At 57.2% G+C, this 40,536-nt stretch carries 37 protein-coding genes and 1 pseudogene; 29 read left to right on the top strand and 9 right to left on the bottom strand.

From position 1 onward, the window contains the following. Positions 1-508: 508 nt before the first annotated feature. A pseudogene (locus tag DIE22_RS39405) lies at positions 509-1,341 on the bottom strand (transposase). 102 nt (positions 1,342-1,443) lie between these two features. Between DIE22_RS39405 and DIE22_RS36275 the strand changes: the two are divergent. Then, entirely contained in the window at positions 1,444-2,064 is a 621-nt protein-coding gene (locus tag DIE22_RS36275) for a LysR substrate-binding domain-containing protein (protein WP_260426852.1), read from the top strand. Between the two features lie 119 nt (positions 2,065-2,183). Here DIE22_RS36275 and DIE22_RS36270 read toward each other — a convergent pair whose 3' ends face one another. Beyond that, on the bottom strand, positions 2,184-3,047 hold the full coding sequence (locus tag DIE22_RS36270; RefSeq protein ID WP_124607386.1) for a LysR family transcriptional regulator: 864 nt from the start codon (positions 3,045-3,047) through the stop codon (positions 2,184-2,186). A 129-nt stretch (positions 3,048-3,176) separates the two neighbouring features. On the opposite strand from DIE22_RS36270, the gene DIE22_RS36265 reads away from it, so the two are divergent. From DIE22_RS36265 to DIE22_RS36250, 4 genes are all read left to right on the top strand, one after another. Continuing rightward, the gene (locus tag DIE22_RS36265; RefSeq protein WP_124607385.1) at positions 3,177-4,046 is read left to right on the top strand and encodes an SDR family NAD(P)-dependent oxidoreductase; all 870 of its coding nucleotides are present in this window, start codon (positions 3,177-3,179) and stop codon (positions 4,044-4,046) included. A 40-nt stretch (positions 4,047-4,086) separates the two neighbouring features. Further along, positions 4,087-4,545, top strand: coding sequence for a nuclear transport factor 2 family protein (locus tag DIE22_RS36260; RefSeq protein ID WP_124607384.1), 459 nt, complete (start codon positions 4,087-4,089; stop codon positions 4,543-4,545). A gap of 450 nt (positions 4,546-4,995) precedes the next feature. After that, positions 4,996-6,090 (top strand): IS630 family transposase, encoded by a 1,095-nt coding sequence (locus DIE22_RS36255; RefSeq protein ID WP_409410210.1) that lies wholly within the window; start codon positions 4,996-4,998, stop codon positions 6,088-6,090. 20 nt (positions 6,091-6,110) lie between these two features. Next, on the top strand, positions 6,111-6,353 hold the full coding sequence (locus tag DIE22_RS36250) for a DUF6429 family protein (protein ID WP_185640772.1): 243 nt from the start codon (positions 6,111-6,113) through the stop codon (positions 6,351-6,353). Between the two features lie 63 nt (positions 6,354-6,416). Here the strand turns inward: DIE22_RS36250 and DIE22_RS36245 are convergent, their stop codons facing one another. Continuing rightward, positions 6,417-7,304, bottom strand: a complete 888-nt coding sequence (locus DIE22_RS36245; protein WP_124607382.1) for a LysR family transcriptional regulator — start codon at positions 7,302-7,304, stop codon at positions 6,417-6,419. A gap of 186 nt (positions 7,305-7,490) precedes the next feature. Here DIE22_RS36245 and DIE22_RS36240 point away from each other — a divergent pair, with 186 nt between their 5' ends. From DIE22_RS36240 to DIE22_RS36205, 8 genes are all read left to right on the top strand, one after another. Next, positions 7,491-7,883: a DoxX family protein gene (locus DIE22_RS36240; RefSeq protein WP_124607381.1), complete on the top strand. Its 393-nt coding sequence runs from the start codon at positions 7,491-7,493 to the stop codon at positions 7,881-7,883. Positions 7,884-7,912: 29 nt separating this feature from the next. Next, positions 7,913-8,521, top strand: coding sequence for an FMN-dependent NADH-azoreductase (locus DIE22_RS36235; protein ID WP_124607380.1), 609 nt, complete (start codon positions 7,913-7,915; stop codon positions 8,519-8,521). Between the two features lie 30 nt (positions 8,522-8,551). Then, positions 8,552-9,508: a pirin family protein gene (locus tag DIE22_RS36230; protein WP_260426851.1), complete on the top strand. Its 957-nt coding sequence runs from the start codon at positions 8,552-8,554 to the stop codon at positions 9,506-9,508. Positions 9,509-9,557: 49 nt separating this feature from the next. Next, complete coding sequence (locus DIE22_RS36225) at positions 9,558-10,454, top strand: NmrA/HSCARG family protein (RefSeq protein WP_124607379.1); 897 nt, start codon at positions 9,558-9,560, stop codon at positions 10,452-10,454. 94 nt (positions 10,455-10,548) lie between these two features. Beyond that, a complete protein-coding gene (locus DIE22_RS36220; RefSeq protein WP_124607378.1) occupies positions 10,549-12,141 on the top strand; it encodes an acyl-CoA synthetase in 1,593 nt (530 codons plus the stop codon). Between the two features lie 25 nt (positions 12,142-12,166). Then, entirely contained in the window at positions 12,167-13,354 is a 1,188-nt protein-coding gene (locus tag DIE22_RS36215) for an acetyl-CoA C-acyltransferase family protein (protein ID WP_124607377.1), read from the top strand. 10 nt (positions 13,355-13,364) lie between these two features. Further along, positions 13,365-14,216, top strand: coding sequence for a 3-hydroxybutyryl-CoA dehydrogenase (locus tag DIE22_RS36210; RefSeq protein WP_124607376.1), 852 nt, complete (start codon positions 13,365-13,367; stop codon positions 14,214-14,216). A 34-nt stretch (positions 14,217-14,250) separates the two neighbouring features. Next, positions 14,251-15,048, top strand: coding sequence for an enoyl-CoA hydratase/isomerase family protein (locus DIE22_RS36205; RefSeq protein WP_124607375.1), 798 nt, complete (start codon positions 14,251-14,253; stop codon positions 15,046-15,048). A 478-nt stretch (positions 15,049-15,526) separates the two neighbouring features. Here the strand turns inward: DIE22_RS36205 and DIE22_RS36200 are convergent, their stop codons facing one another. The 6 genes from DIE22_RS36200 to pcaD form a co-directional block, all read right to left on the bottom strand. Further along, positions 15,527-16,474, bottom strand: coding sequence for a PDR/VanB family oxidoreductase (locus tag DIE22_RS36200; protein ID WP_124607374.1), 948 nt, complete (start codon positions 16,472-16,474; stop codon positions 15,527-15,529). A gap of 102 nt (positions 16,475-16,576) precedes the next feature. Further along, positions 16,577-17,362: a carbon monoxide dehydrogenase subunit G gene (locus DIE22_RS36195; protein ID WP_124607373.1), complete on the bottom strand. Its 786-nt coding sequence runs from the start codon at positions 17,360-17,362 to the stop codon at positions 16,577-16,579. A gap of 45 nt (positions 17,363-17,407) precedes the next feature. Further along, on the bottom strand, positions 17,408-18,463 hold the full coding sequence (locus DIE22_RS36190; RefSeq protein ID WP_124607372.1) for a S9 family peptidase: 1,056 nt from the start codon (positions 18,461-18,463) through the stop codon (positions 17,408-17,410). A gap of 301 nt (positions 18,464-18,764) precedes the next feature. Then, positions 18,765-19,907, bottom strand: a complete 1,143-nt coding sequence (locus DIE22_RS36185; RefSeq protein ID WP_124607371.1) for an acyl-CoA dehydrogenase family protein — start codon at positions 19,905-19,907, stop codon at positions 18,765-18,767. A 167-nt stretch (positions 19,908-20,074) separates the two neighbouring features. Then, positions 20,075-21,004 carry a 3-keto-5-aminohexanoate cleavage protein gene (locus DIE22_RS36180; protein ID WP_124607370.1) on the bottom strand — a complete coding sequence of 310 codons (930 nt, stop codon included), beginning with the start codon at positions 21,002-21,004 and terminating at the stop codon, positions 20,075-20,077. A gap of 62 nt (positions 21,005-21,066) precedes the next feature. Next, the gene (gene pcaD, locus DIE22_RS36175; protein ID WP_124607369.1) at positions 21,067-21,861 is read right to left on the bottom strand and encodes a 3-oxoadipate enol-lactonase; all 795 of its coding nucleotides are present in this window, start codon (positions 21,859-21,861) and stop codon (positions 21,067-21,069) included. A gap of 222 nt (positions 21,862-22,083) precedes the next feature. On the opposite strand from pcaD, the gene DIE22_RS36170 reads away from it, so the two are divergent. The 16 genes from DIE22_RS36170 (at position 22,084) to DIE22_RS36095 (ending at position 40,287) form a co-directional block, all read left to right on the top strand. Beyond that, positions 22,084-22,842, top strand: a complete 759-nt coding sequence (locus tag DIE22_RS36170) for an SDR family NAD(P)-dependent oxidoreductase (RefSeq protein WP_124607368.1) — start codon at positions 22,084-22,086, stop codon at positions 22,840-22,842. Positions 22,843-22,882: 40 nt separating this feature from the next. Continuing rightward, a complete protein-coding gene (locus tag DIE22_RS36165; RefSeq protein WP_124607367.1) occupies positions 22,883-24,082 on the top strand; it encodes a cytochrome P450 in 1,200 nt (399 codons plus the stop codon). Between the two features lie 107 nt (positions 24,083-24,189). Further along, positions 24,190-25,062, top strand: coding sequence for an alpha/beta fold hydrolase (locus DIE22_RS36160; protein WP_124607366.1), 873 nt, complete (start codon positions 24,190-24,192; stop codon positions 25,060-25,062). 1,131 nt (positions 25,063-26,193) lie between these two features. Beyond that, on the top strand, positions 26,194-27,801 hold the full coding sequence (locus tag DIE22_RS36155; RefSeq protein WP_185640771.1) for an FAD-dependent oxidoreductase: 1,608 nt from the start codon (positions 26,194-26,196) through the stop codon (positions 27,799-27,801). A gap of 38 nt (positions 27,802-27,839) precedes the next feature. Then, complete coding sequence (locus DIE22_RS36150) at positions 27,840-28,931, top strand: glyoxalase (RefSeq protein WP_124607364.1); 1,092 nt, start codon at positions 27,840-27,842, stop codon at positions 28,929-28,931. Positions 28,932-28,953: 22 nt separating this feature from the next. Further along, positions 28,954-29,943 carry a fumarylacetoacetate hydrolase family protein gene (locus DIE22_RS36145; protein ID WP_124607363.1) on the top strand — a complete coding sequence of 330 codons (990 nt, stop codon included), beginning with the start codon at positions 28,954-28,956 and terminating at the stop codon, positions 29,941-29,943. A gap of 483 nt (positions 29,944-30,426) precedes the next feature. After that, positions 30,427-31,356, top strand: a complete 930-nt coding sequence (locus DIE22_RS36140; protein WP_124607362.1) for a LysR family transcriptional regulator — start codon at positions 30,427-30,429, stop codon at positions 31,354-31,356. Between the two features lie 330 nt (positions 31,357-31,686). Further along, positions 31,687-34,029, top strand: a complete 2,343-nt coding sequence (locus DIE22_RS36135; protein WP_124607361.1) for a xanthine dehydrogenase family protein molybdopterin-binding subunit — start codon at positions 31,687-31,689, stop codon at positions 34,027-34,029. Further along, on the top strand, positions 34,026-34,589 hold the full coding sequence (locus tag DIE22_RS36130) for a (2Fe-2S)-binding protein (protein ID WP_124607360.1): 564 nt from the start codon (positions 34,026-34,028) through the stop codon (positions 34,587-34,589). Before DIE22_RS36135 ends, DIE22_RS36130 begins: the two co-directional genes overlap by 4 nt. Positions 34,590-34,597: 8 nt before the next feature. Continuing rightward, positions 34,598-35,482 (top strand): xanthine dehydrogenase family protein subunit M, encoded by an 885-nt coding sequence (locus DIE22_RS36125; protein WP_124607359.1) that lies wholly within the window; start codon positions 34,598-34,600, stop codon positions 35,480-35,482. Then, complete coding sequence (locus DIE22_RS36120) at positions 35,479-36,321, top strand: SDR family oxidoreductase (RefSeq protein ID WP_185640770.1); 843 nt, start codon at positions 35,479-35,481, stop codon at positions 36,319-36,321. The genes DIE22_RS36125 and DIE22_RS36120 overlap by 4 nt, the downstream gene beginning before the upstream one ends. Positions 36,322-36,931: 610 nt before the next feature. Continuing rightward, on the top strand, positions 36,932-37,657 hold the full coding sequence (locus DIE22_RS36115; RefSeq protein WP_124607357.1) for an OmpW/AlkL family protein: 726 nt from the start codon (positions 36,932-36,934) through the stop codon (positions 37,655-37,657). 102 nt (positions 37,658-37,759) lie between these two features. Beyond that, entirely contained in the window at positions 37,760-38,203 is a 444-nt protein-coding gene (locus tag DIE22_RS36110; protein ID WP_124607356.1) for a nuclear transport factor 2 family protein, read from the top strand. Positions 38,204-38,293: 90 nt separating this feature from the next. Next, complete coding sequence (locus DIE22_RS36105; protein ID WP_124607355.1) at positions 38,294-38,845, top strand: TetR/AcrR family transcriptional regulator; 552 nt, start codon at positions 38,294-38,296, stop codon at positions 38,843-38,845. 262 nt (positions 38,846-39,107) lie between these two features. Further along, positions 39,108-39,236: a transposase DNA-binding-containing protein gene (locus DIE22_RS36100; protein WP_124607354.1), complete on the top strand. Its 129-nt coding sequence runs from the start codon at positions 39,108-39,110 to the stop codon at positions 39,234-39,236. A 25-nt stretch (positions 39,237-39,261) separates the two neighbouring features. Next, positions 39,262-40,287, top strand: a complete 1,026-nt coding sequence (locus DIE22_RS36095; RefSeq protein WP_124607353.1) for an IS110 family transposase — start codon at positions 39,262-39,264, stop codon at positions 40,285-40,287. Positions 40,288-40,536 lie beyond the last annotated feature (249 nt).

Below are 40,536 nucleotides of genomic sequence, written 5' to 3'. Positions count from 1 at the left end.
TGCCGTTGGCCCGCGAGGATCCACCTCCTGCTTCTGCTCTCACGTTCACGGGTGGGACGCGTTCATTTCAATTCTCCTATTTTTCTCGAAAAATGGCAGGAATGCTGCCGATAGCATTTTTGGCAAAACTACTCTTCTATATGTCGATATTTGATGAACACTCGTGAAGCTTGTCTGAATAATCGGATAGATCTTGGTGCGAAGGGCATGGAGCCGGAGGTTCATGCAATTCGCTTTGCAGCCGGATAGGCGAAGACGATCCGCGCGAAGGGGCTTCGCTTCATCAACTGCTCGATCATGGTGACGAGGTTGGTCGGATGGGAAGAGGTCGAACCGTCAGCTATATCGACTTTAGCGCCGCATTTCCGATCGCCACCACGGAACAAAATGCAAACAATTCGGCGTCGCTCATCCACCGCTATTCGGCTGGACCGGCGGGATGGAATGGCTGTTTTTTCGTTTGGAACAGTGAGCTTCCCTCGGTTTTTCGCCTTCCAATGGTCCCGAGTTATGCAGCGGCGTCCTTGGTCTGCTGAGCTTTGATCCAGTCCCGAAGGAACCGCTCCGGAGAAACAAAGCCGAGCGACGAATGACGACGACTGCGGTTGTAAAACACTTCGATGTATTCGAACAGATCGGCCTTCGCGTCCTAGTGCGTCTGGTAGCGCGTGGCGTGAACCCGTTCGTTCTTCAAGCTGTTGAAGAAGCTTTCCGTAGGGGCATTGACGCTCCTATGTCAAGTAGCACGGGCAGAATCGGCCAAGTCGGCCAGAATGAGCGGGTACAGCTCCCTGACGATATAGCGCTTCAGGCAGCGGTGAATCTCCTTGTTTGACATGCCTTCCTTGGTTCGTCGTTCGGCGTATGCACCCTTGGCCTCGGCGTGCACCGTCCGAATCATCGTCAGCAATTGCGTGTCCGTCAGCCGCGTTCGTTCCGGCGTACCGCCGCGCTTCCACGCGCGATAGCCATTCACGCTGACCGACAGCACCCAGCACAGCGACGACGGCGGATACTGCCCGACCTGCCGGTCGATCCAGGCATACCTCACAGCAGGTCCTTCGCGAAGTATGCTGCCGCCTTTTTTGCGATCTCAAGCTCCATCTGCAGGCGCTTGTTCTCCGCTCGCAGCCGCGAAAGCTCCATTTGCTCCGGCGTGACTGGCTTCGCTCCGGCGCTGTTGAGCTTGCCCGACGCCTCGGCCTTTACCCAATTGCGAAGCGTCTGCTCAGAGATGCCCAGCTCCCGGGCCACTACGCCCACGCCCTGGCCATCCTTGACCCGCTGTACGGCGGCCAGCTTGAACTCCGCCGTGTACACCTGTTTCGGTACCTTGAACATGCCTGATCTCCTTCCTTTCCGTCGAGTTTATACACGACCTCTTGGAAGGCGAAATTTCAGGGGAAGCTCACTGCTGATGTTAAAGCGCGCGCGATCGGCATAGTGCGTATCGCTGCACTGATGGTGGTGGCCAGTTGCTTGTTGCCGAAGGCAATCCGTGCCTATGCGGAGATTCAGCCGCACGTGGTGATCCGAATCCGCGATTGTCCCGTCGATCGGCTGGTGGAAGCGGTCGCGGACGGCGATGTCGATTTGGCCGTTGGTCCCAATCGCACGTGCGACGGGGACGTGGATGGTTCGGTGTTGTTTGATAGCCCGTGGGTGTTGTGGTGCGCGCCGAACCATCCGCTGGCGGACGTTTCTCGGGTGAATTGGCAGGATCTGCGCGGTCACGCGTTGGTGGCAGCTGGCAGAGACCACGAACACAATGTTTCCCGCATGCACGCGGCCTTGCCCGAGTCGGAAAAGATTGCCCCGATCGACGTTGTGGAGAATATTTCCACCGCATTGGGAATAGCTTCGGTTGGGTTGGCGGCCACTTTGTCGCCCGCATATGTGGAACCGCTAGCCAAATCCTTCGGGTTGGTCATGCGCCATATCATTGAGCCGGAGATTGTCCGTCAGGTATGGTTGTATCGACCGGCGCGGCGGCTCAGTTCACCGGCGGCGGAGGGATTCGCCGAACACTTGGCGGCGTGGATTACTGTCCATGTCCCTGGGTGATCACTTGGCCGGTAAGCGCAGGACAACTACGTTCCATGAACGCGCGATGTCGCAGGCGACGATGTGAGACCAGCCCAACTCCTGTCCTGGTCTCAGGTGGAAATCTCAACTGAATACAGCTATCCGAAATGCTCGAGCAGGATATCGATCAGGCAACGAATCTTTCGCGCAAGGTGTGGGGTGCGAGGCCGGACGACGTACATTCCGCCCTCTGGAAGCAGATAGCGTGTCATGACGGGAATCAGCGCACCCGACGCAATTGGGCGGTCGATAAGGAAGTCCGGGAGGGCCGCTATTCCCAGGCCCGCGACAGCCGCTGCGGCCAGGGCCGCGCCGTTATCGGCCTTGAAGCGACCCTGTGGGTGCACGGTGATGGTTTTGTTGCCGTCCATCAAGCGCCAGCTTTCCGTGCCTTGCAGTAGCGCTTGATGCCGAGTGAGTTCGTCTGGCGTTTCAGGTGCGCCGTGCTCCTGTATGTAGGTTGGACTTGCGACGACCTTCCCTCGAATAGATGCAACCCGGCGGGCGATCAGGTTGGAGTCTCGTAGATAGCCAACTCGTACGGCACAGTCGAAACCTTCCGTTACGATATCGACGAAACGATCGCTATAGCTTGTATGCACGTGGAGGAGAGGGTACCTGCGTGCCAGCTCCGAAAATACCGGAGCAAGATGCGTTGGTCCAAGGGACAGGGGGGCAGCGACCCTCAGCAAACCTCGAACATCTCCCGCGGACAGAATCGCTTCGCGCGCTATGTCCATCTCCGAGCACGCTCTTGCCGCATGCTCCCGGAATGTGGCGCCTGCCTCGGTGAGGACAGCACCGCGGGTTGATCTGGCGAGAAGCTGAAGACCGAGTTCCTCTTCCAACCTCAGCAAGCGCCGGCTGACGATTGACTTGGAGACGCCAAGCCTGCGGGCGGCTGCCGATACGCCGCCTGCATTTGCCACCTCGACAAACGTCTGCAGATCTTCGATATCCATGAACGTTCCTCATTGTGCGACACCGCGTGTCACGATTTGAGGCTAGTGTAGCCAACTGACCGACGTTATGGTTAGTGATCGAGGGCGACTTGAAACTGCAAAATTCACTTGTCGAATAGGAGCAAACCGATGCGGTCTGATTCCGAACGTTCTCGTCAATCCGTCGCAATCACTGGGGCAGGCAGCGGTCTTGGCCGAGACATCGCGCTTGGCTTCGCCGCCAAGGGTTATGTTGTCTACGGGACTGCGCTATCCGCCGCGGAAGTCCAGGAGTTAAAGGACGTCTCTGGCGGACGTGTCGACCTGACCATCTGCGACTTGACGAATGAACAGGCCGTAAATGGCTGGGCCGGTGTCGTTTCCGATGCGCTTGGTGAGGCAGGCCTCGGTCTCCTGATCAACAACGCAGGAATCTTGACTCCCGGGCCGATTGAGGTGCTTCCGCTTGATTCTATTCGGCGCGAATTTGACGTCAACGTGTTCGGTGCATTGTCCGTGATCAACGCGTTCCTGCCGGCGCTCAGGACGGCTCGAGGCCGTATAGTTCAAGTTAGCACGTGGACAGCGAGCATGCCCCTTCCTTTTAACGGGCCATCGGGCGCGTCGAAGGCGGCTATGGAAGTATTTGCTGACGTCTATCGTGCCGAGCTCAAACGCTTTGGCATTGACGTAGTGATTGCTGTCGCGGGAAATATGAAGACCGGCGGCCCCGCGAAAACGGCAACGGCTCTTACGCGCATTGCCGACGCGATGACCCTTGAGCAACGCCTGTTGTATGAAGATGCGTTCCGTACCTTTGCTTCCACTCTTAACAATATGCAGAGCGCGGGGCTGGATTCCGTCATCGCCGCCACGCGCGTGATTGAATTGGCGGAAGCGGTTCCTGCGCCGAGCCGAGCGCCGGTGGGCTCGGATGCAGAAGAGATGCTCCGTATTGTACGGGAGAAGCCCGACAGTGAACTCGACGACCTTCGCCTTCGGATCGTCGGCCTAGGCTAAAGGCATTTGATTCACTCAAATTTCGTAGAAAGGAAGTCCCATGATCGTGCTCGTTGATACTAGTGATAGTCGTGCAGTCCGAAACAAGGACAACGTCCTCGCGCTTTACGATTTGATGATCAATCAAAAGAGATCAGAAGAGGCCAGTGCCAAGCTCGTCAGCCCGGAATATATTCAGCACAATCCTCTAATCCCCGATGGCGCGGACGCACTCGGAAAATATTTCGGTCAGGTGACGCGTGAGCGTCTTAACGCTCGTGTCGTAGTTCACCGAATTGTTGCTGCTGGCGACTATGTTTGGGCGCATGTGAATTTCTTTAATCTCTTCAATGATGATCCGAACGATACCGGAGTCGCTGGCGTTGATATCTACCGGATGGATGCCGACGGGAAAGCCGTCGAGCACTGGGACGTCCTGCAATTGGTCGGCGACGCGAAGAATTCGGCTCCCTGGGTCGGAGCTGCTATCCCACGTGCCAATCAAAACGATATGTTCTGAGAAAGTGGGAACTGGTAATCCTCGCGCGACAGAGCAGCCCCGGGAAAAGTGATGCTCAAGTGAGTGCCGAACACCGTGTTCCTTCGAACCGGTATCTCTGAATAGCATTTTTTTATTTTGGCTGATTGACGTTTCTGCTTGGTTTCCAAGCTCGTCCAATCTCTACCATTCTTGCAATCTTCACGTGCGTCGAAACGTTCGTCATTCATCACAATTTTTATGACCGGGTCAGGCGCTCCGCTTTCCCATCGCTTGCAGAAATCCTGATCCAACTGGATTCAATTGTGAAATTGAAGCGGAATCGAAGCATATCGGTTTTCGTACTATCGGCAACCGCTTGATTAGTCTGGGAAAACGTTAACGCTCGTTTAACTGCTCCCGATTTCAACAGTCAGTGTCGTGAGTTAGAAATTCATTGAATAAATTGCTGCCTGTAGTAGTGTTTGGTGAATGCACAAACACAACGAGGCGGCGATGGGCGGACGACCGAAGGCGGAACTTGTGTTGAGCGAATCGGAGCGCGATCAACTCACGGCCCTGACGATGCGGCGTAAGACGGCGCAGGCGTTGGCGTTGCGAGCGCGGATCGTGCTGGCCTGCGCCGAGGGCATCGACAACAAGACGGTCGCGGCGAAACTGCGGGTCACGCAACAAACTGTCCCGAAGTGGCGTTGGCGCTACGTGATGCATCGGCTGGACGGTCTGCTCGACGCGCCGCGTCCTGGTGCGCCCAGATCGATCGACGACGCACGTGTCGATGCCGTGATTGCGAAGACGTTGGAGTCCGTACCCAAGGGCGCGACACACTGGAGTACGCGCACGATGGCACGGGAGATGAGCCTTTCGCAGACTGCAGTGTCGCGAATCTGGCGAGCCTTCGGCCTGCAGCCGCATCGGCAAGAAACCTTCAAACTCTCGAGCGATCCGCTGTTCGTCGACAAGGTTCGCGACATCGTCGGCTTGTACCTCGATCCGCCACTCAAGGCGATGGTGCTGTGTGTCGACGAGAAGAGCCAGATCCAGGCGTTGGACCGTACGCAGCCCATACTGCCGCTGGCGCCCAGCATTCCTGAGCGTCGCACTCACGACTACATGCGCCACGGCACCACCACATTGTTTGCCGCGCTGGACATTGCCACTGGGGAGGTCATCGGAGAATTGCACCGTCGCCATCGCAGCAGCGAATTCCTGCAGTTCCTGCGCACGATAGATGCCAACGTGCCGGCTGATCTGGAGGTTCATCTGGTGATGGATAACTACGGCACGCATAAGACGCCTTCGATCAAAAACTGGTTCGCTCGACATCCGCGCTTCCAGGTTCACTTCACCCCAACGTCCGCATCGTGGCTCAATCAAGTGGAACGTTGGTTTGCCACGCTGACCGAGAAGTACATTCGACGTGGCACGCATCGCTCGACACGGCAACTTGAAGAGGCGATCCGGCATTACCTCGACGTCTATAACGCGAATCCTCGGCCGTTCGCCTGGAGCAAGTCGGCCGATGAAATTCTCGCGAGCCTCGAACGGTTTTGCGCACGGGTCTAAACGATATCGAGATGAACGCCATGAACATCGACACAGCTGCGATTGACGACGCCGTCCTCGCGCTCCTCTATTTGACCTTGCATGACCACAACCGCGGCTGGAAGAGCTTCGATTGGGACGCACTCAACCGACTCCATGAGCGCGGCCTCATCGGCGATCCCGTCAACAAGACGAAATCGGTGATCCTCACTGACGACGGTTTGCGCGAATCCGAACGTCTCTTCAAGCAGCACTTCGTCACTGCTGGCAGCAAAACCGATTAATTAAACGAATTTACAACTCACAACACTGATATGTATGGACCGGATCAATAAGCCGAACGGCGCTCAGGTGAGCGTGTTGCATCCGGACCGACCAAAATGTTCGATCAGCATATCGGTCAGGATCCGCACCTTGCGGGATGGAAATGCGCCAGGTGCGCGCACGAGGTACATCCCGGCTTCGGGCGCCGGAAAATTGGTCAGTACCGGTACAAGCTCCCCGCGCTCGATATGCGCGGCAATCAAAAAGTCCGGTAGGGCAGCGATCCCCACCCCAGCCAAAGCGGCTATTAGCACGGCTTCGCCGCTGTCGACGGTGAATCGGCCACGTGGACGCACGACGACGGTTTCTCCTCGGTCCCGCAAGGGCCAGACTTCCCCTTTTTTCAGTACGGCATCATGATGCACGAGCTCTTCGAGCGTCATCGGGGTGCCATGGTCGGCAATGTAAGCAGGGCTAGCGACAAGCCAGCCCCGAAACGTGCAAATTTGCCGCGCAATTAGACTCGAGTCGGGCATGAATCCGAGTCGTACAGCACAGTCGAAACCTTCGCCAATGATGTCGACAAACCGATCGCTATACGACGCGTCGAGCCGCAGGCGTGGATGTTGACGAGCGAGATCGGCGAACACTGGGGTCAGCCGGGTAACTCCGAACGAAAGGGGGGCAGCGACGCGAAGCAGCCCACTCACCTCTGCCTCCGGCGATAGCGTTTCCTGTGCAGCTTCGAGTTCCATTACTGCGCGCAAGGCATGCTCGCGGAATGTCGCGCCTGCCTCGGTGAGGACAGAGCCGCGCGTCGTTCGGGATAGCAATTGTGCGCCAAGTGCTTCCTCCAGCCGGGCCAGACGACGGCTGACAATCGACTTTGACAACCCGAGGCGCCGTGCGCCGAGAGCGACGCCCCCCGCTTCCGCCACTTCGATAAACGTTCGCAAGTCTCCTAGATCCATAGCATTTCTCTCGGCACATCTCGTTCGGGTTTGGTAGATCGTATTCGGGGCTCTAACCCCTCGACTCATACTATCCCGAGTGTTCCCAAATCTGCAACTGCGACGCCACCATTCCGGGGCTAGTCGGTCGATTTCCGGAACGATAAGCTCATACACAGTTCATCATTCTTTTGGGACATTCAACCTATGTGGAATTCATCGATTGCGACAGTGGGGCGGGTTCTCCTCGCCGGCCTGTTTCTCGCTAGCGGCCTGTCGAAGCTGGGCGCCGTAGCCGCAACTCAAGCGTACATCGCCTCGGCGCACCTGCCGCTTGTTGGATTCGTCTACGTACTGACGGTTATTGTCGAGGTTGGCGGTGGATTGATGTTGTTACTTGGCTTCCAGGCCCGTCCAGTGGCTGCCGTGCTTGCGATCTTCACCGTGGCTGCCGCATTCGTCTTCCACCACAATTTTGCTGACCAGAATCAAGCCATCCACTTCCTGAAGAACTTCGCGATCGCGGGGGGCTTACTGCAGGTGGTCGCGGCAGGTGCAAGTCGCTTTAGCCTCGACTCGCGTCGCCTGCAGAAGGTCTGATCGGGCGTGGCCTAAATAAGGAAATCACAATGAAACTGCTGCATGTCGACTCCAGCATCCTCGGCAATCAATCGGCGAGCCGACAGCTCACCGCTGAAATCGTTGCTTCGTTGTCGAAAGCTCATCCGGCTTCGGAAATCATCTACTACGACCTGGCCGCCGAGCCGGTCGGCCATCTTACCGGTTCCGAATTCGCGGTGCTGCGTGGTGCAGAACCACAGGATGAGGTAACGAAGCGGGAAGCGGCCCGAAACACCAAGTTGCTGGAAGACTTTCTCGCTGCGGATGTTGTCGTGCTTGGGGCTCCGATGTACAACTTCTCGCTGCCTACGCAACTTAAGGCATGGTTCGACCGCCTGGCGGTGGCTGGCAAGACATTCCGTTACACGCCCAACGGCGTGGAGGGGCTCGTCAACGGAAAGCGTGTGATCATCGCTTCGTCGCGTGGTGGCTTCCACAGTGAAGGGTATCCGACAGCGTTCCTCGATCATCAGGAGAGCTATCTCAAGGGCTTGTTCGGATTTATCGGTGTCACGGACATCTCTTTCGTCCGTGCAGAAGGACTTGGGGTCAGCCCCGAGGTTCGCGAAGCCGCTATGGTTTCTGCTTCCGCCGAGATCGAAAAGCTTGCTGTTTGACAAAGTGATGGTCTGAGGGGCGTGACGACGATGATGAAGAGCTTTGATGAAGGGAGGGATCCTATGCCCGGCCTCGCCACCGGCAGCGGCACTGACGAAGGCGTCGCGCCGAGACGCATCGTATACCGAACCCGTGGCCATGGTCGTGGCCCCATCACGCGCTTGATGAGCCCATCCGATCTTGGTCAGCTCCTGAAGCCGTTCGTGTTTCTTGATTTTTTCAACGCAGATGAGGCTGCCATCCGGGCCATGTCAGGGGATAGCGGGTTTCCGATTCACCCTCATTCTGGCGTCGCCACCGTCACGGTCATCACCGAAGGACATGTGCGTTTCGACGATCCTGCCATCGGTTCAGGTTCGATTGCCTATGGTGGTGTGGAGTGGATGCGGGCTGGCGGGGGCATCTGGCATGGCAAGGAAATGTCCCCGGGTGACGTTTCGAGCCTGCATGGTGTTCAACTCTGGCTCGCATTGCCGCCGGAATTGGAGAACGGGTCACCGGAAAGTCGCTATATCGAAGCGAAGGACATGAGGCGGGCCGGCCCCGCTTATGTCATTGTTGGCGCCTATGAGGATGTCTCGAGCCCCGTGCCCGCCCCGGAAGGGATCAACTACCTCTTGGTCACTCTGCAGCCTGGCGAGCGTTGGGTCTACCGCCCACCGGCGAAGCACACCGTCGGGTGGCTGGCGCTCACCAAAGGCGAACTTGATGCCAGCACACGGATCACCGCAGGTGACATGGTGATTTTCGAGCAGGGTGAGGAGCCTATCATTCTGCAGGCAGCGGCTCACGAGAGTGCTGTATTCGTGCTGGGCTCGGCCGTGCCCCATCCGCATCCCTTGCATCTTGGCTACTACTCGGTTCACACCTCTGCGGCAGCGCTGGAAGAGGGTGAGCGGCGCATCGCCGAACTGGGCCGTCAGTTAAAGGCGGCGGGGAGCCGACGCACGGCGTCCGGGACTATTCCGGTCTTCCGCGAAGCGTGAGCGCAGGAGGCACCCCGGAGCAGCCGTCTCATTTGAGGAGCGCCATCGCATGAATGTAATTCGCAACGCGTCCGCGAAAACGGTCGTCGTCCTTGGTGCCACGGGCCGGCAGGGCGGCGCGGTGGCGCGTGTGCTTGCGGCGGAAGGTCAATGGCAAGTCCGCACTATCTCCAGAAATCCAGACTCTGAAGTAGCCCGCCGTCTCGCCAGCAGCGGCATTGACGTGGTCCTTGGGAATATGGACGATCCAACCACGCTACTGGCGGCCTTCAGGGATGTATACGGCGTCTATTCCATGCAAGGTACCGACCAGGGCATGGAGACTGAGGTCAAGCGAGGTATCGCCGTTGCGAATGCGGCACTGGCTTCAGGTGTCGAGCATTTCATCTATGCGTCTGTCGGAGGTGCGGACCGAGGGACAGGTGTTTTGCATTTCGAAAGCAAGTGGCGAATCGAAGAACACGTTCGCCGGATTGGCTTGCCGGCGACCATCATCCGGCCAGTCTTCTTCATGGACAATTTCATCAGGCTGCCGATGCGGCTGGTACTGATGGCATTGATGCGCAGCTACGTGCCGAGGGCAAAACCGCTGCAGATGATCGCGGTTGACGACATCGGTAAGTGGGTCGCACGTGCCTTCAGCAATCCAGAGTATTTTGTCGGCAGAGTCGATGAGATCGCCGGCGACGAATTGACATCAGGTGAGATCGTCGCAGCGTTTAGGGACCATGGCTGGTACCCAGGCCTACCGGTCCCGTTTCCACGGGGAGCTTTACGTCCGCTTCCCACCGACGTTCTCAAGATGTTCGAATGGTTTGCGGTCGAGGGCTACAAGGCCGATATCACTGCTCTGCGAGAGCTGCAGCCGGGAATGCTGCGCTTCACCGATTGGTTGTCTGCCAACCGACGAGGCAGTTCGACGAACAGGATCGCCATGCGGGCGTGAAGGCCCGTTGCAATAGTTGGGCGGGCGGCACGCACTGATCGCTGCGACACGCAAAGCGACATCCCGAATCACAACAACGACACGGAGACATCAAATGGAGAATGACGGATCAGCCGCGGACGTGGTCCGGCAGCAATGCATTGGCGATATTCTTCGCCGCACGGCACAACGCTTTCCCGATAAGGAGGCGATCATTTGCGGCGACGTCCGGTGGACGTATGCTGAATTCAATCGAATCTGCAATCGAATCGGGCATGCGTTGCTCGAGAGAGGCATCGGCAAAGGCGACAGGGTCGCCATTCTGTCGCGGAATTCTCATGCGTTTGCCGCGATGCGCTTTGCTGTTGCCCGGATTGGGGCGATCCTCGTGCCGATCAATTTCATGCTGAACGCGGACGAGATCGCATACATCCTGCGCAGTTCTGGGGCAGAGACGCTGGCCGTCGGTCCGGGGCTCGAAGAGGTGGGGCTGGAGGCCGGTCGTAGGGATACCAGAGTTCAGCGGACGTTCTGGCTGCCTGGCGAAGGCCCTTCTGCAGCATCGCTAGAGATGGAGACCTTCGACGATTTGATGACTGGCACCGACGAGCCCCTTTCGATTGGTGTCGACTCCCGTTCTCCCGCTCAGATCATTTATACCAGCGGTACCGAATCGTTACCGAAAGGCGCTGTTCTGAGTCATGACGCGGTACTCTGGGAGTATGTCAGTTGCGCGATCGAAGGAGAGATGTCAGGAAGCGACACGCTGCTTCATGCGTTGCCGCTCTTCCACTGCGCTCAGCTCGACTGTTTCCTTGGACCGGCCATCTACCTGGGGTGTACCAACGTTATTACGGGCACGCCGCGGCCTGACGTCATCCTGCCATTGATCGAACGCAATTCTGTCAATTCATTCTTCTCCCCGCCGACAGTCTGGATCAGTCTCTTGCGTTCGGAACTTTTCGACTCAACCGATCTGTCTTCTCTTGAAAAGGGGTACTACGGCGCATCGATCATGCCGGTGGAGGTTCTGCTGGAGATGCAGCGGCGCTTGCCGAAGGTTCGCCTTTGGAACTACTACGGTCAGACAGAGATTGCGCCGCTGGCGACGGTGCTGAAACCTGGCGAGCAGTTGCGCAAGGCAGGGTCCGCTGGTAGGCCGGTGCTGAATGTCGAAACTCGTGTCGTTGACGACAACATGGACGACGTCAAGCCGGGTGAGGTAGGCGAGATCGTGCATCGTTCGCCGCAGCTCCTTTCGGGGTATTTCAATGCACCGGAAAAGACCGAAGAAGCATTTTCAGGCGGATGGTTCCATAGCGGCGATCTGGCGGTGGTCGACGACGAGGGCTACATCACCGTCGTCGATCGCAAGAAGGACATGATCAAGACCGGCGGCGAGAATGTGGCGAGCCGGGAGGTGGAGGAGATGATCTTCCGCTTGCCGGAAGTCTCTGAAGTGGCGGTGGTGGGAATTCCAGATCCTCGATGGATGGAAGCGATCCTTGCCGTGGTCGTGATCAAGAACGGATGCGCGCTGGATGAAAGTCGGGTGCTCGAGTACTGCAGGCAGCATATGGCCCACTTCAAGGTTCCCAAACGAGTGGTCTTTGTGGACAGCTTGCCTAAGAATCCGAGCGGAAAGTTGCTCAAGCGCGAACTACGCCGCCATTTCGAGACGGCATTGGCAGCGACCAGTGCAGGTTGATCAGGTATAGGCCAAGGGTAAAGAGATGAATGAACGTGATGTCGTTGTGATCGGAATGGCTCGCACTGCAATTGGCACCTTCGGCGGTTCACTGAAGGATATCCCACTTACCCAATTGGGCACCGTGGCGCTGCAAGCCGCGCTGCACAGATCGGGCGTCGAGCGCGCGGAAGTGGGCCATGTGGTCATGGGCAACGTCGTTCCGACCGAACCCCGGGACGCCTACCTCAGCCGGATTACCGCGATCGATTCGGGCATCCCGAAGGAGGTGCCGGCCTTCAATGTCAACCGGTTGTGCGGTTCTGGCCTTCAGGCAATCGTGTCCGCTGCGCAGGCGATCAAGTTGGGGGATGCCGACATCACCATTGGTGGAGGTGCCGAATCGATGAGCCGCGGCCCATATCTGGTTCCGGCCTTGCGTTGGGGCGCACGTATGCACGACTCCAGTCTCGTCGACTACATGAACGGAATTCTCCACGACCCTTGGAAGCAAATTCACATGGGAATCACGGCGGAGAACGTTGCCAGGCGTTACGGTATTAGTCGCGAAGATCAGGATGAGTTGGCGCTGGAGAGTCAACGGCGAGCGGCTCGCGCGATCGCGGCAGGATATTTCACGGCGCAAATCGTGCCAGTGGAGATCAAGACGAAGAAAGAGCCGGTCCTGTTCGATACGGACGAGCATGTCCGCACCGATGTCACGCTTGATGGGCTGGCGAAGATGAAGCCGGTGTTCCAGAGGGAGAACGGAACGGTGACGGCCGGCAACGCGTCTGGACTGAATGACGGAGCAGCCGCAGTTGTCCTCGCCGATGCAACGCGGGCGGTGGCGTTAGGGCTAAAACCTCTGGCGCGTCTGGTTGGCTATGCGCATGCAGGAGTTGAGCCCGAATACATGGGAATCGGACCGGTACCGGCAGTTCGACTGGTTCTCAAGCGTTGCGGCCTCACCACCGGCGATCTCGACGTAATCGAATCGAACGAGGCGTTTGCGGCACAAGCCTGTGCTGTATCGAGAGAACTCGATTTCGATCCGGCCAAGGTCAACCCGAATGGTTCGGGAATCTCGTTGGGCCATCCCGTGGGTGCCACGGGCGCAATTATCGTGACCAAGGCGATCTACGAACTTCATCGCACTGGTGGGCGCTACGCCTTGGCCACCATGTGTATCGGTGGCGGGCAAGGCATTGCTGCCATCTTCGAGCGCATTTAAGGGAATATGCATGGACATTAAGATCGTTGGCGTCGTGGGGGCCGGAACTATGGGTAACGGCATCGCCCAGGTGTGTGCTGCCGCGGGTTTCGACGTAGTCATGGTTGATATTTCTGAGGCTGCTTTAGCGAGTGGCCTCAGAGCGCTAACCGGTAGCCTGGAGCGTTTGGTAAAAAAAGAAAAGCTCACTGAAATCGACAAGGAGGCGGTGCTGCGTCGGATCAAGATTTCGACGAATTATGCAGATCTGGTTGCTGCCGATTTGGTGATTGAGGCCGCCACTGAAAACGAACAGCTCAAATTGCGGATTCTGCAGGACGTCGATGCCATCGCAAGACCGTCCGCACTCATCGCCACTAACACGTCTTCGATTTCCATCACGAAGCTGGCTGCAGCGACGCGGCGCCCGGAGCGTTTCATCGGCACGCATTTCTTCAATCCCGTACCAGTAATGGCCTTGGTTGAACTTATTCGCGGGCTGCAAACCGCCGACGAAACCCTTGCTCGGATGCAGGCCTTCGCAACGGCGATCGGAAAAACGTTTGTCGTCGCGCGCAACAGCCCGGGCTTCGCCGTCAATCGCATCCTCTGTCCGATGATCAATGAGGCAATCTTTGCGCTTCAAGAAGGACTCGGTACCGCTGAAGATATCGACAATGGGATGAAACTTGGGGCAAATCATCCGATCGGTCCGTTGGCGCTCGCTGATCTGATCGGTCTCGATACGATGCTCTTCGTGATGGAGGTCTTTCACCAAAGCTTTGGCGACCCCAAATATCGTCCGGCACAGCTACTCAAGGAAATGGTCGATGCTGGATACCTCGGCCGTAAGAGTGGACGCGGTTTTTACAAGTACGAGTGAATTCGAGGACAACAGTGACCACCGGAGCTGAACGATGAAAAGCAACGACACTGCGGTCTTGTTGGAAAAGCGAAATGGCGTTGCCAGCATTCGCTTCAACCGGCCGCGCAGCCTCAACGCGATTTCACCGGAGTTGGCAGAGTGCTTTCTTCAACGCTGCCAGGAGGTTGCGACTGATTCCACGTGCCGCGCCGTTGTGATCAGCGGTGAAGGTCGCGCATTCATGGCTGGCGGCGACCTGAGCCGCTTTCATCAAGATTTCTCCAATGCGGCGGAAACCGCAAGGGCCATGATTGAGCCGATGAATACGGCGCTTTCCATTCTGGTCTCGCTTCCCTTGCCGGTGGTGGCCAGCCTCCATGGTCCCGTGGCCGGTGCCGGGATGAGCGTTGCCCTCGCCTGTGATCTGGCAGTCGCATCGCGCGACGTGCAATTTTCGTTTGGCTATACGCAGATTGGTGCAAGTCCGGATGTGGGCATGTCATGGTCGCTACCCCGCATTGTTGGGCTGCGTCGAGCGATGGGCATTGCTTTGCTCGGGGAAACATTAAGCGCGGATAAGGCGCTGGAGATCGGAATCGTCAATCGCGTGGTGCCAGAGGAAGAGCTGGCTCATGTGACCGATACGTTGATGATGCATCTCGGCAGTGGGCCAACGATCGCCTATGGACAGGCCAAGCGCCTACTGCGTGCTTCGTGCACACATAGCTTCGAGCAGCAGCTTTCCGAGGAACTCGGAGCGTTCCAGGCGTGCGCGGCAACAGATGATTTTATTGAAGGAGTATCCGCCTTCATCGAAAAGCGCAAGGTCACTGCATTCTGCGGCGTATAGCGCGACGGACACCCATCGAGACGTTAGTTGAGGGAGGTCCGATGGGCAGTAGCGTGAGGACTGGTCAGGGTGCGTGCCCGCGATACGCGCGAGGGGATACCGGCCCGAGATCGTATAGGTCGTTGACTCCGTGCGGCCGGTAGTGAGTCACCTGACGGAGGGGAATCGGGTGGCTCCATCGTCCGATTGATCGTGCAGCCGATCGTGATCGCTCTGGATTCAGGCACGGGGCACGCGTTGCCCCGTTTCGAGAACCACTCCCCTAAGCTGCATACTCGGCTCGGCGAACGAACGGTGCTGCAGCCACACTGGCGGCTGTGCACGACAGCGGCCTCCCATTTCATGTCGAGGATGTCGGACAACTACATATGGGTGACGATGTCGCGGCAGCGGCGCAGCTTTGCGCGATCGGTTCGTCTGCCGCACCATGATCGAATAGGCGAGGTGCTGGTCAGCGTCTCAATACGAGGGACTGCCGTCATAGATCGAGTACCAACAGCGGTGACTTGGAGCGTGAGCAGCACGGCAAGAACTGATCATTCCCGGCGCGCTCCTCCTCGGTGAGATAGACGTCGCGATGTTCCGGCTCACCGGACAGAACGCGGGTCAGGCAGGTGCCGCATACGCCCTGCTCGCAAGAGGTCGGGATGTCGAAGCCGCGGGCGGCCAGGGCTGCGAGGACAGATTGGTGTGGTCCGACGGAGATAACTTCACCAGTGCTGGCCACTTGCACATTGAACGTCTCGTTGGAGGCAGCAGGCAGCGCCGCTGCGGCGAAGTGCTCGTGATGCAGATTGGCCTCATTCCAGCCGGCGGCCTTGGCCGTGCTCAATACGGCGTCGATGAAGCCGGCCGGTCCGCACACATAGGCATGCGTGTCTGGAGCGGGGGACGCCAGCACGGCGGCCAGATCGATGTGCTGATCGGGAGGCACATTGTCGAAATAGAGGCTTACGCGATCCCGTAGATCCGGTTGGGCCAGCCGTTCGCGGAACGCTGTACGTTCCGGTTCGCGAGTACAGTAGTGCATCTCGAACGACATGCCGGTACGTGCCAGGCACTCGACCATGCTAAGAATCGGGGTGACCCCGATGCCGCCTGCCAGCAGGATCGAATGCTTTGCTTCCGGATGCAGCGGAAAGTGATTCTTGGGTTCGCTGATTTCGATCAGAGCACCTTCGGACAGAGCGTGCATCGCGATTGATCCGCCGCGGGAATTTGGGTCTCGCAACACTCCGATCATATAGCGGTGCGTCTCGTTGGGGGCGTTGCACAGGGAGTACTGGCGCACCAATCCCATGGCGAGATGAACGTCAATGTGAGCCCCTGCTGAAAACGGCGGGAGGTGGGCGCCGGCCACGGGTTCCAGTTCAAATGCATGGATATCGGCGGCGATCTCGCTTTTTTTGACGATCCTGACTTTCATTGAACAATCCTCAATACACTGTTGGAGCCGGTTTCTTCCGAAGCTGGGCTGTGGAACGGGAGCGCATTGCTTCGATAACGCTGCCGAGACAGTCCTGGCCCGCTAACCGCTGCTTGCGTTACGCGAACTGCGACCGAGTAAATAACCGACGGCGAGTACGGTCAGCAGTTGAACAGCAATGTTGAATTCGGTGGATGCGTATGCAACGGGCAGTGCGCCGCGCGCCGAGCCGAGTTCGTTGAGTGCGAGGCCAGCCAGCAGCACAGCCACGACGGCGATGGCAAGCGCGGTAGTCGCTATCCTGCGGTCGGCTCGACTCGGGCCTGCGACAACTGACGGTGCCGGGGAGGAAAGCGTCTGCCGTGCCGGAGCGGGGAGGGGCTTGGCGCGTCCCGCATCCTCGGGCGTGATGGGTTCTTCCTGCGGCTTAGTAAGGTCGGCTTGGGTTTGCGCTTCGATCTCCCTTGCCAGGTTCTTGAAAAAGACGGCAGAGAGTGTTTTCGTGGTCGCGTCAATCATCCTACTTCCGAGCTGTGCCAGCTTGCCACCGACTTGAGCCGAAAACGTATAGGACAAAAGTGTCTCGGCGCCATCCGCGGTCAATTTTACGATCGCACCACCTCGTGCATGACCGGCAACGCCCCCCTGGCCTTCCCCAGTGATGCGGTAACTGTTTGGTGGATCAAGTTCACTTAACGTCACCGCACAATTGAACCGGGCCGAGACTGGGCCGATCTTGATGGCGACGACCGCAACCATCTCATTTTCGGATTGCTCGCTCAGCTCCTCGCAGCCAGGTATGCAAGCCTTGAGCGTCGCAGGGCTGTTCAGTGCGGCCCAGACTACATCGCGGCTGGCTGGAATACGCACTTCACCCGTCATGTCCATGTTTGCATTTCCTCTTGTTTCAAAGGGGGGATATGTGTGATGCGATCAAATGTACCGTGCAAGAAAATCACCAATGGCCGGTCGAACGATATGTGATTTATCGTGGCAGCAGTGTCCGCTGTCCATGAGGAGCATCGTCTCGATATGCTCGCTCTTGATATCGGCAAGGAGTTTCTCTGCGTTGTAGAACGGCGTAACGCGATCGAGTCCGCCATGGATAACTAATGTGGGTACAGTGATCCGATCGGCGTAACCTTGCAGGTTAAGAAAGGAGAGGTAATCCTCTGCCTCCTTCGCATTCGCTTTGCCCGTGATAAAGGTGAGTGCGGTCCGGTTCGGGGGCGTATGTTGATCCATCGGCAGCAGATCGTAGACTGCGCCCCACGCCACGAGCACCTTGATACGACGATCGACAGAAGCCGCGCGTGGTGCGAAATAACCGCCCATGCTGCGGCCGACGATGCCGATGCGTCCTGTGTCTACTTCGGGACGTGTCTCCAGATAATCGATCGCAGCGCTGATTGCTGCCTCAAAATCGGGAATCGTCCGCATTTTGAAGACTGTCTCTCCCTGCCCGGGGCCGTCGAACGCCAGGGTCGCCATGCCACGTTTGAGGCAGATGTCACTCACGGACCGATAGTCTTCCTTTGTCGTATCCAAGCCACCAATCAGGAGAACGACGGGTGGTTTTTCCAGGCTTTCCGGAGTTCGGAGGTAACCAGTGATATCGATGCCGCGGAAGGGGAAGGTGACAATCTCAGCCGGTGGATCCAAGAGGGGAGCTGCGCGTGCAAACGCGTCGGTCTTGGCTTTGTGAATTTTCTCCTTGACGTTCACATCGTCGAAATACAGAAACTGCGCATAGTGGTAATAAAGCGATGCCCGGAAGAATTCATCGGCGGCTGTCACGCCGGCATCTTTCATCAGTGCTGCTTCGCCACGGCTCTCGGCTTCTGCTGCGTAGGCCGACCAAATCTTCCGCCAGTCATCCCAGTCGCGAATTTCGTTCCGGATGTTGATCAAGTCTCGATAGTGCACGCCGTCGGCGAGAAAACGGTCGATGCCCTTATCGATTACAGATTGTGGAGTATCGGCAATCATGTTGGTTCCCTTCGGTTGAATGTTGTACGTGAGAGGGAGGATCAATATGGTATTGATTTATACGATGCGTCTTTGGCGAAAATCGCCTTCGTTGCAATTATCGGATTCAAATCTTCACCTGAGTCAATTGGACCCATGTGCATGGCTTGCTGAAATGATGGTCGCAAAAGGGTCTAGTTGGAAGTAGTTTGTTTTGATGCGAGGCATGCAGCCTCGGTATGGCGGTAGCTGTGACGATGGAACGGGAAGTGGTCGGGCTCGGCCGACCTGACATGCAATTTCAGCTGCAGATTCCTCTTCTCTATATTGATCGTCCGATCACTTCCTTCATGATTTCGGAGGTGCCGGAATAGATGCGCTGCACACGTGCGTCGCGCCAGAATCGGGCGATGGGGTACTCGTTCATGTAGCCCGCACCACCATGGAGTTGCAGCGCCTTGTCGCAGACCTCGAACTGCAATTCCGAATGAAACAGCTTGGCTGCCGAAGCTTCGGTGGCTGTCAGTTCCTTGTTGATGTGGCGCGTGATTGCCCAGTCGATGTGGGCCCATCCGACCTGTAGCTTGGCGGCCAGATCGGCGAGGGTGAAGCGCGTGTTTTGGAAGTCGAACACGGTTTTGCCGAAGGCCTTGCGCGCCTTGGTGAAGGCGACCGCCTCGTCGAACGCGCGCTGTGCGGCAGCCTGCGCAATGATCGCGTTTCCCAAACGCTCGACGGGCAACTGCGCCATGAGATAACTGAAACCTTTTCCTTCCTCGCCGAGGAGGTTGGCGATAGGGACGCGGACGTCGTTGAAGAACAACTCGGTCGTATCCGAGGCTTTCTGGCCGATCTTGTCGAGGTTCCGGCCGCGAGCGAATCCTTCCCGACTTGTCTCCACCAGGATGAGCGACATGCCCCTATGTCCAGCCTCGCGGCTGGTTTTGACGGCTACCAGTACCAGGTCAGCGCACTGACCATTGGTGATGTATGTCTTGGTCCCGTTGATGACGTAGATGTCACCGTCTCGAACGGCAGTCGTTTTGATTGCCTGGAGGTCCGAGCCCGCGTCGGGTTCCGTCATGGCGATCGCTGTGACTACTTGCCCGGCGATCATCCTGGGAAACCAAAACTGCTTCTGGTCCTCGGAGCCGTAATGAAGCAGATACTCGGTTACAACGTCCGAATGCACGACGGGGCCGGGTATGGAGCCAAGATAAAAGAGCTCCTCCAGGAACACGGCGTTGTAGCGGAAATCCAGCCCTAGGCCGCCATATTGCTCCGGAACGCCCGGGCACAGCAGGCCGGTTTCACCGCACGCGCGCCAAAATGCGCGATCAACCATTCCCTGCTTTTCCCAGCGCTCCAGATTCGGCGTGACGTGGCGCTCGAGAAAGCGACGAAGATGATCGCGGAACAGGCTGTGTTCCTCGTTGAAGGCGGTACGCGTGGAAGTGTTCAGCATTTCGTTCTCCGTGGATCGCGGTGTATTCAGGTTCAGCCGGGAACAATGACACAACCGACCATACATCTGACACGGTCGTCATGGATTCGCAATCCTATTCCAACGCCTTGGCGCGCTTCGATCGATTCGGCTGGGCGCTGGAGCGGTCAATTGCCGCCCCATCACCTTTAGAAATTGACGTTGTCGGCACCTTTCAGTGCCAGGATATCTCGCGCTTCGGCAGGCGTCGCGATTTCGAGCGACAGCTTTTCGAGGATTTCACGAATGAGGCGAACCTGATCGGCATTTCTTGTGGCCAGTTGTCCTTTTCCCAAGAACACCGAATCTTCAAGACCTACTCGAACGTTAGACCCATTGATCGCCCCCATCGTATTGAACGGCATTTGATGGCGACCGATCGCCATCACCGACCAGCGATAGTCATTGCCGAACAGCTTGTCTGCGGTTCGCTTTGCGTGCATGAGGTTCTCCGCGTCAGCCCCCTGTCCACCAAGCACGCCGAAAATGGTCTGAACGAAAAGGGGGGGCTTGACGAGCTTGCGATCGAGGAAGTGTGCAAGCGTGTAGAGATGTCCGATGTCGTAGCATTCGAATTCAAATCGGGTTCCGTTGCGATTGCCCAGACGATCAACGATCTGCTCGATGTCCTTGAAGGTATTCTTGAAGATAATGTCCCGAGTTGCTTCGAGGTAGGGCTTCTCCCAGTCATACTTGAACGTCTTCATTCGTTCCAATGCGGGAAAAGCGCCGAAGTTCATCGATCCCATGTTGAGAGACGCGAGTTCCGGCGCGGTTTGCTCTGCCGCTGCGATTCGCTCGTCCAGCGTCATTTGCGGGCTACCGCCCGTGCTGATGTTGATGACGGCATCCGTTGCCTCCTTGATCCGCGGCAGGAACTCCATGAAAACTTTGGGATCGGGCGTCGGACGACCGTTATGTGGATCGCGCGCGTGAAGGTGCACAACGGCCGTACCGGCGCTCACTGCTTCGATCGCGTGTTCGGCGATCTGGTCGGGCGTAATGGGCAAATACGGACTCATGCTGGGCGTGTGCACCGAGCCCGTGATTGCGCATGTGATGATGACTTTGTTGGCCATGATGGGCTACCTCCAATTGAGTTGAATCTCCCTGCGGGAGCACTGGTTCGACTGCGTGTTCTTTATTTGCAGGTCTGAGAGAACGTTCTGATAAGCGCGGCGAAGCCAGCGGGATCCTCGACGCAGGACATGTGTGCGGCATTGAGCGTCGCCATTGAGGCACCCGGTATGGCAGCTACCAACTCTTCGCCACGGCTCGGGGGCGTGGAAGGATCGTGTGAGCCGACGATCACGAGCGACGGGCAGCGGATCTGTGGAAGTGAGGTGCCAAGATCCTCCACTTCAAGTACCTTTGCGCACTCGGCGTAGCCTTGCGGATCGATAGCTGCGATCATGCGGGTGATCTCCTCGACCACAGGATTGCCGTCCGTGCGGAAGGACGGCGTGAACCAACGTTGTAGCGTCGCGTCGACCAGCGGTTCCATGCCTTCGGCCAAGGCGGTAACGTAGCGGTCCCGCCACATCTGCGGCGGTGGATAACTGGCGGCGGTGTTGGCCAGCACAAGGCCCGCGACGCGCTCGGCAGCGTGGACGCCTAGCCACATTGCGGTGAGCCCACCCAAGGAGAGGCCGCAAACAATCGCTCGGTCTATGCTCAATGCATCAAGGACTGCGAGCGCGTCCGATCCCAAGGTGCCAATGTTGGCGGGATGTTCGCCAAGCGTGGACTGGCCGTGCCCGCGCGTGTCATAGCGGATCAGCTGGAGTTCGGGAAGAGCGGCGACGACTTCGTCCCAGATGCTCTTGTCGGAGGCGAGTGAGTTGCTGAAGAGAATCGGCAACGGTTCACCCGGGTCGCTTATGTTGTATTCGAATGCAATTGTCGCCCCGTCGCGTGTTTGTGTGTGTCCGTGCATGGTGTCCCTCTACTGATGGTGGGCGCAGTATAGGTTTCTCGCGATGCGATAAGGCATGCTTTATTGGTATGGCAGCCAAGCTCTTGGCATTCGACGAGTCGGTCTGCTGCAGTAACGGCGGCTTGGCATGCCTGCGATGCCAAATCGGCATTTGCTTCGATACCCGAACCTGCTGTCAAAATATTGGAAATTGGAGACGGTCACGAAGACGAGAGGGACAGGATGAGAGTACTCGAAGGGAAAGTGGCGCTCGTCACGGGCGGGGCCCAGGGAATCGGTGCAGCCTTTGGGCTTGCCCTCGCGCGCGCTGGTGCCGCTGTCGTGCTTGCCGATATCGTCGACGCCAGCCATGCTATTGAGGATATCAACGCGGCAGGCGGTAATGGCATGGCGGTGACGCTCGACGTATGCGATGCGGGGTCGATTGCCGAAGCAATCGAGCAGGTGTCGGCCGCGTTCGGTCGCCTCGACATTCTGGTCAACAACGCCGGGATCGCCAGTGCGTTGACCGCGAAGGCGTTTACGGAGATCGACGATGACGAGTGGGATCGTGTCCTGCATGTCAACCTGCGCGGTGTTTTCTCGTGCATGAAGGCCGCGGTTCCGCTGATGCGCAAGGGCGGTGGCGGGGCAATCGTCAATATCGCCTCAGCGACCGCCCTGAAGGGGACGCCGGGCTACATGCACTACCTCGCGTCCAAGGGGGGCGTGATCGCAATAACGCGTGGGGCTGCGCGCGAGCTCGGCCAGGATCAAATTCGTGTGAACGCCATTGCGCCCGGTCTAATCATGACAGACAACTTGCGAGATCACGCCAGCTATCGCGGCGAGGTTCTCGATGCAATCATATCGGCGCGCTCGCTCAAGCGCGAGGCGGCACCGGAAGATGTGGCCGGGACGCTGCTCTATCTCGTGTCGCCGCAAAGTGCCTTTGTCACCGGCCAGACCATCGTGGTCGATGGTGGCGTGGTGATGAACTAGTGATCCGGCCCGTTGACGCAGCTACAAACAGGAAAGATTCATGAACACTACCGGGCATCCCTCCGGGGACTTCGACGTGCTGGACATCGACCCATACAGCGAGGAATCCTTGCGTAATCCGTCCAGCTACGCCTCTGCGATCCGCGAGACCGGGCGGGCGGTTTGGATCCCGCGTTACCAGATGTGGGCCGTTGGCAGATACGAGCATGCCAAGGCCGCACTGGATAACTGGAGGGTCTTCGTAAACGGCTTTGGTACCGGGTTGAACGACGGTCCCGGAAAGGAGCGCTGGCGTCCTCCCAGCCTGTTGCTCGAGACCGATCCGCCCGATCATGAGCGCTATCGTAATGCGCTTGCGCCAGCAGTCGCTTCGTTCAGGGCGCGCCGTCCTGAATTGGAAGCACGTGCCGCCGAATTCGTTGACCGGTTGGTTGCGGCGCGCAGCTTCGACGCCGTGAGTGATCTGGCGGAACCGTTCGTTACCCGCGTGTTTGGGGATGCCGTTGGACTGCCTCACGAGGGGCGCGAAAACCTGCTTCCCTATAGCGATCTGGCTTTCAATTCGTTTGGACCAGCGAACTGGCTGGTCGAAGCGGCGAGGGAAAGTGGCGGCGGGGCAGTCGAGTGGGTCACCGAGGCGTGTAAGCGCAAGTCGTTGACCTCGGGTGGTATGGGGGCGATGGCCTTTGCTGCGGTCGATGCCGGCACCATCGAGGAGTGGGAAGCCGAACGGCTGGTCCGTTCGTTCCTGACAGCCGGCCTTGATACTACGGTCAACACGATCGCATCCACGCTTCGTTACCTGAGCGCTGACCCAGAGCAGTGGGGGAAACTTCACGCCAATCCGGGTTTGGCGCGTCAGGCCTTTGAGGAAACGCTACGTTTCGAATCGACCGCGAGCATCGTGTATCGCTGCGTCGATGCTGATATCGAGTTGGCCGGCGCGCAAATGAAAAAGGGGGACAAACTGATGATCTCGGTGATGGCGGCTAACCACGATCCGGCTCAGTTCAAGGGTCCGGAACGGTTCGACATCGAACGCCGAACTCCGTCCGTGGGCTTCGGCTGGGGCATCCACACTTGCATTGGCCAGATGATTGCCCGCACGGAGGGCGAAATTCTGCTTGGCGCACTGGCAAAGCGAGTGGCGCGACTTGAATCTGCCGGTGAACCGGTGCGGCGGCTCAATAACACGGTCCGGGGCTTCGGCAGCGTGCCGGTAATCGTGAAACCTGCCTGACCCCGTTTCTGTAAAGCAAATTGGAAGCGTGACCTCGAACGTAGGTGCGGAAAAAGCGAGGGGCGCCGAGATCAATGGCCGAAGTGCGACCAAAGGAATGCTGGTAGATGAACATTGCTGTCCATTACGAGCCGCGTGCACGGCGTATTCCCCTTCCGAGGCTAGGCGGGGATATAGCGGCGCTCGACTTCGGTCCTGAAGATCGACCGATCGATGTCGTTTTCTCCCACGCGAATGGGTTCAACGCGCGAACCTATCGGACGATTCTGGCGCCGCTTGCGACTACGCTCAGAGTGCTCGCACTGGATTTGCGCGGTCACGGCGCATCAACGCTTCCGGCGGAGCCGGATCGGTGGAACCGCTGGGACGGCTATGCAGAGGATCTGCTGGCGCTACTAGAAGCGGCGGTGGATCGTCCGGTCGTGCTCGCGGGGCATTCCATTGGCGCAACCACCAGCCTGATCGCGGCCGTCAGGCAGCCCGATCGCATTCGCTCGCTCGTGCTTTTCGAGCCCGTATTGCTACCGCGAGCGCAACGCATGGCACCGCTATGGGATGAGCCAATGGTTCAAGGTACCCTGCGGCGGCGAGATACCTTTCCCGATCGCGAGGCCGCGTTGGCGTCGTACCGCGGTCGAGGAGCTTTTACCGGCTGGAGTGATGCGGAGTTGACCGACTACGTCGCCGCGGCTTTCCGCGATACGCCCGACGGCCAGGTGACTTTGACTTGTCGACCGGAATGGGAGGTTCTGATGTATGCCTACCACGACTATGATCCTGATGAACTGTTGAGCGACGTGCGTCGCCCGGCGCGCATCTTCGCGGCCGAGACGGGTTCGACGATGGGCGCGGAGGCTCGTGAGTTGGCGGCCGGGGTAGAAGTTGTGCCGTCGACAACGCATTTCCTGCCGATGCAGCGACCGCAACTCGTACGAGACGCGCTCCTGGCCGCGGTGGAGGATGCTGGCGGTAGCCCGTAGGAAACTGGAGCTTGATGCGTATGCTTGATACGTATATCTGGGCCAATCCTTCGCGTCGCGTGAAGCCGTAACGTCTTTCGACCATCGGGTGTGGATCGGTAAGCCGCGGGCCAGCGCAATCAACGGACCTCACCGAGCGTGTCGCAGGGAGGTGAACTCGGAGGGGGGCGGTACTTCGAGTTCATTGAACGGATGCACCGATGACAAGTTTCGTGCAATCGCACGCGTTCTCTCGAGCCGGAGAGCCAAGAGTCGAGCATGCGCATTCCGGATTGCACTCGGTGCGTTCTTTTAGCGAGCAATGTCATCGACTCTTCTGCAGCGTCTACGTCCGAATCGAATGCGATGGGCCGCCCGGCCAAGAAAATTACCGCGTCGGGAATCCGTCATAGCTCCGAGTCCGCGACCATGGACGAGTCGAAGTCGGCTGGACGGAAAGTGAAAGTCCGGCGGCGCGAGCAGCGGCGTGCGATCGAGGCACGCCGCGCAAACGTGATGTGGCACTCCATGAGTGCGCGGAACGAGGCTTTGAGGAGGACGGCGTGCGTCAAATTGGCGAGCGTGCCGGTCTTGAGTACACCCTGAATACTTGCCACTTCAAGAACAACACTGCGCTTTGACGTGCGGTCTCGGGCGATGCATTTGCTCAAATGGATTCCATCTGGGATGCCGGGCTGAACAAGCGCAGGGTTGCCGAGTCCCGTTGGCCGGCACGGAAATGAGCTGACGTCGTAGCCCAACAGTGCGCGTCAGCATTCGATGAAAGCGCGTTGCTAAAGACGATCGGGAAATGGAATATTCATCAGGCTATTAAGCATAACTATAGATTGTGTCGTGTACGAAAAATTTGGAGAACATCACACGTTGATGTGGTCATCTCATTCAACGTTTGTATAGGTTAGTAGTTCATATCGTTATGGATTGGTGATTATGGAAACGCGCCGAAGCGGGTGCGCTATTCCTAATCCGTCAACGTGGCATAGCACGTTGCGTTCGGTGCCATGGTGTCGGTGTAAATACCGCGAGTGTGGAGTTTTTTGTTGACCGAAGGATAGCGATGAACTACAAATACATCTGGAAACACGTCGCAGCGCATCTATGCTGAAGACGGAACGAAAGGAGGAGACACATATGATCGAAGTACCTGTTTTGGTGGTGGGTGCGGGGCCGGTGGGATTGGCCACGGCGCTGGAATTGCAAGCTCGAGGGATTCATGTGCTCGTCGTGGAGCGCAACGATACGACGACACGGCATCCAAAGATGGATGTCACCAACGGTCGGTCGATGGAGCATTTTCGCCGCTTGGGCGTTGCGGAACGTATCCGCGATGCTGCGGTACCCCGCGAAAATTGTATGGACGTCTCTTGGGTAACGCGGCTCGCAGAGTGGGAGTTGGCGCGGTTTCCCTATCCGGATGTTCACGCGTGGCGTGCGAAGATCGCTGCGCACAATGATGGCACGATGCCGCTGGAGCCCAACATGCGGTTGAGCCAGGTCGTGCTGGAGCCGGTATTGCGCGACATTCTGCTTGAACGAGGTGTAGACATTCGCTTCGGGTGGGCATTCGAAAGTTTCGAGCAGGACGAGGATGGCGTCACCGCGACTGTGCGTGAGGTCAAGTCGGGAGAGATCCACAAGGTACGCTGCAAATTGCTCGCTGGTTGTGATGGTGGCAGCAGTAAAGTGCGTGAGCAGCTTGGTATTGGTCTCAACGGAAAGTTCGCGATCGCCCGCGCTTTCATGGTTCATTTCCGCACGCCGTCGAAAGAACTCATGCAACGCTTTGGTGTTGCTTGGCACTATCAGGCACCGGTTCACGGCACGATGATCGCGCAAGACGATGAGCAGATCTGGACTCTTCATACGGTCCTTCCCGAAGGCGTCGATCCGGCCACTGTCGTTCCGGAGCAATTGGCCTTTGATTGTTTGGGAGCGGAATTTCCGATCGAAGTGCTTCAGTCCAATACCTGGACCCCGCATCTGGTCGTGGCGGACGGGTATGGCCACGGGCGCGTGTGGTTAGCCGGCGATTCCGTGCATCAGTACATTCCAACCGGCGGTTTCGGCATGAACACGGGTATCTGCGATGCGGTAGACCTTGGTTGGAAATTTGCTGCAGTGCTGCAGGGCTGGGGCGGGTCCGGGTTGCTGGAAAGCATCGAGGCGGAAAGGCGCCCGGTAGGTCTGCGAAATTGTGAGGCCGCCGGCGCGAACATGGATGTGCGTTTCAAGATCATGGCAGCCTATGATCCAAAGATTCATGAGGACAGCGGTCACGGTGCAGCGGCGCGAGATGCGCTTGGGGCACTGATACGCGAGCTCGGCAATGCCGAAAACGAATCACTTGGGATTGAGCTGGGATACCGCTATAGAGACTCGCCGATCGTTAGCGGTCAAGATGACGAACCTGAGTGGCGATTGCTCGATTATGTTCCGAGCACATGGCCGGGCGTGCGGGCACCGCACGTTTTTCTCGAGGACGGGACGGCCATGTTTGATCACTTTGCGCAGTGGTTCACGTTATTGCGTTTCAACGACCAAAGCGTGGCGCCGCTGGTCGAGGCTGCGGAACGCCGCGGCTTTCCGCTGACCGTGGTTGACATCCGGGACGCCAATGCAAGGCGGATCTATGAGTGCGACCTTGTACTGATTCGTCCTGATCAGCATGTGGCATGGCGTGGAAATGCGATGCCTGACGACGCGCTTGAGGTCATCGACCGCGTGCGCGGGTTCCAATGAGGTTTGCTTCCCAATCGTCCAACATCTGAGGAATTGAAATGAGCAATACCCCGATTAGTGAGCAGCCGGGACAACCTGCCGTGCCGGCTCCCGCGCGCCCCGATCCGATTGTCCGCGCTGATGCCCTTGCCCATGTTGTCTTCGAGCGCAAGGACGTCGCGACGATGGAGCGGTTCCTGACAGACTTTGGTTTTCTTCCCTGCGACTCTTCGTCAGGAAAGAGCCGATATTTTCGGACCCGTGGCAATTTTCCCTACGGTGTCGAGCTAATTGCCTCCGAGCGGGATGCCTTCGTTGGTTTTGGCTTTGTTGCTGGTAGCCGGTCTGATCTGGAGAAGCTCGCGGCCGCCGAGGGGGCATCCATCGAGGCGATCGAAGGCCCCGGCGGCGGTGAGCGCGTGAGGCTTGTCGATCCGAGTGGCTTTCGTGTCGATCTAATCCACGGCTTCACGCCGGTTGAGCCTGTCCCAACGAGAGCTCCCATCACGCAGTTCAATTCGCCCGGAACAGCCATCCGGGTCAACGCAGGTGTGCGGACCGAGGTTGCACCGTCGCCGATTAAGCGCATGGGCCATGTCGTGTTGCAGACGCCGTTATTCGGGGAGATGATGGCTTGGTACACGGGGCGATTCGGTTTGATTCCGTCGGACATGCAAACACTCCCGGACGGGACGCCGGCTCTTGCCTTTTGCCGGTTGGACCGGGGTAGTAGTCCTGCCGATCACCATAGCCTTGCGCTCGTGGCTGGGCCTGCTCCCAAATTGCTTCACGTGTCGACGGAAACGATTGATCTGGACGCCATCGGTCAAGGGCAGCAGTTCCTGTGGATGCAAGGTTGGCACCACTTTTGGGGTATGGGCCGGCATCGATTGGGAAGTCAGCTCTTCGATTATTGGCACGATTCGGTTGGCGATGAATGGGAACACTACGCTGATGGTGACGTCATGACCGCTGACTATCCGACTGGTTTCCATCCGCTGACCCTCAGCGGCTTGTGGGAGTGGGGGCAGGATCTGCCGCAGTCAATGCGCCCGGCACTGCCGCCGCCTCCCGAAGCACCACCGCCTGTTCGCGCTTTGATCGAGGCCCTTCGCAAACCCGCCCGCCCTTGGTGGCCTGAATTGGACTGATTAACCTCGGAGGATATGCAAGATGTCGTTAATGATTGTGCGGTTTGACAATGGAGCCGGTGCGAGTTGGGGATTGCTGATGTCGGAGGCGCCCACTCGTCCGGAAGATCAAATCAAGGTTGCCGAGATTGCCACTGACGCAACCACAACGGGTGAGCTGATTTCGGCGATCGAAAACGGTCTTCAGTTGCCTGAATCGGGCGAGGGCAAAACCGTGCCGGCGGGGAAACTGCTCAGTCCTGTGACGAGCGATGCAACGCTTGTCTGTCAGGGACTTAATTATCGCAGTCATGCCGACGAGACTGGGGCTTTCAAACGCAAGCAGAATCTGATCTTTGGCAAGGCCAGCTCGTCGCTTAACGGGCCGTATGCCGATATCGTGCGCCCGGCGGATGTCGAGCTCCTGGATTACGAGGCCGAGGTCGGAATTGTTTTGCGTCGGGATCTGGAGGCTGGGGCCGTCGTTACGGAAGATCAGCTGGGGGCCTATGTTGCGGCTGTAGTTCTTTGCAATGATGTGTCGGCTCGGGACACGATGTTCGGCGCGCCTTCGCTTCAATGGTACAAAGGCAAGAGCTATCGGACGTTCTGTCCGGCTGGGCCAGTGCTCTATTGGGTGAGTCCGGCCGAGACGGTACAGACCTTGGAGCGGCTCGAATTCACGCTTAGCTACAAGGATTCTGTGCGGCAGTCCGCGAGTACTTCACAGATGATCTACAAACCCGCAGAGACTCTGACCGAACTTGCCAGCATGATGGATCTGAAAGCAGGTGACATGGTGCTGACGGGTACGCCGGGTGGAGTGTTGATCGGATATGCATCGCATGCCCGGATGAGAGACGTGATCGTCAACAACATCATGGACGACGAACGTCGCCGTGATGACTTTCGAAAGGAGCTGCAATCGTCAGTCAGTTTCCTGCAGCCGGGCGACACACTGAGCCTAACTCTTCACGATGGTCATGCGAATCGCGATTTGGGGGGCCAATTCAGCAGGATTGTCCAAGGATGATCCGGTTCGAATATCCATTTCGATTGGTTGTGATGCAGTGCACAATACCCTCGGCGGGAGGGAGCCGACAACCCGAGCTTAGTTTTGGCAGGGTGTCGAAATTCTATCGAGAGTTGAAACTGTCTCACAAGCCGCCGTCGCAATAGGAGTGATGGCGTTCCACCAAGTGGAACGCCATGTTCGACGCTCTGTGTCTAGCGAATCGATGTTTGAAATTCTAACCTTCACTCTAAGGGGCGGCGTATAGCGGCGTCCGGGAAAGAGGTTGCCGCAGTTGTCATCGGCCAATCTCGCACGCAAGGCCGAACGTGAGTGTCAAGGCGGTAGCTGAATACGAATAGCGCTGGTCCGGGACGTATTTTTGCTGGCCGTCGTCGAGTCTAAGGGCGAGAAGCGATTAGGGTATCTACCGTGCCATAGGCGTCGCTTCGAATATAGCGTCGAACGTAATAAATAATCTTCAGTTTTTACGGAAGCTCAGCGATGGACCTGCGGCAAATTATGTATTTCCTCAGAGTGTATGAGGAACGAAATCTCACGCGTGCCGCAGATCGGGCTCATATAGTCCAGCCGGCACTGAGCCGCCAGATTGCGGCACTCGAAGAGGAAGTTGGCGCATCGTTGTTCGATCGTGGACCTCGCGGCGTAACGCCGACTTCGATCGGCTCGAAGTTTTACGAATTGGTCCTTCCGTTGATCGGCAACCTTGCAGAGGTCAAGCAGCAAATTGTTGAATTGGCTCAAACAGGCCCTGTCACTGGAAAATTGACTTGCGGATTTCCGCCGACTTTCAGCCGTGCCATGCTGGGGAAGGTGATCTGCAAATTTGTCGAAAGATATCCCGACGTTGCGTTGCAAATTTCCGAGGGATTTAGTGGACATCTGACCGCGCAGGTGCGTTCGGGTGAGCTCGATTTTGCACTGGGACTGGTGCCCGCGGACTGCAGCAGCCTTATCGCCGAATTTGAGTTCGATGAGGGGCTCGTCCTCATCTCCGGGAGCCGTGTCGCCGGCCCCTCATTCACACCTGTTCGCCTGGAGCAAGTCCCGGAGCTTAAGCTGGTGATGCCGTCTGAGTCAAATCTCATCGGCCGTCAGTTACAGACTCTGATCGCGGAAGGGATTGTACGACCGTCTCGTGTCATGGTAATGGATGCCTTTAACGCCAGCTATGATCTCGTTCGGACATCTGACTGGTGTCTGGTAGCGCCGATTAGCGCGATTCTCTTCAACGGCGACCGGCCGAATTTATTCATTTACCCAATCTCGTCACCAATAATCCGATATTCGCTTGGTTTGGTTCGCGACCGCTCCAAGGCATTGTCTACAGCTGCGTTTGCGTTCATTGACATGGTCAAGGAGTCTGCTGACCTGGTGGATATCGAATGGCGCAGCCTCGTTCAGGCGGCGTAAAGAAGCGAGCGTTGAGGTCATAGACGGCGACCAGCTTGCGTTGGTAGTGCCGATGAGGGGGGGCTACGCATCAGTGTACGTTCGACTCTTGCAAGCTATGTGGTGCGATGCATGGCTGACATAGCGAAGCATCATTTCACACACCCATCCAGTTCATTTAACGTAACCACCGATGCATGAGACATCGGGTCACGTGCGGAAGAGACGGCTTCTTTCAGTGACCGTTGCCCAGGAAAACCACGCTCGTTCGGTTGTCGCGGCACGCCCGCGATCGCTTTTCGAGTGGACCGCCGTAGCCTGGAACCGAAACATCGATTTGGACGTGAAGCGATGATTGGAAAGAGTGTTCGCCGCAAGGAAGATGTACGCTTTTTGACCGGGCAAGGCTGCTATGTCGACGACGTCCAGTTTCCGGGTCTTCTTTACTTGGCTTTTGTGCGCAGTCCACATGCTCATGCCAACATCCAGCACATCGATTCGTCTTCGGCACTCGCCGTTCCGGGCGTTGTCGGTGTGTTCTGGGGCGACTCATTGCCCGAGTTCAATACTACTTTGCCGGCCCTGTTTGGTACAACGAGTACCGGCCCGTCGTACGTCGACAAGCTCGAGTTGCCGCAGCATCCGGTATTTCCGAAACACATTACCTACGTTGGCGAACAAGTAGCTGTCGTAGTCGCCGATTCGCCATACGCGGCCGCCGATGGCGTCGATGCCGTCAGGGTCGACTATGAGATATTGCCTGCTCTGACGGACTGGGCGGCGGCGATGGTAGAGGACGCACCGCCGATTCACGCGGGATATTCGAACCGTGTGGCGCACCTGAAGCACAGTACGGGGGATGTCGACGCTGTATTCGCCGGTGCAGAGATGGTCCTGCGTCAGCGATTCGAGACGTCCAGTCTCAAGGCCGTTGCGATCGAGGGGCGTGGCATCGCAGCACGCTGGGACCAGAACACTGGCTCCATGGAAGTCTGGTCCACCACGCAAATGCATTACGCCATGCGCGACAAGTTGGCGCAGGTGCTGGACATCGCTCCTGATCGCGTTCGCGTGATCGCTCGTGATATCGGAGGTGGTTTCGGGCTGAAAGGGGCGTTTTATCCCGAAGACATCATTGCGCCGATTCTTGCCCGTTACCTCAATCGTCCCGTGCGTTGGAGCGAAACGCGCCTTGAGCACATGCTCGCATCGAACCATTCGGGGCGGCAGACACACGACGTCGTAGTCGCGTTCGATCGCAGTGGACGTATTCATGCACTTGACCTCGTTCTTTACAAGGAAGTCGGATCATATTGCCATTTCGAAATGATGCTCGCGAGTAATACGATCAATCATCTTCCGACGCACTACAAGGTTCCGGCGCTGCGCGTCGAGGGCTGGGGCATTCTGACCAATACACCCTGCGCAAGTCCATATCGCGGGGCGGGGCGCGTGGAAGCGGTGTTCACGATGGACCGTATCCTGGATGCCATCGCTCTCGAAACAGGCCTCGATCCAGTCGAGGTGCGTCGTCGCAACATCGTTCGCCGTGTGGACATGCCTTATCGCAGTGGTCTCATTTACCGAGACGGCGTTCCTGTCTGTTATGACAATCTCGACTTCGAATGTCTACTCGAGGCCGCTGTCGAAAAAGGCGATTACGCCGGATGGAGAAGGCGGCAGGCCAAAGGGCGCGCCGAGGGGCGGTGGATTGGCATTGGCATTGGTAGCTATGTCGAAGCAGGGGGAATCGGACCTTGCGAAGCAGCGACGGTCACCATCCAGGACAATGGCCGTATCTCAGTCAAGATCGGTGTCAATTCGCAAGGCCAGAGCCACGAGACGACGTTGGCGCAAATCTGTGCAGAGACACTGAGCGCCGATTATGCCGAGGTCGATGTGCTCGGGGGCGATACGGGAATGCAGCGAATCGGCTTCGGTACGGGGGCGAGCCGCGTCGCGATCAACACCGGCAACGCGGTCTACAAGGCGTGCATTGCGGTACGCGCGAAAGTTATCGCAATGGCTGCCATATTCCTCAAGTGCGACGAAAGCGAATTGGTGATCGAGAACGGAGCAGTAGGCATACCTGGGAAAAAAGAGCGCATGCGCTTCGGCGATCTCGCGCGGGCATCCGTGAGGCGTCCTGAAATGGCCGCACTTGGCGGACCAGGTCTTCAGGCTACGGAGTTCTTCTATCCGTCCACGGTCGTATGGTCAAGCGGCGTCAATCTTGCCGTTGTCGAGCTGGATGCTGACACGGGCCGTGTCGAGGTGCTGAAGTATGTGTTTGTTCACGACAGTGGCGAACCACTTCATCCCCAAGTAGTTGAGGGCCAGCTTTCCGGCGGATTTGCGCAAGGCTTTGGTATGGCTATGGGCGAGCGGATCGCATATACCGCTGACGGACAATTGCTCTCTGCGTCGTTGCTCGACTATTTTGTTCCCAGGGCAACCGACATTCCGGACGTCGATTTCGTCCATTTCAGTTTCCCGACGCCAGACAATCCACTCGGAATCAAGTCCGTTGGCGAAAGCGGTCCCAACGCGCCGCCAGCAGCATTGGCTGCGGCTATCGAAGATGCTCTAGGCGGCAGGACACCAATCACGAGCTTGCCAGTTCGCTGGAGAGACATCCTAGCGGCCATGCGCGGGAATCCGTTCCACCTGAAAGTCGAAGAGGAAGCGGTATGAGCACGCACAACATCACGCTTTGCATAAATGGCGAACACCGTGATTGCACGGTGGAATCGCGCACGCTACTCGTGCATCTTCTGCGTAATCAATTGGGGCTGACCGGGACACACGTTGGATGCGATACCACCCAGTGTGGCGCATGCACGATCAGCCTTGACGATTTGGCCGTGAAATCCTGCACCATCCTTGCCGTGCAAGCGGATGGATGCGATATCGTCACCATCGAGGGTATGGCTAAGGACGGAGAGTTGCACCCGATACAGGAAGCGTTCAGTGTCGAGCATGGCTTGCAGTGCGGGTTCTGCACACCGGGAATGGTGATGAGTGCGCGGCAGCTCATTGCCCGCTATCCCGACGCAGACTCGCACGAAATTCGCCACCAGCTCGAGGGCAATATTTGTCGCTGCACGGGCTATCACAACATCATCAAAGCGGTGCAGCGGGCAGCCGAGCACGCGCGATCCGTCGCAGGGGAACAAGTACTGGAGCGCGCTGTTCCGAAACGCGAGAACCCGTACCCGACCGATCTCCACCAAAGTCGCCACAGCCCGTCGTAGGGAAACTCATGTACCCGGCTCCGTTTGATTATCACCGTCCCGCTGACATTGCCGAGGCGCTCGAATTACTGGACAAGTATGGCGAGGACGCGCGCATTCTCGCCGGCGGCTTCTCGCTCATTCCGGCAATGAAGCTTCGCATGGCGCAGCCCGCGCACTTGGTCGATATCGGTGGCATCGAGATATTGAAAGGCATTCGAATCGAAGGGGATGTCCTCTCGGTTGGCGCGATGACGACCCATTGGGAAATCGAGTCATCACCGCTCGTCGCCGAATGGTTCCCCGGTCTTTGCAGAGCAGCCGGCGCAATTGCCGATGCGCAGGTTCGGAATCGCGGCACGATCGGTGGTTCACTGTCCTATTCCGATCCGAATGCCGATTATCCTGCCCATATTCTCGCACTTGATGCCCAACTGGTAACGATCGGTTTGGAGGGCGGCAAGATTATCGACGCCACGGACTGGCAACAGGATTTGCTTACCACCGTGATGGAACATGGCGACATTCTCATCGATGTCCGGTTTCCGAAGCCTGCACCTCTAAATGGCTCGGCCTATATCAAGGTACCTCATCCCGCTTCACGCTTCGCTGTAGTCGGCGTGGCGGCTTCGTTGAACCTGGACGAAAGCGGGAAGGCACGTAACGTACGTATTGGTGTGACTGGAGCAAGCACGGTGGCCAAACGGGCGCAGGTAATGGAGCGAGAGCTCGAGGGTACCGTCCTCACGAGAAAAACAATCGAAACAGCGTGCAAGCAAGCGTCCGAAGGTATCGAATTTAGCGACGACATGTTGCTTTCCGCTGAAGATCGCGCACAACTTTGCCGAGTGACGGCGTGCCAGGCGGTTCTGGCAGCATGGTCGCAAGCCTTGAAGCAGGAGACGTTGTTATGAAAGACCTCCACGGAAAAATCGTGTTTGTAACTGGTGGCTCTGGCGGGATTGGCGAGGGCATCGCTCGCGCATTCGCTGAGCTGGGGGCTCGCGTTGCCATTGCAGATATAGACGAGGCTCGCGGAATGGCGGTGACCGAGGCGTTGAACCACCAATCCGGTGATGCGGCCTTTATTCCATTGGATGTCACGGATCGTACTGCGTGGCGTCGTGCGTTGGACATAGTCGAGACCCGCTGGGGTCTTGTTGACATCCTTTGCAATAACGCGGGGGCCAGTGCTCTCGGGATGCCGATATCGGCCTTGTCGCCAAGCACCTGGGATCGCTCGGTTCAACTCAATCTCACCTCGGTCTACAACGGGGTCGCGGCTGTCGTGGAAGATATGTGCTCTCGCGGCAGTGGTCATATCGTCAATACTGCGTCGATAGCAGGTCTCATGGCTGATATCCCGAATGCGACTGCTTATACCGCAACCAAATTCGGCGTGGTTGGTTTGTCGGAGACACTTGCGGTTGAACTTGCTCCCCACGGCGTGGGCGTCACGGTCGTGTGTCCGGGGGCTGTGCGGACCTCCTTATGGAAGAGTTCGCGTTCTGCGCTTGGATTACCACCGCATTCCCCGAGGGAGTCCGTCAACTCACCGTCGGCTTCGCCGGATGCAATGGATCCACTTTTGTTGGGACGGCTGATCGCCAAGGCCGTACAGGAGAGCCAATTTTACGTGATAACGCATCCGGAATATGACGCAAAGGTGGAGGAGCGATATCGAGCGATCAGGCAGGGAGCGCTATGGACCAGGGATGCCTTGAACGCAACGACGACCGAAATTAATCGATGACGTTGACTGGTTTATATTTGAGAGGGTGGTGCCTCCGAAATCGAGAAAGTTGAGTAAATTTTACGGGTGTTTTAATCGGGCTGGGCCAATGCGGCGTTCGCCGAGGATGATTGACTTGGATGCACAGTTGTTGTGAGGCGTAGCCTTGATCGATCGTTTGCTGGAAGGTTAAAAGAATGTGTTTTATTGCGTATTCCGCATTTCGATGCCGGATGTTCAGAGATGTAGACTATGCAATGAAATAAATTGTCGCATCAATAGAAGTCTCGAAGGTAATCGCGGTGTCGTGATGCTCTGAAAAAGACGGCTACCAATCCAGCTTGATGGATAAATAAGAATTGTATTTTTAATTCTAGCTATATAAATAGTACTCCATATTAAATGAATGATTATGTGTCAACGATGACAACCATATTGGCTTGCGTTGCTTGAATTGTGCTCGTCTGATTCCGCCGGAGCGGGCTCCATATCATCAGGATGTACGCGGCTGGAAAATCATCGTTTTATATCAATAATATATTTTTATGCTTATTTAAGTGCGATTGATTTTTGATCGAAAAATATGGGTTCTCGCAGTAGAGGTGCCCGCATTACAAAATTTGGAGACGACATGAAGTACGCAGGCGTAGCATTTTTTTTGTCGGCAGGCGCAATCTCAATGGCCCATGCGCAATCGGCCGGGCAGTTGGTTCTTAATGCGGGCTGGTTACATTTGGCACCTCAGGATTCGAGTCAACCCTTGACGGTTAATGCGCTAGGGCGATCGAATCCGGTGCCCGGGAGCGGGGCGACCATTGCTGACACTGACACATTTGCTTTCACGGCAAGGTACTTCGTGACGGACCACGTTGCAGTCGAGACGATCCTGGGTATTCCGCCCAAGTTGCATGTGAAAGGCACTGGCACGCTTACGTCGGCGGGGGAATTGGCTACTACGCGCGCCTTCAGTCCGGCTATCCAGGCACAGTATCACTTTGGCGAGCCCTCGGCGCGGTTGAGGCCATATGTTGGAGCTGGTATCGCATACGTATGGTTCAGAGCAATCAACTTGAGCGGTCCGGTGGGAAGCGGACAACTTCTTTATTCTCCAACGCTGGGCACTCGACTTGAGGGACCGACTTCGGTATCAGCGAGCAAGTCCTTTGCGCCGATTGTCAATGCTGGGTTGACTTACAACATTGATTCGCACTGGTCTATTGGTGCGTCCTTGTCTTATATGTGGTTGTCTACCAAGGCAACTCTCACAACTCAATCTTCTCTTGGCACTGTCACGACGACTACCAAGGTGAACGTCAATCCATTCGTCAGTTTCGTTTCGATCGGGTATCGATTCTAGTGCATCAGCGGGATGCCGGTGGCGAGCCATTTTTGCGGCCAATTTCCGCAGAGAGGGTCTTCGTCGCCGGGCGCAACGAACGTAAAATTTTGGAGGTTTCTTATGTCACCGTTCAGCACGGATTCAAAGAATCTGGCAGCAGTGAAAGCGTGTTTTGCTCGAGGTGATGCTGGACGCCTAGATCTTTTTGATCTATTTTCTGACGATTTTCAGTTTTATTTCCCTAAATTCGGCATCGGCAGGGGAAAGGCGCAATTCTCTGATTTTATTGATGGATTGATGCGAAAGGTTAAGGTGTTGATTCACGATGTTGATGCAATGCAATTTTTCGAGGGGAAAAATTTTGTCGTGGCTGAAGGGATTACAAGAGGAATTTTTCATGATGGAGAATCCTGGCTTGGGGGGCGAACTCCAGGCGGTCGCTTTTGCAGCGTTTATGAATTCGGTGGTGATGGGTTAATTAATAGAATGCACGTCTATCTTGATCCGGATTATACGGGTCAAGATGCATGCCGGTTTCTCTGGGGCGCCGATCGAAAGTGGTGACATTGTGTCGCCGGTTGCAGCGCGGGATTGCGCAGTATTTGATCGTTAAAATGCGCATCTTTAGGTTATCTTCTTGTTATCGATTTCCTCATGCGACATAAAGGCCAGTTGCGTACGCAGAGAAAGGCTGAAACCCGTGAGCGTCTTCTTGCGGTGGCACGGGATGAATTCGGCAGGAAAGGATTTTCTTCTACTAGTGTGGAAGACATTGCGACGGCCGCTGGCTATACACGAGGCGCGTTCTATTCGAATTTCGAGAGCAAGGTTGCAATGTTCGCCGAGCTGCTACGTCGTGATCAAGAACACATCGGTGCCGGTTTCAAAGTGATCCTGAAGCAACTTTCTACATGTACGGAAATTGAGCTCGATATGATCGAAAAATGTCGTTATCAGCTCCAGGAAAATTGCTCTTTTACGCTCTGGCTCGATGCCATGTTGCTTGCGAATCGTGACGCCAGTTTTCGGAAACACTTCCGCATTTTACGTTGCGAACAAATAAAGCAATTCGACTCTGATGTCCGGGGTTTGATTGCGCGCACTAATGCGCCGGTGAATATATCTATCGAGAAGGCGATGTTGGCTTTGTTGAGTCTGTTCTTTGGTGTTCATTTATTGAATTTGTATCAGGAGGGGGTGGAATGAAATAAAAACAATATATTAAAAATAAATGTTCATGTATTGTGGGGGTATTGGTTAATGGTGCGATTGGTTTGATGGTGTTTTGGTTGTGTAAATTAACGTCGCAAAATTGATTTTGGATGTCCGGAGTTTTAGGGCATGTCGTTATACACAACGTCACCGCCGGTCCGCGGTGGCGAGAAAGGTCGTTTACCTTCAATGACATAGCGCCGCGCTTGTAAACTGTCGGCGTTTGCCGTTTACTCTCCGCTTTTGAGCGGACGCCTTGGTCACGGAATCGACGCCCTGGACACAAACGGAATTCGAGCAACTGGACCTTGGCGACGCGCGCCTGAACAAGCGAGCGAGGCTAATGAGATGGTCACCCCCACCCTACGAGCGGGTTACGCTGTAGGGTGTTTTTTTCTGGAGAGGCCATCATGCAAGACGTGACGCTGGTTGGAATCGATCTGGGCAAGCATTCGTTTCACCTTCACGGTCAGGACCAGCACGGCAAAGCCGTGTTTCGCAAGAAGATGGGGCGCAAGCAGTTGATCGAGTTCTTCGCCACGTTTCACGCCTGCACCGTGGTCATGGAAGCGTGCGCCGGTGCACATCACATGGCCCGCAAGCTCGCCAGCTTTGGGCATTTGGTCAAGCTGATCTCGCCGCAGTTCGTGCGGCCCTTCGTCAAGAGCAACAAGAACGACTTCGTGGACGCCGAGGCGATCTGCGAGGCGGCATCTCGCCCCGCCATGCGGTTCGTGACGCCAAAGACGGAATCGCAGCAAACGCTGTCGGCCCTGCATCGGGTCCGCGATTCGCTGGTGCGTGATCGGGTAAAGGCCGTCAACCAGATACACGGTTTTCTGCTCGAATTCGGCATCAGCCTGCCAATCGGCAAGGCCGTCATCACGCGCCTGCCGGCCGTGCTGGCCGAGCATCCACTGCCACCGCACCTGATCGCCATTCTCGAACGCCTGCATGCCCACTTCAAGTACCTCAGCGAACAGATCGGCGAGATCGACAAGGAGATGACTCGGCAACTGGCTGTGGACGAACTCGGCCAGCGTCTGCTGACAATTCCCGGTGTCGGCGCGATTACCGCGAGCGTGCTGGCCGCCGAGATGGGCGATGGCAAGCAGTACGGATGCAGTCGCGACTTCGCGGCATCGATCGGACTGGTGCCGCGCCAATACAGCACGGGCGGCAAGGCCAACCTGCTGGGGATCAGCAAAAGGGGCGACAAAAATATCCGGCGCCTGCTGGTTCAGTGCGCCCGGGCTTACATGCAGCAGCTCGAGCGACAGACCGGCCCCCTCGCCGATTGGGTCCGTGCCATGCTGACGCGACGGCACTCCAACGTCGTGGCCTGTGCGCTCGCGAACAAGCTGGCTCGCACCGCCTGGGCGCTGGTGACCCGCAACACCACCTTCGATGCGGGATCGGCTGCCATACCTGTCTGATCAGCCAATCCCGCTGACTGCCTTACCGAAGTCAACCCACCTGGTTTTGCGATCGCTGAAATTGGATGACGTGAACGGCACACCGGCCTGACGGACAACCTGGCAACAAAATCGGCTCTCGAAGCCGAGAGGCTTTTTAGGACCGTCAGGCGCGACTCTCATCGTGGCGCGGGTGACCTTTCCCCTCTGAAGTATCCCACTGTAAAGTTAGTGGCAAGGCCGCAGGAGAGACCTTGTCATGAAGAAATC

Source organism: Burkholderia sp. Bp9142, assembly GCF_003853415.1.
GTDB lineage: Bacteria > Pseudomonadota > Gammaproteobacteria > Burkholderiales > Burkholderiaceae > Burkholderia.
This window is presented reverse-complemented; position numbering and strand designations above follow the sequence as displayed.

Coding starts and splice junctions, on each gene's coding strand:
- DIE22_RS36140 (WP_124607362.1), top strand. CDS start 30,427: ATGGACCTGCGGCAAATTATGTATTTCCTCAGAGTGTATGAGGAACGA.
- DIE22_RS36270 (WP_124607386.1), bottom strand. CDS start 3,047: ATGGATATCGAAGATCTGCAGACGTTTGTCGAGGTGGCAAATGCAGGC.
- DIE22_RS36160 (WP_124607366.1), top strand. CDS start 24,190: ATGAACATTGCTGTCCATTACGAGCCGCGTGCACGGCGTATTCCCCTT.
- DIE22_RS36130 (WP_124607360.1), top strand. CDS start 34,026: ATGAGCACGCACAACATCACGCTTTGCATAAATGGCGAACACCGTGAT.
- DIE22_RS36185 (WP_124607371.1), bottom strand. CDS start 19,907: ATGCTGAACACTTCCACGCGTACCGCCTTCAACGAGGAACACAGCCTG.
- DIE22_RS36135 (WP_124607361.1), top strand. CDS start 31,687: ATGATTGGAAAGAGTGTTCGCCGCAAGGAAGATGTACGCTTTTTGACC.
- DIE22_RS36250 (WP_185640772.1), top strand. CDS start 6,111: ATGAACATCGACACAGCTGCGATTGACGACGCCGTCCTCGCGCTCCTC.
- DIE22_RS36105 (WP_124607355.1), top strand. CDS start 38,294: ATGCGACATAAAGGCCAGTTGCGTACGCAGAGAAAGGCTGAAACCCGT.
- DIE22_RS36125 (WP_124607359.1), top strand. CDS start 34,598: ATGTACCCGGCTCCGTTTGATTATCACCGTCCCGCTGACATTGCCGAG.
- DIE22_RS36225 (WP_124607379.1), top strand. CDS start 9,558: ATGAATGTAATTCGCAACGCGTCCGCGAAAACGGTCGTCGTCCTTGGT.
- DIE22_RS36200 (WP_124607374.1), bottom strand. CDS start 16,474: ATGAAAGTCAGGATCGTCAAAAAAAGCGAGATCGCCGCCGATATCCAT.
- DIE22_RS36245 (WP_124607382.1), bottom strand. CDS start 7,304: ATGGATCTAGGAGACTTGCGAACGTTTATCGAAGTGGCGGAAGCGGGG.
- DIE22_RS36095 (WP_124607353.1), top strand. CDS start 39,262: ATGCAAGACGTGACGCTGGTTGGAATCGATCTGGGCAAGCATTCGTTT.
- DIE22_RS36240 (WP_124607381.1), top strand. CDS start 7,491: ATGTGGAATTCATCGATTGCGACAGTGGGGCGGGTTCTCCTCGCCGGC.
- DIE22_RS36110 (WP_124607356.1), top strand. CDS start 37,760: ATGTCACCGTTCAGCACGGATTCAAAGAATCTGGCAGCAGTGAAAGCG.
- DIE22_RS36195 (WP_124607373.1), bottom strand. CDS start 17,362: ATGGACATGACGGGTGAAGTGCGTATTCCAGCCAGCCGCGATGTAGTC.
- DIE22_RS36180 (WP_124607370.1), bottom strand. CDS start 21,004: ATGGCCAACAAAGTCATCATCACATGCGCAATCACGGGCTCGGTGCAC.
- DIE22_RS36115 (WP_124607357.1), top strand. CDS start 36,932: ATGAAGTACGCAGGCGTAGCATTTTTTTTGTCGGCAGGCGCAATCTCA.
- DIE22_RS36220 (WP_124607378.1), top strand. CDS start 10,549: ATGGAGAATGACGGATCAGCCGCGGACGTGGTCCGGCAGCAATGCATT.
- DIE22_RS36145 (WP_124607363.1), top strand. CDS start 28,954: ATGTCGTTAATGATTGTGCGGTTTGACAATGGAGCCGGTGCGAGTTGG.
- pcaD (WP_124607369.1), bottom strand. CDS start 21,861: ATGCACGGACACACACAAACACGCGACGGGGCGACAATTGCATTCGAA.
- DIE22_RS36190 (WP_124607372.1), bottom strand. CDS start 18,463: ATGATTGCCGATACTCCACAATCTGTAATCGATAAGGGCATCGACCGT.
- DIE22_RS36155 (WP_185640771.1), top strand. CDS start 26,194: ATGATCGAAGTACCTGTTTTGGTGGTGGGTGCGGGGCCGGTGGGATTG.
- DIE22_RS36170 (WP_124607368.1), top strand. CDS start 22,084: ATGAGAGTACTCGAAGGGAAAGTGGCGCTCGTCACGGGCGGGGCCCAG.
- DIE22_RS36215 (WP_124607377.1), top strand. CDS start 12,167: ATGAATGAACGTGATGTCGTTGTGATCGGAATGGCTCGCACTGCAATT.
- DIE22_RS36260 (WP_124607384.1), top strand. CDS start 4,087: ATGATCGTGCTCGTTGATACTAGTGATAGTCGTGCAGTCCGAAACAAG.
- DIE22_RS36265 (WP_124607385.1), top strand. CDS start 3,177: ATGCGGTCTGATTCCGAACGTTCTCGTCAATCCGTCGCAATCACTGGG.
- DIE22_RS36205 (WP_124607375.1), top strand. CDS start 14,251: ATGAAAAGCAACGACACTGCGGTCTTGTTGGAAAAGCGAAATGGCGTT.
- DIE22_RS36210 (WP_124607376.1), top strand. CDS start 13,365: ATGGACATTAAGATCGTTGGCGTCGTGGGGGCCGGAACTATGGGTAAC.
- DIE22_RS36255 (WP_409410210.1), top strand. CDS start 4,996: ATGCACAAACACAACGAGGCGGCGATGGGCGGACGACCGAAGGCGGAA.
- DIE22_RS36150 (WP_124607364.1), top strand. CDS start 27,840: ATGAGCAATACCCCGATTAGTGAGCAGCCGGGACAACCTGCCGTGCCG.
- DIE22_RS36235 (WP_124607380.1), top strand. CDS start 7,913: ATGAAACTGCTGCATGTCGACTCCAGCATCCTCGGCAATCAATCGGCG.
- DIE22_RS36165 (WP_124607367.1), top strand. CDS start 22,883: ATGAACACTACCGGGCATCCCTCCGGGGACTTCGACGTGCTGGACATC.
- DIE22_RS36120 (WP_185640770.1), top strand. CDS start 35,479: ATGAAAGACCTCCACGGAAAAATCGTGTTTGTAACTGGTGGCTCTGGC.
- DIE22_RS36230 (WP_260426851.1), top strand. CDS start 8,552: ATGATGAAGAGCTTTGATGAAGGGAGGGATCCTATGCCCGGCCTCGCC.